Genomic DNA, 56,240 nt, shown 5'->3' on the forward strand with positions numbered 1-56,240 from the left:
TGGTCGGTCGAGCGCAAGCCATTATGCCCCGCGGTCCCGCCGCCGGTCTTCACCTTCACGCGGAACGGCGCGATGTCGAGTTCGTCGTGGAACACCGTCAGCGCCTCGACGCCGAGCTTGTAGAACCGCAGCGCCTCACCGATCGCGCGGCCGCTTTCGTTCATGAAGGTCGCAGGCTTCAGCAGAAGGATTCGCTCGGAGCCGATCCGCCCCTCCTGCGTCCAGCCCTGGAACTGCTTCTTGACCGCGCCGAAGCCGTGCACCTCGGCGATCGCGTCGGCGACCATGAACCCGACATTGTGCCGGTGCATCGCATATTGCGCCCCCGGATTGCCGAGTCCCGCCCAGATCTGCACGTGTGATTCTCCAAAAGAACGCGTCGGCCACGTAACTGTGTTCTCCTGCGAACGCAGGAGCCCAGGGTAACGGGCGGCGGCGCTGCTTGATCCTGGACCCCCGCGTTCGCGAGGGAACAGAAGGGCAGGGCAAGCCCCGTAAAACGAAACGGGCGGGAAAGCCCTAGCTTTCCCGCCCGCCAGATCATCCTAAGACGAAGGGCTGAACCCTCAGTCCTTCTTCTGCGGCGTGATCTTGTCGTCGTCGTTGTCATCGTCGTTAGGCTCAACCGGAGTCTCTTCCTCGGCAGCAGCCTCGGCAGCCTGAGCTTCGGCGACTTCCGCCTCGAGCTCTTCGTCCTCGACGGTCGGCACGGTCGGCGGCACGATCGTGGCGATCGCGAAGTCGCGGTCGTCGATCGCGGGCGTCGCGCCCTTGGGCAGCTTCACGTCGCTGATATGGATCGAATCACCGATCTCCAGACCGGCGAGCGAAATCGTGATCTCGCTCGGGATGTCCGAAGCGTCGACGACCAGCTCGATCTCGTGGCGCGTGATGTTGAGGACGCCCTTGCCCTTCTTGATGCCCGGTGCGTCGTCCTCGTCGGTGAACGCGATCGGCACCGCGACGGTGACGGTCGAATGCTCGCCGATGCGCAGGAAATCGACGTGGATCGGACGATCCGAAACCGGGTGGAACGACACGTCCTTCGGCAGCGTGCGCACGCCGTTGACCATCACGACGGAATTCATGAAGTGGCCGGTCATCAGCGCCTTCATCAGCGCCTTTTCCTCGAGGTGAACCGAGGTTGGTTCCTGGTTCAGGCCGTAGATCACGGCAGGCACGCGGCCATCACGACGCAGCGCCCGGGAGGCTCCCTTGCCAACCCGGTCACGCGTCTCGGCTGCGAGCGTCAACTGGTCGCTCATCTGTATTCTCCGAAACTCGTTTGTTGTCCTTCCCGCCCACGCCTCCAGGGATGACCATGGACCGGAAGCGCGGGCGCATAGCGGAGATTCGTGCAAAAAACAACGGCCGCGGGGAAGGGGCCTGCATTGTGCCGATACCTGCTACGCTGGGGCCGCTGGCAATCTCGCCAGTTCTCGAGGAGCTGAACCATGACGTTTGGCGACGTGTGCGTCTTGCTTATGGTGCTGTTTGCTTTTGCGACCCTCATACTGAAGGTCATCGAAGTGAATCGCCACAAGTAAACGTGCCGGGAGGAGGTCGGGCTGACACTCGGCCTCCGAACGCCAGATTCCCAAAACGATTGAACCCCCGCCACTGACATGACGGGGGTTCGTATCTCAAGGTAGAAACCATGACGTTTGGTTAGATATATATACGCTCGATTCGTTGATTGATCAACAACCGGCGGCGCGATTCAATACCGAACCCGCTCCGCCTTCACCCCCAACTTCGCCAACTGCGCCTGAACGCTGTCCTTGCCCGCCAGATGCCCGGCACCGACCGCGATAAACACCGTTCCCGGCGTCTTCATCCGGTTCGCGACCCACTCAGCCCAGCGCGCATTGCGGTCGAACAGCAGCGCCTTCGCCACCTCGGGCGAGTCCTTCAGGTCGTCGTTCATCTCCTTGGCCAAAGCCTCGGGATCGCCCTTCGCCCACTCGTCGACCATCGTCGCCATCGTCTTCTCCAGCGTCGGCAACTCGTCGATCGTGCTTCCCAGGAACTGCAACTGCGCCTTCTGCGACAGCCCGCCGAAATACCCCAGCTGCTGCTCCGCGGTTTCCAGCCCGATCACCGGCTTCCCCGCAGCCTTCGCCGCCGCCGTGATCACCTGCTCGGGCCCGTTCGCCGCATCATACCCCAGCTTCGACAGCGGCGCGATCGACAGGTTCGTCGCCGCCAGCCACGGCTTGAACCGATCGAACGCATTCGCCGGCAAGCCGAGATCGGTCACCGCCTTCGCATACGCCGCACGCTTGTCCGCGGGCAGCTGCTCGGTCAGCGTCGGGCCGTCTTTCGACACCCCCGTCGCCATCACCAGCGACTGCATCTTCGCCGGATCGGGCATCACCAGCTCCAGCACCACCTGGTTCGACCGATCGAACGCGGTCTTCACCGCCTCGTCGAACCACGTCATGCCGGGCTTCAACACATGGATCGTCCCGAACAGGTAGATCGTCGTGTCCTTGTCCTTCACCACCCACAAGGCCGGATCGGCATCGTTCGCGGCTTGCACAGGCTTCGGCGCAACCTGCGCACAGGCGGGCAAAGCGAACGCCATGGCGATGGCAGAGAGCGCGGATCGGAACGAAACGATCTTCGAAAACAGCTTCAAGGGGAGGGAATCCTTATCGTTGGTGCAGCCCATGTAGGACGCCCGGCCGCAACGCACCACTTGCCTCCCGCACCCCCATCCGCCAAAGCCCAGCCCGTGACCCAGCCTGTGACCCAGCCCGTGATAAAGCCTCTTAGCTTCCAGCGCATGATCCTCACGCTCCACGATTACTGGAGCGAGCACGGATGCCTGATCCTGCAGCCCTACGACATGGAAATGGGCGCGGGCACCTTCCACACCGCCACGACGCTCCGCGCGCTCGGGCCGAAACCGTGGAACGCCGCGTTCGTCCAGCCCTGCCGCCGCCCGACCGACGGACGCTACGGCGAGAACCCCAACCGGCTCCAGCATTACTATCAGTATCAGGTCATCCTGAAACCGAGCCCCGCCAACCTCCAGGAACTCTACCTCGGTAGCCTCGCCGCGATCGGCATCGACATGCTGAAGCACGACATCCGCTTCGTCGAGGACGATTGGGAAAGCCCGACGCTCGGCGCCTGGGGCCTCGGCTGGGAGGTCTGGTGCGACGGCATGGAGGTGACTCAGTTCACCTATTTCCAGCAGATGGGCGGCTTCGACATGAAGCCCGTCGCCGGCGAACTCACCTACGGGCTCGAACGCCTCGCGATGTACATCCAGGACAAGGACTCGGTCTACGATCTGGCGTTCAACGATGCGGGCGTGACCTACGGCGACGTGTTCCTGGAGAACGAGCAGGAGATGTCGAAGTGGAACTTCGAGATCGCCGACACGGACTCCTTGTTCGACCAGTTCCGCAAGCACGTCGCGGAATGCGAGAACAGCCTCTCCGCCAAGCTCCCGATCCCAGCCTACGAGCAAGCGATCAAAGCCAGCCACATCTTCAACCTGCTCCAGGCCCGTGGCGTAATCTCGGTCGCGGAACGTCAAGCCTATATGGGCCGCGTCCGAGACCTCGCGAAGGGCGCCTGCGCCGCCTGGATGGACAAGCACGGATGGGCAGCATGATGTCCGCCAGCGCCATTCCTCCCCGGAACGGGGAGGGGGACCATGCGCAGCATGGTGGAGGGGGCGTGCCACACACGCTCCGTTCGCGGCCCGCCCCCTCCACCGTCCTTTGGACGGTCCCCCTCCCCGTGCCGGGGAGGATTTGAGAGTCCCATGACCGACTTCCTTCTAGAACTCCGCTCCGAAGAAATTCCCGCCCGGATGCAGTCCAAGGCGCGTGAAGACCTCGCCAGGCTGTTCACCGCCGAGCTCGCCAAGGCCGGCATCGCCACCAGCGCCATCGTCACCTACGCGACCCCGCGCCGCCTGACGCTGATCGCGCGCGACCTGCCGCTTGAGACCGCCGCGGTCTCCGAGGAAACCAAGGGCCCCAAGACCTCCGCACCCCCGCAGGCGCTCGAAGGCTTCCTCCGCAAAACCGGCCTCAGCCGCGAGCAACTCATAGACCGCAACGGCACGCTCTTCGCGGTCACCGAAAAGCCCGGCCGCGCCACCGCCGCCGTGCTCGCCGAGGCAATCCCCGCGATCGTCCGCGCGTTCCCGTGGCCGAAGTCGATGCGCTGGGGGGATGCCTCCGCCAGCACCGAGTCGCTCCGGTGGGTCCGCCCGCTGCAAGGCATCGTCGCGCTGCTCGGCGAAGAGATCGTGCCGTTCGAGATCGCCGGCATCGCCAGCGGCGCCGCCACGCTCGGCCACCGCTTCCACCACCCGTACCAGATCACGATCGGCGGCGCGCACGACTATGTCGAGAAACTGCGCGCCTGCCACGTCATCGTCGACCACGACGAACGCGCCACGCTGATCCGCGATCACGCCCGCGAAGCCGCCGCGCAGGCCGGTCTCGAACTCATCGAGGACGAGGGCCTCGTCGCGGAGAATGCAGGCCTCACGGAATGGCCGATTCCCCTGCTCGGCCAGTTCGACCCCGCGTTTCTCGACGTCCCGCCCGAGGTGATCCAGCTTACGGCGCGCGTGAACCAGAAATATTTCGTCTGCCGCGGGGCCGACGGAAAGCTCGCCAACGCGTTCGTCTGTACCGCTAACATCGCCGCGCACGACGGCGGCGCGAAGATCGTCGAGGGCAACCGCAAGGTCCTCGCCGCGCGCTTGTCGGACGCCAAGTTCTTCTACGACACCGACTTGAAGGTCCCGCTCGAAGAGCAGGCGGAGAAGCTGTCGAAGATCGTCTTCCACGAAAAGCTCGGCACCGTAGCCGACAAGGTCGACCGCGTCGCGAAACTCGCCCGCTGGCTGGTAGAAGAGGGCATAATCCTCCCCGGAACGGGGAGGGGGACCAGCGAAGCTGGTGGAGGGGGGGCGCCACGAAGCGCAGCGTCCGCGGAGAACCCCCTCCACCCTCAGCCTACGGCTGACGGTCCCCCTCCCCTTGCACGGGAGGAATTGGCAGACCTAGCAGAACGCGCAGCCCGCCTCGCAAAAGCAGACCTCGTCACCGGCATGGTCGGCGAGTTCCCAGAGCTGCAAGGCCTGATGGGCGGCTACTACGCCGCCGCACAGGGCGAGCACCCGTCGGTCGCCACCGCCATCCGCGACCACTACAAGCCGGTCGGCCAAGGCGACGACGTCCCCACCGACCCGGTAACGGTCGCGGTAAGCTTGGCGGACAAGCTGGATACGATTGCCGCATTCTTCCTCGCCGATTTGCCGCCGTCGGGCTCTCGAGATCCGTTTGCCTTGCGGCGAGCCGCCCTAGGCGTCTTGAGCCTACTACTTAAAAACAAAATTCGCGTTCGACTCAAATGGGCGCTTGCGTTCCCTATGGCCACTTTGGCGGCTTCAATTGCCGGTAGAGAAGATGTTCGTGCCTTTGAGGGAGCGATGGCTGCGCACAGGGCGGCGGGGCTGCTCGTTCCAGAACTCGACTATGCCGATGCACGGTCTCACGCAAAATCCGTATCAATGTCGCAACAAGCAATGGACGAGCTTTATGAAGGGCAAATTGCTCCAGCAATTTCAAAGCTCCTCGACTTCTTCGCCGACCGCCTCAAAGTCCAACAACGCGAAGCCGGCGTCCGCCACGACCTCATCGACGCAGTATTCGCCTTAGGCGGCGAGGACGATCTCGTCCGGCTGCTCGCGCGCGTCCACGCGCTCCAGGCGTTCGTCACCACCGAGGACGGCACGAACCTGCTCGCCGGCTACAAGCGTGCCGCCAATATCCTGAAGAAGGAGGCACCTTCTGCTCCCTCTCCCCCTCGGGGAGAGGGTAGGGGTGAGGGGCTGCCAAGCAATGCAGCGCCCGGTACTGCCCCTCACCCCGACCCTCTCCCCGGCGGGGAGAGGGAGAAGACGCTGTCCTACACCCCCGAACCCGCAGAGACCGCGCTGATGACCGCGCTCGACTCCGCCGAACCCCGCGCCACCGCCGCGATCGAACGCGAAGACTTCGCCGCCGCGATGGCTGCCCTTGCAAGCCTCCGCGCGCCGATCGACGCGTTCTTTGATAGCGTTATCGTCAACGATTCCGATCCCGCGAAGCGCTCCGCCCGTCTCGCGCTACTTGAGCGAGTCCGTGCCGCAGTGCACAATGTCGCAGATTTTTCGAAGATCGAGGGCTGACTGGAGGAAGTGCACATCGCGCCAGCGTGTGAACTTTGTGAACTTCGCTCCCGCCCAACGTATAAAAACAAGCACTTAGAGGACCGACCATGACCCAATATGTGTATCGCTTCGGCGGCGGTGTTTCGGATGGCGGCAAGGGCGACAAGAACCTGCTCGGCGGCAAGGGCGCGAACCTCGCCGAGATGGCGTCGATCGGCCTGCCGGTCCCGCCGGGCTTCACGATCTCGACCGACTTCTGCGCGGTCTATTACGACGAGGGCGGCCAGTTCCCGCAAAGCCTGCGCGACGAGGTCGCCACCGGCCTCGCGCACATCGAGGGCGTCACCGGCAAGACGTTCGGCGACTCCGCCGACCCGCTGCTCGTCTCTGTCCGGAGCGGCGCCCGCGCGTCGATGCCGGGGATGATGGACACCGTCCTCAATCTCGGCCTCAACGACGAGACCGTCGAAGGCCTCGCCGCCAAGTCCGAGGACGCGCGCTTCGCCTGGGACAGCTATCGCCGCTTCATCCAGATGTACGCCGACGTCGTCCTCGAACTCGATCACGGCGCGTTCGAGGAAGCGCTGGAGATCGCCAAGGAAGACCAGGGCTTCACGCTCGACACCGAACTCTCCGCCGACGACCTGCGCAAACTCGTCGCCGAATATAAGGGCCTCGTCGAGAAGCTCTGGGGCAAGCCCTTCCCGCAGGACGTCCACGACCAGCTCTGGGGCGCGGTCGGCGCCGTCTTCGGCTCGTGGCAGTCGGAGCGGGCGAAAGTCTATCGCCGCCTCAACGACATCCCCGGCGGCTGGGGCACCGCGGTCAACATCCAGGCGATGGTGTTCGGCAACATGGGCGACACCTCGGCAACCGGCGTCGCGTTCACGCGCGACCCGTCGAAGGGCGACCGCGCCTATTACGGCGAATTCCTGATCAATGCGCAGGGCGAGGACGTCGTCGCCGGCATCCGCACGCCGCAGTATCTGACCAAGACCGCGCGCGAAGACGCCGGCGCCAAGCCCGCCTCGATGGAAGAGGCGATGCCCGAGGTCTATCACCAGCTCGCCGACGTGTTCGACACGCTCGAAAACCACTATCGCGACATGCAGGACATCGAGTTCACGGTCGAGAAGACCAAGCTTTGGATGCTCCAGACGCGCGCCGGCAAGCGCACCGCCAAGGCCGCGCTCAAGATCGCGGTCGATATGGCGAACGAAGGTCTGATCACCCGCGAGGAGGCGATCCTGCGCATCGAGCCGATGGCGCTCGACCAGCTGCTCCACCCGACGCTCGATCCCAAGGCGACGCGCGACGTGCTGACCAAGGGCCTCCCCGCCTCGCCGGGTGCAGCCTCGGGTGCAGTCGTGTTCGACGCCGATGCCGCCGAGAAGAAAGCGGCGGATGGCGTCGCGGTGATCCTCGTCCGCACCGAGACTTCGCCCGACGACATCCACGGCATGCACGCCGCCAAGGGCATCCTGACCGCGCGCGGCGGGATGACGTCGCACGCGGCGGTCGTGGCGCGCGGCATGGGACGCCCCTGCGTTTCCGGCGCCGGCACGCTCTCCATCGACGCCAAGGCGAAGATCATGCGCTGCGGCGGCCGCGAGGTGAAGGAGGGCGACCTGCTCACCATCGACGGCACCACCGGCGAAGTGATGATCGGCGCGGTCGCGACCGTGCAGCCCGAGCTGTCGGGCGATTTCGCGACGCTGATGGTGTGGGCCGACGAGGTCCGCCGCCTGAAAGTCCGCGCCAACGCCGAAACCCCCGAGGATTGCCGCGTCGCGCGCGAGTTCGGCGCCGAGGGCGTCGGCCTCTGCCGCACCGAGCACATGTTCTTCGAGAGCAGCCGCATCACCAACGTCCGCCAGATGATCCTCGCGTCGGATGAGAAGGGCCGCCGCGTCGCTTTGGAGAAACTGCTCCCCGAACAGCGCAAGGATTTCACGGAGATCCTCGAGGTCATGGCCGGTCTGCCGGTGACGATCCGCCTGCTCGATCCGCCGCTCCACGAATTCCTCCCCCACGAGGAATCGGAATTCGCCGAAGTCGCGACCGCGGCGGGCGTCGACGTCGACACGCTCAAGCGTCGCGCCGCGGAACTGCACGAGTTCAACCCGATGCTCGGCCACCGCGGCTGCCGTCTCGGCGTGACCTATCCCGAGATCTACGAGATGCAGGCCCGCGCCATCTTCGAGGCGGCGGTCGACGTCGCCGAGAAGTCCGGCGCGGCCCCGATCCCCGAAGTCATGATCCCGCTGGTGGCGACCCGCCGCGAGCTGGAGCTGATGAAGGCCGTCGTCGACAAGGCAGCGCAAGCGGTGTTCGCCGAGAAGGGCCGCACGATCGAATACCTCGTCGGCACGATGATCGAACTCCCACGCGCCGCGTTGCGGGCTGGCGAGATCGCGGAAGTCGGCGAGTTCTTCTCGTTCGGCACCAACGACCTGACGCAGACCACCTTGGGCGTCAGCCGAGACGACGCCTCGCGCTTCCTCGGCGCGTATGTCGAGCAGGGCATCTACGCGAAGGACCCGTTCGTCAGCATCGACGTCGAAGGCGTCGGCGAACTGATCGAGATCGCCGCCGAACGCGGCCGCAAGACGCGGGCCGGTATCAAGCTCGGCATCTGCGGCGAGCACGGCGGCGATCCGGCCAGCATCGCGTTCTGCGAAAAGGTCGGCCTCGATTACGTCTCCGCCAGCCCCTACCGCGTCCCGATCGCCCGCCTTGCAGCGGCGCAAGCGGCGCTGTCAAAGAAGTAAGCGCCACCCTCAATCAAAGCACCACCCCGGCGAAGGCCGGGGCCCAATTGGAACGTCCAAGGTAACGAAGGACTGCCTCCGGTTACCTCGCGTCCCCAATTGGGCCCCGGCCTCCGCCGGGGTGGTTAAATGGTGGAGGGGTGCGCTAACCCCAAGAGTGTTTCCCCGCGAAGGCGGGGACCCAGACTGGGCTCCCGCCTTCGCGGGAGAACAAAGGGCAGGGGGCTGACCTAGGCCCGCCCCCTATACCTCACCGACGCTGATCGAAATCAAACCACCCACGCTTGGTCCCATCGGCATTATACGCCGGCCGAGCATAACCCGGCCGCGCCGAAGACAGCGCCCCAGTCCGCGAAGTATCCACAACCGGCGCCCGCTCGACAACCGCCGGAGCAACCCGAGCCGCCTCGACGTCCTTCACCAACCGAGCATTCTCCCGCTCAGCCTCGACAGCCCGCTTCTCCGCCGCAGCCGCCCGAACATCGCCATCCTTCTTCACCGCAGCATGCGCATCCCGCTCGGCGAGATACCGCGCCTTCCACTTCTTCCCCCCCGGATGGCTCGCCAGTCCGAACAACCAGCCAGCGACGAAGACCAGCGCAAGCGCCGCAAACTGCGTAGGTGTAGAAAACAACGGCATCGTAAAACCCTCCTGTTACGGAAGCCCAACGATCCGCTCGCCCGGCGGTTGCCTCAGGTCTTCAACAGCGCGTCGGAGATCGAACACGCCGCCGGCCCTAGAATGACGACGAACAGCACCGGCAGGATGAACAGGATCAGCGGGATCGTCATGATCGCCGGCAACCGCGCCGCCTTCTCCTCCGCCCGCATCATCCGCTCGTTGCGGAATTCGCCCGACAGCACGCGCAGCGCAGACGCCAGCGGCGTGCCGTATTTCTCGGTCTGGATCATCGTCGTGACGACGCCCTTCACCGCATCCAGCTTCACCCGCTGCGCCAAATTCTCGAACGCCGAACGCCGGTCGGTCAGGAACCCGAGCTCGATCGCGGTCAGCGTGAACTCCTCGCCGAGCTCCGGATACGCCCGCCCCAGTTCCCGCGCGACGCGGTGGAACGCGGCATCGACGGTCAGTCCCGCCTCGGCGCAGATCACCAGCAGATCGAGCGCATCCGGCAACCCCTTGCGGATCGCATCCGAGCGCTTCTTGATCTTGTTGTCGAGATACAGGTCGGGCGCCTTGTAGCTCATGATGAAGGTCATCGCGACGAGCCCGTATTTCTTCAGCGGCCCCCAGGTCGCGAAGCCATCGGTGCCGTACACCCAGTACAGCATCGCCCCGCCGAGCACGATCGGTAGCACGAGCCGGCCGAAGATCACCGACGGCGCCCACTCCTTCGAGCGGACGCCGGCCTGCATCAGCTTCAGCTGGACCGCCTTCACCTGGCTGTCCTGGAGTACCTTCATCGACGACAGGATGCCGCGCAGCTTGTCCGCGGTGTCGTTGCGCTGGACCAGCTTGGCACGGCGCTTGGTCGACGCGGTGATGCCCGCCTTCAGCTGTTCGCGGCGATCGTTGAGCGCCTTGACGCGCTTGGTCATCGGATCGCTGACGGTCGTCGCCGCGTAGATCGCGATCATCACCGCGAACGCCGCGACGCCCGACAGGATCGTCGCGACGAGCACGACGTCGATCCCGAGAATGGTAGGTCCGGCGGTTCCGCCCATCATCGTGTCCCTAAATCTCGAAGCTGATCATCTTGGACATGATGAAGGCGCCGATCGCCATCCACACCATGCCGCCCATGCCGATCGCCATCAGCCGTTCGTCGATGAAGAAATTCTGCATGTACCGACCGTTGATCACCCAGATCATCCCGAACACGATGAACGGCAGCGCGCCGATGATGTACGCGGACGCCTTCGATTCCGACGACATCGCCTTGATCTTCAGCTTCATCTGGCCGCGTTGGCGCAGCACGTGCGACAGGTTCGCCAGCGTCTCCGCAAGGTTGCCGCCGGTTTCGCGCTGGATCGCGATCGTGATCACGAAGAACTGGAATTCGGGCGTACCGAGCCGGTCCGCGGTATCCTGCAACGCGGCATCCATCGTCCGGCCAATCTTCATCTTGTCGCTGACCGCGCGGAATTCCTCGCCGACTGGCCCCTCGACCTCATGCCCGACGACGCCGATCGTCTCGCTGATCGGCAGGCCCGAGCGAAGCCCGCGGACCAGCAGGTCGATCGCATCGGGAAACTTCGCGGTGAACTTGCCGATCCGCCGCTGGATCGTCTTGCCGACAATGAAATGCGGCAGGCCGACGCCGACGAACGCGCCGAACAGCAGCGCGAGCAGGATCGGCAGCCCTTTCAGCAGCATCAGCGCGGCGATGACCAGCGCGATCCCCGCGGTCGCCAGCCCGTATTGGCCGACGGTCCAGTCCTTGCCGGTCATCGCGAGGCGTTTGGCGAGCTGTACCGGGTTCGGCAGGATACGACCGAAGGCGAGATCCATCTTGGTATCTTGGGTCATCGAGATGCGCCGCAACTGCGCCTCGGCGACCACCAGCGCGTCGCCGTGACGCTCGCGCACGGCAGCGATCCGGCGCGATTGGGCGCGCCCGGTCGACGGACCGGCGAACGCGAACAGCACGATCCCCAGCGCCAGGGCGGAACCGATCATCACCAGAAGGAACGGCAGCATATCCATTACTTGGCAGGTACCGGCTTGACCGTGCGCTTCGGCATCAGGCCCTTCAGATTGCTGAACTTGCCGATCAGCGACTTGCCCTTCGCGCCCTTCACAACGCCGAGATCGGTGTCGACCGATGCAGCGGCCAGCTCGGCGGCGAGTGCCAGGATCGGCGCGATGGTCTTCGACGTCTTGCCGACCTCGACGATCGGCTTGCCGAGCTTGGCCGCCTGCGCCGCCAGCTTCTGGTCGAACGGCACGATGTAATCGATCTTGCGCTCGATCGACCCTTCGAAATCCTTGCGGTTGATCTCGAGCTGGCCGCCCGCGTGCATGCGGTTGGCGATCACGTACACCGTCGTCTGCTGGGCGTTCGACTTAAGCCACGACAGGATCCGGATCGTATCGCGCGCTGCCGCCAGCGTCAGGTCGGTGACCAGGACGAGGAGCTTCACGTCGCTGATCAGATGCGGGTGCTGGATCAGCATGCCGCGCGGCAGGTCGACGACGGTGCATTCGAACGCCAACCGCATCTCCTCCTGCAACTGGAAGAAGGCGGAGCCGTCGGTGATCAGCGGCGTGTTGATCGGCGCCTCGGCCGACAGCACGGAGAGTTTCTCCGACGCCTTCACCATCGCGCGTTCGATGAACAGCCCGTCGATCCGGCTCGGATTCTCGATCGCGTCGGTCAGGCCGCGGCCCGGTTCGAGATCGAGGGCGAGCGCGCCGGTCCCGAAATGTACGTCGAGATCGAGCAACGCGGTCGCGCGCCCTTCATGCTCCGCGAGCAACCACGCGACCGAGGTCGCGATCGTCGATGCGCCGACGCCGCCGCGCGTGCCGATCACCGCGACCGAGCAATGCGAACGATCGGGCGATACCTCGACGTGTTTGGGCGCATTCAGGATCGTCTGCGCGTGCGAGAACGCTTCGCGCAGCATGTCGGGCTGCAACGGCTTCAGCAGATAATCCTGGATCCCGCTGGCGACCAGATCGCGGTACAGCCGGACATCGTTGACCTGGCCTGCCGCGATCACGACCGTACCCGGCTCGCAGACTTCGGCGAGCGCGTTGATGTCGTTGAGCGGATCACCCGATTCGGCGAGATCGACGAACAGGATCTGCGGCGAGGCGGATACCGACAGCGACTGGACCGCGTTGCGCAGGCCGCCCTTGAAGATTTTATCGACCGACCAGCCCAGTTCGGCGGCGATCGGCCGCAGCGCGTCTGCCGTCACCTCGTCGCAGACATAGGCGGTAAACGGTTCGCGGTGCGCGATGCCGCCTGGCTTCCACGGAGCGTTCATCACTTTCCTCCCGTGGTGGTGGCGGTCAGGCCACCGGCACCGGTCGGTGCCTTTTTGCGGTACGTGTCGATCGCCTTGTACGCGACCGCCGTGTCGGTGGTTTCGGCGCCGGGCGCCCCGCGGACGAGATCGGCAGGATTGGCGACCATCGCTGCGAGGTTGCTGTTGATCGCGCAGCCATAGTTCGACGAGGTGTTCGCCTGGAACTCGTTGGACGCATCGCGCGACCAGTCGGGGCAACGCGGTACCCCGGCATGCATCCTGGTCACGACCACGCGGATCGTGCCGGGCGCGAGCGGGGCAGCCGTCACCGGCGCATCGTCGCTGAGCAACAGCCCGTATTGCGCCACGACCGCGGCGACGTCGCCGCGCGCGCCCGGTGCTTCGCCGGCGGGATCGTCGATCGTGACGCGGTCGCCATAGCCGAGCCGCATCGTCGTCATCCAGCCCGCCAGCCGCTGCTGCTCGCCGCCCGCCAGCGCGCCGCCGGACACGCCCAGATCGAGCGCATAATCGGATCGGCTGACGACCGGCTGGTGGACCGATTCGAGGCCGCGATTCTCGGTTCCCATACAGCCACCAAGCAGCAGCGCGGGGAGGAGGGACGCTAGGATCGATTGCTTGATCATCGGAAATCCTTGAGACGTCGGGTGCAGGGGCATGTCACTGCGATCCGATCAGTTCGAGAAGCCGGGGGCAGGGACGACAGCCGTGCCCGGCTTGCTGACCTTGCCTGTGCCATTGGCGATCGGAGCCGGCGCTCTGACGTCGTCTTCGCTGCGGCGGATGTCGCTCCGCGGCACCGGCATGACCGGCGCGGTGGCACCGACGGAGGGCTGGACATAGGCGGGACGCGCCACGGTCGGCACCGGCCGCTTGCCGCCGCCGCTCGCGCTCAGCGTGCCCAGCAACACCCGATCGATGTCGGACGGTGCGCGCGCACCGTCGGTCGGCAGGGCGATGTCGCTCGCGTTGTTGACCGGCTTCACCAGATACGGCGTGATCACGATCACCAGCTCGGTCTCGTTACGCTGGAACGCGTTCGAGCGGAACAGCGCGCCGATGATCGGCAGATTCGCCAGTCCGGGGGTCTTGTCGTACGAGTTGTTGTGGCTGTTCGACAGCAGGCCGCTGATCATCATGCTCTGGCCCGAGCCGAGTTCGACGGTGGTTTCGGTCCGTCGCGTCGTCAGGCCGGGTACGCGCGTCCCGTTGAGCGTGACGGCGTTCGAATAATCGAGCTGCGACACTTCGGGACGGACGCGCAGCGAGATGCGGCCATCCGAGAGAACCGTCGGCGTGTAGGCCAGGCTGACGCCATATTGCTTGTAGTCGACGGTGACGGTGCCGAGCGCCTGCGCGATCGGGATCGGCACTTCGCCGCCCGCGAGGAACGTCCCCGTCTCACCCGACAGCGCGGTAAGATTCGGATTGGCGAGCGTCGTCACCTGACCGGTGGTCTCGCCCAGGTCGATCGCGGCCAGCAGGTCCAGTCCCAGCAATCGACCGGCAAGTCCGATGGTCGAACCAATCGCTGCCTTGCCCGGGAACCCGAACAGGGTATTGCCCGGCACTGCACCATTGACGTCGACGGGCGCATTCGGCGCGCCGATGACACCCGGGACCGTCGTGATCGTACCTTGGCGACCTTGCGCGATGTTGAACAGGAAGTTGCCCGACCCGCGGCTTGTCAGGTTTACCCCGATATTCTTGACGAAGCTCCGGCTGACCTCGGCGATCCGTACCTGGAGATTCACCTGCAACGGCGTCGCGGTCTTCAGCCGCGACAGGACCTTGGTCGAGTCGCCGACGAACGCCTGGACAAGGCGCTCCGCCTCGGCGGCGTCTTCGGGCGCGGCCACCGTACCGGTCAACAGGATCAGCCCGTTCATCGGCGTCGCGACGACCTGTGCTTCGGGCATCGCCAGCCCGAGCATCTGCTGCACCGAATCGAGGTTGTTGCCGACGCGGATCGTCGCCGAATAGACCACTGCGCCACCCTTGGCGGTCGCCGAGATCGTCGTCTCGCCGGTCTTTTTGCCGAATATGTAAAGCTGCGTCGGCGAGCGGACCTGGACATCGGCGATCGCATCGTCGGCGACGAACAGGTCGCTCATCGGCCGTGCGAGCGTCACCAACCGACCGCGGCCGGTGTTGACCTGGACGACCGGCGATCCGGCGGGGGCGGTCGCGCCACGACCGCGCTGCGCCATCGCGGGGACCGAGGGTGCGGCGCTGGCTGCGACCAGGGCGACCACGAGCGGCCATCCCAACGTCGTTTTCTGGCGAGCCGCGCCAAAGGGGTGCGTCAACGGAATGCGCATTTCAATTCTTCCCCCCGACCGGAACGACGGTCATTGCGTTGCCGCGCGCCACCCGCACGATCGGCCCTTGCACGGCGACTGCACCCGTCGTGGGTCCTGCGACCGGCATCATCGGCATCCCGCCTTGTCCGCCGACACTTGCGGCCGGCTTTCCAGGGACCGAGCTGCGCTGGTAGCGCGACACGTCGGCGCCGGTCTGGTAGCTTCCCGCACCGGCCGATGGCTGGCTCGCGAGCCGGACCATCATCGCCTTCTCGGCCTTCGGATCGTTACCGTTGGGCACGTGCACCGCGCCCGATGCGATCGCTTCCTCGAGTTCGGCCGAATTGTCCGCGATCGAGCGCAGCGACAGCGACAGTGTGCCGAGCGTCTGCGCGACCGCGACCTGCTCCGCCATCTTGGGGGTCGCTTCGATCGTCACGTTCGAGAAGGTCTGGACCTTGGTCTTGCCGTCCTCGCCGACCAGATTGTCGGTACGCTGGTCGGTGGCGAGCACGCGGATGTTGCGCATGATCGTTTCCGACACCTTGAGCGGCTGGCCATCGCCGCCGCCGGCGACGTTCTGCGTCAGGACGAGGTCGATGCGGTCGCCCGGAAAGACGAAGCCTGCAACCGCGGCCTGCGCCGAAACGGGGACGGAAACCGCGCGCATGCCGGGGCCGAGCGCCGCGGCGAGAAATCCGCGGTCGCCCGGCTTCACCAGCGCACCCTGCGTTACCGGTTGTCCCGCCGTGATGATGCTGCGCACCACCGTGCCCTGCAACGACTGGAGGTTGGTCTTGTCCTTGAGGTAATAGGCGTTGTCGACCAGTTCCTTGGGCCAGGGCTGATACTTCAGCGCGGTCGCGTCGAGGATCGTGCCGACCGGCAGCGAGCGCGTCGCGACGAGCACTTCGGGCCCGTCGACGGCCGGCGCGGCCATTGCGGAGGCACCGGCTTGCGGTGCCGAACTTCCCGCCACAAGCGTTCTGGCAAAGAAGGCTGTTACGGCCGCGACTATAAGCGCGCCTACCAGCAGAATTATCTTGCGGCTGTCCATGACTACATCGTGCCTTTCAGGCGCCCGGTGTTCGTTCCGAGGTTAATCATCACTGAAACTGGTTAAGGAGTGGTTCGCGGAGTGCGAGAATACCGGCGAATGCTATAGCGACCCCATATGGAACCTCGATTTGTCCGGTATTCTTCTTGATCGTGCGCTCGATCATCATGACGATCGTGACGATCCCGCCGGCGATCGACATGATCATCAGCATCGACAGGAACGCCGGGAACGGCAGCCACAGCGCGAGCGCGACGATGAGCTTGACGTCGCCGCCGCCCATCATCCCGAAATGGAACGCGATCAGAAACACGGCGAACACGGCCAGGGCAACGCCGAGCTGGAGCGCCATGTCGGGCCAGACATCCAGGCCGTTGGCATACCACCAGACCGGCGCGAGCAGCGCGACGGCGGCGTTCTTCCAGTTGGCGATTTCCCGAGTCCGCACGTCCTCGATGCCGGCGGAGACCAGCAGGCCCCCCAGCACGAGAATCAAGATTGGAAGCGCAATGTTGGACCCCATCGGCTAAGTCCTAACGGAGATGGCTTTCGAAAAAGTAACCGTGCCGCGCAAAAATACCGGCGATACCGAGGCTTGTACGGCGCGACGGGCAATCCCGGTCGGCGCTCGCATCGGCTATTGGACCGCGCCGGACGGCTGGAAGCTGCGTCGATTCGACTGGTCCGCCGGGGCGCCGCGCGGGCGTATCCTGTTCCAGACGGGTCGTGGGGATATCTTCGAGAAATATCTGGAAACGTTCGCGCATCTCCACGCGCAGGGCTGGTCGGTGACCGCGTTCGACTGGCGCGGGCAGGGCGGTTCGGGGCGACTTTCCGCCGATCCTCATGTCGGCCACGCCAGCGATTACGGCGTGTACGACCGCGATTTCGCGGCGTTCTGGGCGGACTGGAGCGCGGAGGCTGGACAGGCGGCGGATGCACGGGACGCGGCGCTGCCGACCGTGGTGCTCGGCCACTCGATGGGCGGCATGATGGTGATGCGCACGCTCGCGGCACGGTCGATCCAGCCGGCAGCGGCGATCCTCGTGGCGCCGATGATCGGGCTGAAATCGCCGTTCGGCACGGGATTTGCCAGCAAGGTGACACAATGGATGGCGGCCCGCGGCGATCCGGCGCGCGCGGCCTGGCGGACCAACGAGCGGCCCGGATCGGTCGCGTCGCGGCAGACTTTGTTGACGCATGACGCCGCGCGCTACGAGGACGAGCTCTGGTGGCAGCGGACGTGTCCGGAGCTGGTACTCGGCCCACCCAGCTGGGCGTGGCTCGCGCAGGGGTTCGCAGGCGCGGCGGCGCTGGCGAAGGATCCCCGCATCGAGTCGACCGATATCCCCATGTTGATGCTGATCGCCGACGCCGACAAGCTAGTCGATCCGCGCGCTGCGCTCCGGCTGGCGGCACGCTTGCCCGATGCTCAGGTCGTCCGGTTCGGCCGCGAGTCCGCGCACGAGATTTTGCGCGAGGCCGACGGCGTTCGCGACCGTGCGCTGTCGGCGATCGATTCGTTTCTCGCGGCGTGCGTGCCGCTCCGCTGATGGCGCCCGTTTACGACATCGCGATCGTCGGGGCGGGCATGGCCGGTGCGAGCCTTGCGGCGGCGCTTGGTCCGCATGCGCGCGTGCTCGTGCTCGAAGCGGAGGACACCCCCGGGTATCATGCCACCGGTCGTTCGGCGGCGTTCTGGTCGGAAACCTATGGCGGCCCCGATATCCAGCCGCTGACGACCGCGTCGGGTCCGTTTCTCGAGGCGGGCGGGCATCTCGCGCCGCTCGGCTCGATCCACATCGGTCGTGCCGAAGACGAAGCAGCGATCGACGCGTTCCTGGCCGAATTCGCGGGCAGCGACGTCGCGCTCGACCGAGTCGATCCGTCCGCGTTCGTCCCCGGCTTGCGCGCCGACTGGACGCTCGGCGTGCAGGAGGCCAGCTGCGCCTATATCGATGTCGCAGCACTTCATGCCGAAAGCATCGCCACCGCGCGTCGTACGGGAGTCGATTTCGTCAGCGATGCCGCTTTCTCGGGCGCGACTCGCGTCGGCGGCGTGTGGACGATCGACACCAAAGCCGGTGTGTTCAAGGCTCGCGTCATCGTCGATGCGGCGGGCGCGTGGGCCGACGCGGTCGCGGTGCGGGCCGGCGTCCGCCCGCTTGGCCTGCAAGCCTATCGCCGGACGATGGTCCAACTGCGTACCGATCCCGGCGCGCCCGAAGGCTTGCCGCATATCGCCGACATCGCAGGGCGGTTCTATTTTAAGCCCGAACCGGGCGGTCGCCTCTGGCTCAGCCCGCATGACGAGACACCAACCCTTCCCTGCGACGCCGCGCCCGAGGAAATCGACATCGCGATCGCGGTCGACCGATTCGAACGCGTCGTCGATTGGCGCGTCGCGGCGATCGAGCGGCGTTGGGCGGGGTTGCGAACCTTCGCCCCAGACCGCCTGCCGATCTACGGCTTCGACCCGGATACCCCCGCGTTCTTCTGGTGCGCGGGGCAGGGCGGGTTCGGAATCCAGACGGCGCCCGCTGCCGCGTTGCTTGCCGCCAGCCTGGTGCTCGGCATCGCGCCCGATCCGGCGGTCGCGGCGATCGATCCGGCGCGCTATTCGCCCCACCGGTTTTGAGCGAGCCTCGGTACGCGTTCGGCGGGGAGCTGTAGCGTAGGCGAAAGGTTCGCCAAAAACGCAATCGACTCGATCCACGTGAGCCGTGCCAGCGCCCCCGTCGAAGGTCTCCGATCGAGGAATTCGCCTCGAGCCGGGCTCGTTTCGTTCTGCAGATAACGCTCGATTTCGGTAAAAACGGCGCGGTTTATCCTGCCCGATGTGGCTGCATCGCTATTTTCGTATACCGAAGTGATGTGAAGATTCGCGAATCCATTGGAAAAAATTCCGATCGTCCATCGCAGAAATCGACAGGATCGGGTTAGTCCCAAAAACTTAATCGAGGTTAAATACGCGATATGGTTAACGCGAGATAATTCCGGGGCTGGCAGAGTGCAGCCAGCTTTTTCGGTGTGTAGCGCATGGTTGATTTCTTCGTTGGCAGCTCGATTTCGACGATCAACGCGAAAGGCGAGCTGACTTTACCCGATCATTTCTGCGTGGCGATACAATCGCGCGCGATCCGCGATGATCTGTTCGTCGGTCTGCATGCGGATCACCCGTGCATGATCGTCTGCGACCGTGACAGCGTCGCGGTGCATCATCACGATCCCCAGGACACCCTGCTCGGCGGGTGGGAGCGCGAGGCGCGCGAGGCGCTGTTGCGAAGACGGCTGGGGTTCGTCGCGCCCGCGCAGATGGACGGCAAGGGACGGATCCGGATCGCGCCCTGGATGCGGTCGCGACGCGGCATCCGCCAGCGCGCGCTGCTGATCGGCATGGGCCGTCATTTCGAGGTCTGGAATCTCGATCTGGTGCTCGAACAAGGGCCGAGCGACCTGATCGTCCTCGCCGCGCTGCACCTCGATACATCGATCACCAAGGAGGATCGCCATGAACCTGCTATGCCACGTCTCGGGGCACGTCGCCGCACCGCTCGTCCTGGAAAACCAGGGCTTTCTGTTCAGCCGGTGCCAGCGCTGCCGACACGACCTGATCCGCTCCGCCCGGCCGTCGATCGACCCGGCAAGCGACCCATCAAGCGGATTGTCGCCGGCCGATAGCTGGACCGCCGTCCCCGAAGGAATGCGAGTCGCGTGGCGTTCGACGGACGTCTCGGCGTTCGACCAGCCGTCGTGGCACGCACGGTCGTTGCAGCAGTTGCGCGATCATGCCCGTGACGCGGTCGTCACGATCACCGACGCGACGCACGTCGCGGTCGCGGTCGTCGGTTGGCACGGCACGGATGCCGCCCGGCGGATCAAGGCGGCGGCGCTTGCGACGTACCGGTCGGGCCGCCGCGTCCTGCATCTGCCGAAGCCGACCCGGCCGTCCTATGCTGGGATCGTCATCATCAATCTGACGCTGAAACGCGACTCCGCGTCGTGGCGCGACGACCAGCCTATGCAGGACACCCAGTTCGGCGATGTGGTCGGGGCATGACCGCGCCGGACCGGACGACGCGGGTCAGGTCCGCCCTGCCGCCACCGCGGCATCGCTCGCCAGTTTGTCGGCGCGTTCGTTCTCGGGATGGCCGGCATGGCCCTTGACCCATTGCCACTCGATCTTGTGACGCTCGACCGCGGCCAGCAACGCGTGCCAGAGTTCGGCGTTCTTCACCGGCTTCTTGTCGGCGGTCTTCCAGCCGTTGCGCTGCCATCCCTTCACCCATTTGGTGAGGCCATCCATGACGTACTTGCTGTCGGTATACAGCGTGATCGCGCACGGCCTGGTCAGCGCATTGAGGGCCTCGATCGCCGCGGTCATCTCCATGCGGTTGTTCGTCGTCGGGGTTTCGCCACCCGACAATTCCTTCTCGTGCGCGCCCATGCGGATCACCGCGCCCCAGCCGCCGGGGCCGGGATTGCCCTTGCACGCGCCGTCGGTGAAGATCTCCACCTTCGTCATCTCGCCGTCAGTCATGCGAACATATCGTCCTTTGCGTAAGCTTCGTAGCGTCGCCAATAGGCGAGCGGATCCTTCCGCGTCACCAGCGCACCCGCCGGCGTATTCAGCCAGTCCCACGCCCGCGTCAGCAGGAACCGCAGACAGGCACCTTGCGCCAGGATCGGCAATGCGGCCCGCTCGTCGTCCGACAGCGGATGCCGGTCCGCATAGCCCTGCACCAGCGCGCCGCCCACCGCCGCGTCATAGCGCTCGCCACGGTCGTCGAAGCTCCATGCGCTGTGCATGATCGCCAGATCATAGGCACGGATATCGGTGCACGCGAAATAGAAATCGATCAGTCCGCCGACCGTATCGCCGCGCATCAGCACGTTGTCCGGAAACAGATCGGCGTGAATCACCGCACGCGGGAGCGTCTCCGGCCAGACCGAGACGACGCCGTCCAGCGCCGTCGACACGCGATCGAACAAGCCAGGCGCGATCGTGTCGAGATCGTCGCCGCACTGCGCCAGCAACGCCTGCCATCCCGCCGGCCCCAGCGTATTCGGCCGATCGAGCGCGAACCCGGCCAGACTCTCATGCATCGCCCCCATCGCCGCACCGGCGGCATAGGCCTGCGCCGCGGTCGGCTGCGATACCGACACACCGTGCAGGAACTCGATCAGGCAGGCGGGGCGCCCGCACAACTCGTGGATCAGCACGCCATCGCGGTTCGCCAGCGCTCGCGGCACCGGGTTGCCGTCGGAGGCGAGATGCTCGAGCATCGCCATGAAGAACGGCAGGTCGCCCGCCGAGACGCGCTTCTCATACAGCGTCAGGATGAAGCGTCCGGCGGTCGTGTCGACCAGATAATTGCTGTTCTCGACGCCCTCGGCGATCCCCTTGAACGAGACCAGTTCGCCGTGATCGAAGCCGGCGAGGAAGGTCGCGAGCGCTTCGGCCGAGACCTGCGTATAGACCGCCATGCTAGGCGCCCATCCTAAGCAGCGGCTTCCAGGCCACGCGGCAACTTGAACGCGATCGTTTCGCGGGTCGTCTCGACCTCGCGCTCCGTCACGGTGAAGCGTTCCGACAATCGTTCGACCAGTTCGCGCACCAGCAGTTCGGGGGCGGAGGCGCCGGCGGTGATCCCCAGCGTGCGGACACCCGCCAGGAAATCCCAGTCGAGTTCGCTCGCCCGCTGGATCAGCCGGGCCCGCGTTCCCTCGCGCTCGGCGACCTCGACGAGACGGACCGAGTTGGACGAATTGGGCGCGCCGATCACCAGCATCGCCTCGCAGTTATGCGCGATCGCCTTGACCGCGGTCTGGCGGTTCGACGTCGCGTAGCAGATGTCCTCGCCCCGCGGCGGCAGCATCGCGGGAAAGCGACGCTGCAGCGTCGCCACCACCGCGGCGGTATCGTCGACCGACAGCGTGGTCTGCGTCAGGAAGGCGAGGTTGTTCGGATCGGCGGGCGCGAACGCCTCGGCATCCTCGACGGTCTCGATCAGCGACATCGCGCCCTCGGGCACCTGGCCGAACGTCCCGATCACCTCGGGATGCCCGGCATGGCCGATGAACACGATGTGCCGTCCGGCGCCGACCAGCCGTTCGGCCTGGCGGTGCACCTTCGAGACCAGCGGGCAGGTCGCATCGAGATATTCGAGCCCGCGATTCTGTGCGTCGAGCGGCACCGATTTCGGCACACCGTGCGCCGAGAACACGACGGGCGCGCCATCGGGCACCTGGTCGAGTTCCTCGACGAAGATCGCGCCCTGCGCCTTCAGCGTGTCGACGACGAACTTGTTATGGACGATCTCGTGGCGGACGTAGACCGGCGCACCGTGTTTCTCGATCGCCAGCTCGACGATCCTGATCGCGCGGTCGACGCCGGCGCAAAAGCCTCGGGGTGCTGCGATCAGCAGGTCGAGCGGCGGCTTGTCGATTGGGCTCATGATGCGGCTGCCTCTACGCGATTGCTTGCCTGGACGATAGCCGGTTCCTATGGTGCGCGGCGACAGGGGCCGCTTGCGACATGCGGTGGCCCTTTCGCTCGTTCGAGAAGGTAAGCGTCGCCGTGAAAGCCCCCATCCTCGCCGTATCGGCCGTTGCTGTTCTTTTAGGAGGATGCGCCGGCAAGGGCGAAGTCGACGCGACCGGCGGTATCTCCGCGGTCCGTTCGGTCTGCCCGGCCGTGGCGATCCCCGCCGCTACGGGCGACGTCACGCTGTTCGATCCGACCACCAGCCGCGACCAGTCGGCGATCGACGTCGCCGCGCTGATGACCAACGTCCGCTCGACCTGCGCCGATGCGACCGATCAGGTCGTCACCAACGTCACGTTCGATATCCGCGCCCGCCGCAACCGTACCGAGGGTGCGCGCGACGTGACGCTGCCCTATTTCATCACCGTCGTGCGCGGCGGCAGCGCCGTCGTCGCCAAGCGCGTCGGCCGCGTGACGTTGCATTTCGCCGCCGGTCAGGCGCTCGCCTCGACCTCGGCAACCGCATCGTCGACGATCTCGCGCGCCGCCGCGACGCTGCCCGACGATGTTCGCGAGAAGCTGACGCGCAAGCGCAAGGCGGGCGATCAGGATGCTGCGGTCGATCCGCTGAGCACCCCCGAAGTCCGGCAGGCGGTCCTGCGGGCGAGCTTCGAGGCGTTGGTCGGCTTCCAGCTCACCGACGATCAGTTGAAGTACAACGCGACCCGCTGATCGCCGGGTCGCAACAGTGACGCGATGAATGCGGGGTCCGATTGCCAGGCAATCGGACCCCGTTTCGTTTACTTGTCGCTGCGGACCAGTTCGGTCTCGGCGAGGTGCTCCGCCAGGAACCAGACCTGTGGCTCGTGCGTGCGCACGATGTTGCTGACGAGCAGATCGTTGGTGCCGTCGTCGCCGGACTCGTCTGCCGCTTCGGCACCTTCATGCGCCTGGCGCAAGATGATCTCGTGCGCCTCGAGCAGCCGGGCAAGCTGCGTCGGCACGTCTTCGCGACCCTTGGGCGGGCGGGGGATCGTCGTCATTTCGGCAACATCATGCGCCATCGCGATCGAGATACCGCCCAGCGCCATGATCCGCTCCGCAACGAGATCGACCAGTGCAGCCTGCTCTTCGTAATGCTTGTCGAGCAGAAGGTGCAGTTGATAGAAGGTCGCGCCCGACATCTGCCAGTGATGCTTCTTGTACATGTCGCGCAAGGTCATCGTATCGGCGAGAACCTGGTTGAGGATCGACACGCTCTGCGCACGGGCGTTGTCCTCGAGTGCGATCGGCAGGCGCTTCAGCGTTCCGTAAGGCTGGATCTCGCGATACTCGACCTTGTACTGTGGCTGTGCTTCGACCGACGTATCGACCTTCGGCATCTTGAGGGGTTTCTTGGCCATCGGGAAATTCCTGTCTGCAAGCGGAAGAGAGAACTACCCTAACGCACGACCACGCGGATCGATAGCGGACGAAAAGATCGTTGAGCGTGATCGGTGTTTTCGGTCGTTCCGGACAGTGCGGTCGGCCCAGCCTCTTGACTGGACGACGCCGGCAAAGGAAGCGGGCGCCTGTAAATGCGTAGGGAGTTCAGGATGACGGAAGCACCTTTGGTCGCAGGGATCGAACTCGGCGGCACCAAATGCATCTGCATCCTCGCGCGCGGCCCCGACCAGATCGAGGAGACCGTCCGCATCCCGACCACCCGCCCAGAGGAAACGCTGGCGGCGATCGAGGCGGTGCTCGACCAGTGGAGCGGGTTCGTCGCGATCGGCATCGCCAGTTTCGGGCCGGTGTCGATCGATCGTCATGCCGGCGATTACGGTCACATCACCTCGACGCCGAAGCCGGGCTGGGCGGGGACGGATATCGCCGGCCGGTTGCATCGCCGCTACGGCGTGCCGACCGGTTTCCATACCGACGTCGTCGGGGCGGCGCTGGCCGAAGCGCGCTGGGGCGCCGCCACCGGGTTGCCCGATATCGCCTATGTCACGGTCGGGACCGGGGTCGGTGTGGGGGTGATCGCGAATCACCGCCCGATCGACGGGCTGACGCATTCCGAACTCGGCCATATCCGTCCGGTCCGGTTCCGGGGCGACGACTGGGTCGGCAATTGCCCGTTCCACGGCGCCTGCCTGGAGGGGCTCGTATCGGGCCCCGCCATCGCCGCGCGGATCGGCAAACCTGCCGACCAGGCACCGGCGGAGGATTCCGTCTGGGACGGCGTCGCCGACGCCCTCGGCCAACTCTGTCATACGCTGGTGCTGACCGGCATCCCGCGGCGGATCGTCATGGGCGGCGGCGTGATGGGCGCGACGCATCTGTTCCCGCGCGTTCGGGCGGCGATGACGCGAAGCCTTGGCGGGTACATCACGCTGCCCGAGGTCGCGCTGACCGACACCTTCATCGTGCCGCCCGCGCTCGGCAACAATGCCGGCCCGCTCGGCGCGATCGTGCTGGGAGCTCAAGCACTTGGCCAACAACTAGCCTCGTCGTTTACACCGTCTTAACCGCGTTCCGTTACCGCTTGCGTCAATAGAGAAGGGCATCGCGCAGTACCGTTTAGTGGCGGCCTGTTACGCTTGGCCTGCTAAGTGCGACATGGAGCGGTACATCGATGCGTATTCTGATCGTGGACGACGAGCCGGCGATGCACGACAGCTATCGGCGCAGCTTCGCCGGGCAGCATCCGATCGGCGCCGCCACGCTGGGTGCGATGGCGGCCGAGTTGTTCGGCGACGCCCTAGCTGACGAAGCGCGCGATACCGCCGATGCGATCCCTGCGTTCGCGTTGACGCACTGCGACCAGGGCCTTGATGCGGTTGCGGCGGTCGAGCGTGCTAGCGCCGACGGCGATCCGTTCACGGTCGCGTTCATCGACGTCCGCATGCCGCCGGGGATCGACGGCCGCGAAACCGCGATGCGGATCCGCGCGATCGATCCCGCGATAAACCTGGTCATCGTCACCGGATTTTCCGATTTCTCGCCGGTCGAGATCAGCAAGGTCGCCGGGCCCGCCGACAAGATCTTCTACATCGCCAAGCCGTTCGAAGTGGCCGAGATCACGCAGACTGCGACCGCGCTCGCCAAGCGCTGGGAGAACGACCGCGAGCTGGTGGCGGCACGCGATCAGCTCGCGGCGCAGGTCATCCGGCTCGAGGAGCAGGGTGCCGAGCTGGCGGCGAACGAAAGCCGCGCGATCCACATCGCCACGCATGACTCGCTGACCGAAGCGCCCAACCGTCTCGCCTTCCTTCGCGCGCTGGCCGAGCGCACCAAGACGCAGGGGGCGTTCGCGACCGTGATGGTCGACCTCGACCGGTTCAAGCTCATCAACGACACGCTCGGACATCTGGCGGGCGACGAGCTGATCCGCGAGATGTGCGCGATCCTCAATCGCGCGTCGCCCGAGGGTGCGCTGGTGGCACGGCTCGGCGGCGACGAATTCAGTATCCTGTTCGAAACCTCGAGCGAGGCTGCGGCGGTGATGGCGTGCGAGCGGGTCATCGCGGCCTGTTCGGTCAGCGTCCAGGTGTTCGGCAACTCGGTCCAGGCCGGCGCATCGGCGGGGCTGGTCGTCACCGAGGGCGGCCAGGGCGGCGACCCGGTCGACGTCATGCGCCGCGCCGACCTCGCGCTCAACGACGCGAAGCGCGGCGGTCGCGGGATCGTCCGGCTGTTCGACGAGAGCATGGACGAAGGCATCCGCTTTCGTCGCCGGGTCGAGGGCGGCCTCAGCCAGGCGATCGCCAAGGGCGAACTCAGCCTGGTCTACCAACCGATCGTCTCGGGAAGCGCGATCGAGGTGATCGGGTTCGAAGCGCTCATCCGCTGGAACACCGGGGAATACGGGTCGATGAGCCCGGCCACCTTCATCCCGATCGCGGAAGAATCGAACCTCATCCACGAACTCGGCGACTGGGTGCTCGGCGAGGCGCTCCAGGTCCTGAAGCAGTGGCCCGGGCAATATGTCTCGGTCAATTTCAGCCCGCGCCAGTTCCGCCGCCAGAATTTCGTCGGGCACATCATGCAGAGCGTCCAGCGCGCCGGGATCGAGCCCGCGCGTCTGCAGATCGAGATCACCGAGACCGCGATCTTCGACGATGCCGAGCGCGCCGCCGACACGCTCTACAAGCTCCGCCAGATGGGCTTCCGGATCGCGCTCGACGATTTCGGGACGGGCTATTCGAGCCTCTACAACATCCGCAAGTTCGCGCTCGACTGCCTCAAGATCGACAAGTCGTTCATCGACGGCATGGGCCGCGAACGCGAAAGCGCGGCGATCGTCCATTCGATCATCCACCTCGGTCGCGCACTCGGGCTCGGCGTCATCGCGGAGGGGGTCGAGACCGAAGCGCAGGTCCAGGCGCTCCGCCTTGCCGGTGCCAGCCATCTCCAGGGCTATTTCTTCTCGCGTCCGGTCAGCGCCGAGGTCGCGCTGGAGATGGCCAATGCGCGGATCGTCGGCGGTAGCGACGACACCGCGGGCGATGGTCCGATGGTGTATCGCAGGTCGGGTAACGGGACGCGCGGCTGATGGCGGTACTTCCCGTCGGCCTGGTGCGACGGTTCGGGATGCGGTTCAGGCGAGTCCGCGGTCCGGCATCGCTCGGCGCCAAGCTCGTGCTGATCATGACCGCGGTCGGGCTGTGCGCCGCGATCGCGATCACGATGCTGCTCGCCGGTATCATCACGCCGAGCTTCACCCAGCTCGAGGACAAGGCGATCGCCGGGCATATCGAGCGGACTCGCGCAGCACTGTCCGAATACGAGGCCAAGGTCGAAAGCGCGGTGCGCGACTATGGCGACTGGAACGACAGCTACGCCTATATGGTGGAACCCGACGCGACACCTCGGCGCGTGGGAGCCGAACACGCCCGATTCGAGAACGACAGCTTCTCGCCGCTGGCGATGAGCAACATCGGCGTCGATGGCATGGCCTATGTCGCGCCCGACGGCCGGATCGTCATCGCTCGCTGGCGCGATCCGGTCAGCGGCGTCGAGCGGCCGGCGATGCGTCGCCAGCTGATCGCGACGATCGCCAGGACGAATCTCATGGCGGCGCTGCAAGGGCGGAGTTCGGGGCGGTTCTACGCGCGGATCGGTGACAGCGTCGCGGCGGTGGGAATCGCCCGCGTGCGCCGCTCGGACGGCAGCGGCGCGCCGCGCGGCTATGTGCTGATGGCGCGGGTCATCACCTCGCAGCAGATTTCCGACCTGCTCCAGCTCGACGCCCGGATCGATCTGAACGCGGCGGGGATCGCCGAAACCGTGACGCCGCGCACCGGTATCCTGACGATCGCGGTGCCGATGAAAGGTGCCGACGGCCGCGGCGTCGCGAGCACGCGGTTCAGCGTGAGACGCGACGTATCCCTACTCGGCCGCCGCATGCTGCTGCTCGCGGTCGCCGGGTCGACCGTCCTGTTGCTGCTCGTGCTGGCCGTCCTGCGACGGACGATTACCCGGCTCGTGCTGCGTCCGCTGCACCGCGTCGAAAGCCATATGGAGCGGGTGCGCGCGTCGGGCTCGCTGGCGCTGCTGAGCGAGCATGGACGTCGCGACGAGATCGGTTCGCTCGGTCGCAGCTTCAACGCGATGCTCCGGCAGCTGAAGGACCTTCGCGAGCAGATCGAGGTGCAGTCCTTCGACCTCGGGCGCAGCGAAAGTGCGGTCGCGGTGATGCACAACGTCCGCAACGCGCTGAACCCGATCAGCACGATCCTCAGCCAGGGCATCGCGCAGGCCCCGCCGATCGAGCGCACCACCGTCGACCGCGCGCTGGCCGAACTCGTCCGCACCGACGTTCCCGAGGCGCGCCGTCGCAAACTGGTCGCGTTCGTCGCCGCCGCGGTCGAGGCGGAATCGGCCAACCGCGAGGCAACGCGCCGCGAACTCGCGGTCGGGCGCGAAGCGATGGCGCATGTCCTCGAGATCATCGGCCAGCAGCAGAAGGCCGCGCACGAGCGGCCGACGCTGGAACAGTGCGATGTCGCCGACATCATCGCGCGCAACGCGACGATCGCGCGCTATTCGCAGAATGTCTCGATCGCGTTCAGCTTTCCCGCCGGGCCGATCCTGGTGATGGCCAGCCGCGTGATCCTCAGTCAGGTGATCGGCAACCTGTTCGGCAACGCATCCGAATCGATCGTCGCGCGCGGGCTCGGCAGCGGATCGATCATGACGTCGATCGTCGAACAGGATGACCACGTCACGATCGTGATCCGCGATGATGGCGAGGGGTTTGCCCCCGACCTCGCGCCAAACCTTTTCCAACGCGGGTTTTCGACGCGGCATCACAAGTCCGGCGGCCTCGGGCTGCACTGGTGCGCCAACTCGATGACCGCGATGGAGGGATCGTTGCGGCTCGAAAGCGACGGTCCGGGGTTGGGCGCGGTCGCGATCCTGTCGGTGCACCGCGCGGCGGCCGGAATGGCGAAGGCGGCGTAGGCAGCAGCGGTCGGGGTTACGCCCGGTCAGGCGGCGCGCGCGCCTTCAATCGCCGGGCGGAGATACGGTGCGACCATCTCCTGCTCGAGAAACCAGCGCTGGCGCGCGATCGGCAGCGTGCCGAACCCGCCGATGATCCCCCGACACGACGCGCTCGCGCACGCACACGGCATCTGCCAGCCGGGATCGGCGAGCGTGGTCGAATAATCCCACGCGATCTCCTCGCCGACCGCGATATCGTGGATCGCCACCAGCAAGACATTGTCGCCGACGAACCGAAGCCCGGTGTTGGGCGAACAACTGTGGTTGATCAGGTCGTCGATTCGCCCCGACGGTCCCATGAAGCTGCCCGCGGTCACCTGCATGAAGCGATCGGCGGTCCCGTGCATCGCTGCGGGCACGCGGTCCGCGGCGATCCGGCGCCCCGAAAACCGGATGACCGTCTCGCCCGCGGCGAACCCCACCGCGGCATACACCGTCTTGCCGAGATGCGTCTTGCCGACCGCGAACAAGTTGGTCGTCGAGCGGTAGGAATCGAGGACGAAGAACCGGCCGAGCCGCAGCCCGAACGATCGCGCCGGATTGATCGTCGACAGTCCGACCATCAACCACACGCTCGCATGGCAGAGCAGCTCGACGACGATGTAGCCGTATTCGCCGACCCCCGAGCCTTGCGTCCGCGTCGCCAGCAACAGCGTCGCGAGATCGCCGAACGTCCACAGGCCCCAGGCGGGCGAGCGTTCGCGCGTGCGATCCTCCCGGACGCTTTGCCAGGTCGGCCAGAAGCTGATCGGCACCGCGGCGACTACCAGCATGTGCGCCCAGAAGGTCTCGTGGAACGCGACCCACAGCAGGATCGCGGCGAACGCGAACGCCATGCACAAGGTTTCGCTCGGGGTCGGCGCGCGCCACCGCGATCGCTGCCACATGACCAACGTGACGACGACGCACGCGATCGCCGAGCCGCCGAAGACGAGGCTTTGCGGAGCATGCGGATTGACCGCGGCGTAGGTGGTCGCCTCGACCCCGGTCGCGGCGCTCCAGATCAGCCACGACGCGCGATTGGGCTCGACCAGATGACGCTGCAGCCCCGCGAGATAGAGCGCGTAGCCCGCCGCACTGAAACCGATTGAGATGAAGAACCAGAGTGCGATCGCGGTTTCCCCCGTGTCTCGTCCGCGGAAGGGTAAGCGTGGTGACCGGCGTCGTCCACGGGAAAGCGTCTTCCTTCTCCCTCTCCCCTGTGGGGAGAGGGGCGGGGTGAGGGGCAGCCCAGCAATGCTCCGCCCGGAACAGCCCCTCACCCCAACCCTCTCCCCAAAGGGGAGAGGGAGCAGATTATTCCAGCCCTCTGCCCACAGGGGAGAGGTGGCGCATTACAGCAAGCTCGGCTGTACCTCTTCCTCGTCGCCGACGATCCCCGACAGCGTCAGCCCCAGCAGCCGCACCCCGTCCGGCACCGGCAGCTGCGCCATCAACAGATCCAGCCCGGCCGCCAGGAACGCGGTCTTGTCCGTCACCGCCGACAGCGACGACCGCGCCCGCGTGATCGTCCGGAAATCGGCATGCCGCAGCTTCAACGTGATCGTCCGTCCCCGCGTCCCGTGCTTTTCGATCCGTACCCACGCGGCGTCCGCCACCCGGTGGAGCGCGGCGCGCAGATCGTCGGGATCGCGCAGGTTGGTCTCGAACGTCCGCTCCGCGCCGACCGACTTGGCGGCACGATTGACGCGTACCGGGCGGTGATCGATGCCGCGCGCCGCGCCGTACAGATACTCCGCATAGCTGCCGAAATTGGCCTGAAGGAAGGCGAGGCTGCGCCCGAACAGGTCCGCGCCGGTCAGGATGCCGAGCCGTTCCATCTTCTGCGCGGTGACCGGCCCGACCCCGTGGAAACGCTTGACCGGCAGCGACTGGACGAACGCTGCGCCGCGCTTCGGCGTGATGATGCAGATCCCGTCTGGCTTGTTCTGGTCTGAAGCGAGCTTGGCGATGAACTTGTTGTAGCTGACTCCGGCGGAGGCGGTGAGGCCGGTGTCCGCCTTGATCCGCTCCCTGATTTCCTCGGCGATCGCCGCCGCGGTGCCGAGCCCGCGGATATCCTCGGTCACGTCGAGATACGCCTCGTCGAGCGACAGCGGTTCGACCAGATCGGTATAGTCCGCGAAGATCGCGCGGATCCGGTCGGAGACGTCGCGGTACACGTCGAACCGCGGCGGCACGAACACGAGATCGGGGCAGCGCCGGATCGCGGTGGCCGACGGCATCGCGCTGCGCACCCCGAACGCCCGCGCTTCGTAGCTTGCCGCAGCCACCACGCCGCGCGCGCGCGATCCGCCGACCGCGACCGGTTTCCCCCTCAGCGACGGATCGTCGCGCTGCTCCACCGACGCATAGAAGGCATCCATGTCGACATGGATCACCTTGCGCTGGGCGGGCGGCTGGGTAGGAGGACTCATCAGCGCGTTAGATAGGCGCGCGGGCGGCGGCGATACAGGTGCATCCGCAACCAATCGTCCGGCCGCAGGTATTGCCGACAGGCAAACGAAGGGACGCGAATGCAGGTCGGGACGGAATGCTGGCGGGTCGAACGCGCCGAACAGATGGCGGTGATCGTCGATGCGGCGGACTATTTCCGGACCGCGCGCGTCGCGATGATGGGCGCCAAGCGTCGCATCCTGCTGATCGGCTGGGACTTCGACGCGCGCATCGCCCTCGAACCTGGCGTCGATCGTCCCGGCGAGCCCAAGACGCTTGGCGAGTTCATGCTGTGGCTTGTCGAGCGCGAGCCCGACCTCGAGATCTTCGTGCTGCGTTGGGATACCGGCGCGATCAAGTCGCTGTTCCGTGGCTCGACCGTCTTCACGATGCTGAAATGGATGAAGCACAAGCGCATCCACACCAAGCTCGACGGCCATCATCCGACCGCCGCATCGCATCACCAGAAGATCGTCATCATCGACGATGCGCTGGCGTTCTGCGGCGGCATCGACATGACCGGCGACCGCTGGGACACGCGCGATCACCGCGATGGCGATCCGCACCGCGTCCAGCCATCGGGCAAGCCCTACAAGCCGTGGCACGACGCGATCAGCGCGGTGCAGGGCCCCGTGGCGCATGCACTGGGCGAGCTGTTTCGGCGGCGCTGGCACCTGGCTGGTGGGATGAAGATGGCGGCGGGCGAACCCGGCGGAAAACACTGGCCCGAGGGGCTACCGGTCGATTTTCGTGACGTCGACGTCGCGATCGCGCGCAGCGAACCCGAGATGTCCGACCAGGAACCGGTCTACGAAAGCGAGGCGCTGTTCCTCGGCCAGATCGCGCGGGCGAAGAAGCATCTCTACATCGAAAGCCAGTATTTCGCATCGCGGAAGATCGCCGAGGCGGTCGCGCGGCGGCTCGACGAGGCGGACGGGCCGGAAATCGTCATCATCAACCCGACCACCGCGCAAGGCTGGCTCGAACCGATCGCGATGGATACCGCGCGGGCGCGGCTGATGGAGGCGCTGCACCGGCGCGATACGCACGGGCGGCTGCGGATGTATCATCCCTACACCGCCGGCGGCGAGCCGATCTATTGCCACGCAAAGATCCTGATCGCCGACGACGACGTGTTCCGGCTTGGGTCGTCGAACATGAACAACCGCTCGCTGCGGCTCGACACCGAATGCGATCTAGCGATTCGCGCGACCGATGACGCGACCGCGCGGGGCATCGCCGCAATCCGCGACGGGTTGATCGCGGAGCATCTTGGTGTCGCGGTGTCTGTGGTCAGCGATCTGATCGCCGAGACCGGGTCGCTGATCGAGACGATCGAGCGCCTGCGCGGTAAGGGGAAGACGGTCCAGCCCTACGAGGTCCCCGACCTGACCGCGGTCGAGGAATGGCTGGCGGACAACGAGGTGCTCGATCCCGAAGGCCCGGAAGAGATGTTCGAAGCGCTCAGCAAGCGCGGCCTGTTCCGGCGGCTGCGGCAGAAGAAATAGGTCTGACCCGCCTGCAACCCGTCATCCTGACGAAAGTCAGGACCCAGGATTCCAGGCATCCCGCTTCATTGCTCTGGATCCTAACTTTCGTCAGGACGACGGCGCGTTCGCTTGGCGACGGCGTAGGGGTTCTTCCCCGCGCCCGTCAAAAACAGGAAAGACCGTGGCACCCCCCGGTACCGCGGCCTTCAGCGCTCCCGAAATACAGGGGAGTTACGCGACCTGGGCTTCGAGCACCTCGTCGGGTTCGCGCAGCACATAGCCGCGACCCCAGACGGTCTCGATGTAATTCTCGCCGTCACACGCCAGGCTGAGCTTTTTGCGCAGCTTGCAGATGAACACGTCGATGATCTTCAATTCCGGCTCGTCCATCCCGCCATACAGATGGTTGAGAAACATTTCCTTGGTGAGCGTCGTGCCTTTGCGGAGCGACAGCAGCTCCAGCATCGCATATTCCTTGCCGGTCAGGTGGACGCGGCTGCCATCGACTTCGACCGTCTTGGCGTCGAGATTGACGGCCAGCTTGCCGGTGCGGATGACCGACTGGCTGTGGCCCTTGGAGCGGCGGACGACGGCGTGGATACGTGCGACCAGTTCCTCGCGGTGGAACGGCTTGGTGACGTAATCGTCCGCGCCGAAGCCGAAGCTGCGCACCTTCGAGTCCATCTCGTTCACGCCCGACAGGATCAGCACCGGGGTCGACACGCGTGCGACCCGCAGGCGCTTGAGCACGTCGTAGCCATGCATGTCTGGCAGGTTCAGATCGAGCAGGATGATGTCGTAATCATACAGCTTGCCCAGATCGAGGCCTTCTTCCCCGAGATCGGTGATGTAGACGTTGAACCCTTCGGTCGTCAGCATCAGCTCGATAGCCTTGGCCGTCGTCGGCTCGTCCTCGATCAGCAGCACCCGCATGCGTCGTCCCCTGTTCGCGAGACCGCTCGACACCTCATGTCCGCAGCTCGACTTCCATTCATTAACCACAGGACAAATGAAGGTAAAAGGTTAATTTCGACTTAAGTGCAGCGGCCTCCCGAGCAGCGGCCAAGATCTTATTCGACGGACAAAAATTGTAAGTTCCGAAATTCCTGAAGTTTTGTCGGGGGCTTAGCGAGCCTTAGGCCTGGATCGGCAGCGTCAGCATGGCCGACAGCCCACCGAGTTCGGACGATCGTCCCAGCGTTAACCCACCGCCGTTGAGCTCGGCGAGTTCGCGCGTGATCGACAGGCCGAAGCCATGCCCGTCGCCGCGTTCGTCGAGCCGACGACCGGGCATCATCGCCTCGTCGATTACCGAATTATCGAGCCCTTCGCCGTCGTCGGCAATCGCTAACGACACGAGGGGACCCTCTATAACGGCGATGACCGATATCCGTGCGCACGCGTGACGCCAGGCGTTGTCGAGCAGGTTGCCGACCATCTCGTCGAGGTCCTGCGGGTCGATCGCCACCGCGATCTTGGGCGGCACGGCGATCTCGACCGACAGCGGACGCTCGGCATGGATCCGCCGCAGCACGTTGGTGAGATCGCCGATCGCGGGGGCGATCGCGGTGCGCGCGCGCGCGCCCGACCCGGCGGCGTCGGCGCGCGCGCGCCCGAGATGATGGCGGACGCGCGAATCGATCTGGTCGACCATGTCGCGCAGGTCGTCGCCGGCGCGTGCCTCGGCCAGCTTGAGCGACAGTGCGGCGAGCGGCGTCTTCAGCCCATGCGCGAGGTTCGCGACATGCTGGCGGGCATGTGCCAGCCCGGCGGCGTTCTGGTCGATCAGCGCGTTCAGTTCGACGACCAGGGGGCGCAGTTCGCCCGGCTGATCGTCGGGCACGTGACGCGCGCTGCCGGCCCGGACGGCTGCCAGCGACGTGCGCAGATCGCGCAGCGGCCGAAACCCGATCCGGAGTTGCACCAGCGTTGCCAGCCCGAGGCCGATACCGAGCAGCGCAAGCGAGCCGAGCAGCGGGATCATCGCCTCGCGCAACGGCGCCTCGACGATCCGCCGCGGGCCGATCGCGGTGATCGTCACCGGGCCTGCGCGACTGGCGACGGTCGAGGTGCGCGAATGCAGGCGTTGCCCGTGCCGGTCGCGCGTCTCGCCGGGCCGCGGCTGCCCGTCGTCGAGCCGCGGTGGCGTGGGCGGCTGACCGGCTAAGGGGGGCCGAGGGGGCGCCCGATCAGGTCCGGGCAGCACGACACTCTCGGCTGCCGCCCCGTCGCTCGTCCAGCGTCCGACGGGGCTTTGCACCTGCCAGGCCCAGCCCGAACCGGGCGAATCGAGCCCGGCCAGATCGACGACCCGTGTGCGGTCGAGCGTCCCGTCGGGGCGGACCGCGCGCGCGACCACCGACACCTGCGCATCGAGCCGGTCGTCGAGCCCGTGCATCACGAAGCGTTCGAGGACATGACTGATCGCGAACCCCGCGAACACCAGCGCGACCAGCGTCGAGATCGCCGAGATCGCCAGCATCCGGCCGTATAGCGAACGGGGAACGAGCGACCGCCGCGCCGTCACGCGCCGCCGCCCGTCAACCGGTAACCCCGGCCACGCACCGTCTCGATCATCTGCGCGCCGATCTTGCGCCGCAGCCGGCCGATGATGACCTCGATCGAGTTCGAATCGACATCGGCATCGCCCTCGTAGACGCGTTCGATCAGGTCGGCGCGTTCGATCACCACTTCGCGCCGCAGCATCAGCGCGGACAGCACGCGCCATTCGAACGCGGTCAGCTTTAGCGGCAGTCCGTCGAGCTCGAACGTCCCGAGCTGCGCGTCGAACGCCAGCGGCCCGCACGTCACGCGCGAGGCTGCATGACCCGCGGCGCGGCGGACGAGCGCGCGCAGCCGCATCACGACTTCCTCGACGCGGAACGGCTTCACGACATAATCGTCGGCGCCGGCCTTGAACCCCTCGACCTTCTCCGACCATCCGTCGCGCGCGGTCAGGATCAGCACCGGCAGGTCGCGCCCCGCCGATCGCCAGTCGCGCAGCACCGAGAGCCCGTCGCGCTTGGGCAGGCCGAGATCGAGAACCGCGACGTCGTAGAGTTCGGTCGCGCCGAGATGCCCGCCGTCCTCGCCGTTGGTCGCGACGTCGACCGCGAAATGCTCCGCGCGCAACGCCCGCGCCAACCCGTCGGCGATCGCCACGTCGTCCTCGACCACCAATACCCGCATGCGTGTTTCCCCTGACCCGTCGGCCTTATGCCCAAGTGCCAAACGGAAACTGAACGGCTTGGTTCAGCGGGCGTCGGCCGACTCGGCGTAGAGCGTCTCTCGTCAACCAACGAGAGGACAGACATCATGTCGGAACACCCCGCCAATCCTTCGAAGTTTCGCCGCAACCGTCTGGCGATCGCCGCCGCCGGTCTGCTCGTCGTCGGCGGTGCCGCCGGTGCCGTCACCGTCGCCGCCACCCGCCCGACGGTGAGCATGGCCCCCGCCACGCCGGTCGCGATCCGCTCGCTTCAGTCGGACGGCATCGTCACGATCCGCGGCACCGTCGCCGAGGTCTATGGCAACAAGTTCGTGATGGCCGATCGCACCGGTCGCGCGCTGGTCGATCTCGGCCGCGAAGGCGAGGACGGCACGCTCGTCACCCCCGGGCAGCCGGTCACCGTCCAGGGCCAGTTCGACCAGGGCTTCGTCCATGCGTCGTATCTGGTTGGTGCGGGTGGCAAGGTCACCGCGCTCGGCCCGGTCGGCGGTCCGCCGCGCGGTCGTCCCGGCCCCGGTCCTGATGGCCCCGATGGTGGTCCCGGCGGCCCCGGTGGCCCGGGAGGTCCAGGTGGACCCGGTGCCCCGCCACCGCCGCCGCCAGCCGGCGTCGTCCCCCCTGCGCCGATGGGAACGGCACCCGGCACGCTGCCGCCGGCTCCAGCACCCGGTGTTACACCACCGGCTCCGGTGACCGGCACCCCGCCGGCTCCAACGACCGGTACCGCACAACCGGCGCGCGGCGTCTGACCCGAGAACGAAACTGCGAAGCGGGGTCGGCAATCCGCCGGCCCCGTTTCGTCACACCCGCCGAACTGCGGGCATTTGGTGGACCGCGCCAGTGCGGTCGCGTTTGGTCTTCGGCGCCGTCCGCGTCCAATACCATCCGGTGATCGCCAGCGGCGCGGCGAGCAGCAGCCCGGCCGCGACGTCCCAGCCGCCATCGCCGATCAGCCCGGCGCCAAGCCCGAGCAGAGTCGCGATCCCAAGCAGGATCGGCACGCCGAAAACCTGCAGCGTCGTCCTGTGTCTCATGCTTCACCTGCCATCACGACTTCGCGGACACGCTGTTCGCTCGGCCCACCGCGTCGCCGCAGCCAGAGGTACAGCCCGCTGCCGAGCACGACGATCGTCAGCGTGTCGAACACCGCCCAGACGATCTTCATCGCCATCCCGCCATAATCGCCGAAGTGCAGCGGCTGCGCGAGCAGCATCGCCTGCATGTACCACGGCATCGGCGTCACCGCGTCGAGCCGCCCGGTCGCCGCATCGACGAACCCCGGCAACAGCAGTTTCGACGTCAGCGGCGTCGTCCCACGCAGGAACACCGCATAATGATGCTTGCTGCTGAACACGACGCCGGGAAAGGCGATGAACTGCGGCGTCATGTCCGGTGCCTCGCGTTGCACCGCGTCGAGCGCAGCCTGCACCGACGCGCGCTGCTTGCCGAGCGGCGTCCGCGCCTCGCTCGCCATGATCGCGGCGAGCCCGTTCGCCTTCCAGATCCCGGTGATCGGCACGACCAGCGTGTTGATCGTGCCCGTCAGCCCGACCACGCTCGCCCAGACCAGCGTGACGATGCCGAGCAAATTATGCCGGTCGAGCCAGCCGAGCCGTGTGCTTCGGTTGCGGCGCAGCGTGCCGAAATCGAGCTTCGCCATGAACGGCGCGTAGAGCACCACGCCCGACACGATCGCCGCGAAGAACAGCAGGCCCATGAAACCGAGGAAGATCTCCGCCCAGAAGCCGAGCAGCATGTCGGTGTGCAGCTTGAGGATGAAATCCATGACGCCGTCGACATGCGGCGGCAGCATCGTGCCGGTGCGCGCGTCGAGCGCGAGGAAATGCATCGCCGCGGGGACCGCATCGGGGGTTGGCCCGGTCGTGACGTAGACGATCGGCCGGTGGTCGTCGAAGCTCAGATAGAGCGGGATATCACCCGGCGCCTGCGCAGCGGCGCGCGCGAGGATGGTGTCGAGCGACAGCGCCGGGGTCGTCGCCGGCAGTGCCGCGAGCGGCGCCGGCGGATCGAGCCAGCCGTCGATCTCCTCGTGGAAGATCAACGGCAGCCCGGTCACGCACAGCATCAACAGGAACGCCGTGCAGATCAGGCTCGTCCATTTGTGGACGAGGTACCACGCCTTGATCGTACCGCGAGTCACGGCCGCACGCCGATCTTCCGTTCCGAATGTGCAGCGCCGCGCTCGTTCATACGCGCAGTCGTATAGGAATGATAACGATGTGCAATAGCGGAACGGCGCTGACCTCGCAGTCTGCGAAATCGATGGAGGTAGTACGGGCGACGGCAGACCCCGAACGGTCGACTGGATCGCGCCATCCCCAAAATTTCTCCGTCACCCCGGACTGGTTCGGGGGTCCACCGTTCCGCAAACCAAATACTATTTATCGTGCGGCACCGTGGATGCCGGAACGAGTCCGGCATGACGGAAGTGGGTGGGATTTGCCGAACCGAACTTAATGGCGATCCCTCCTAGTCCTCGAACGCGATCTCCAGCGGCTCGAGGCCATCGATCGTCGCGCGGACGCGTTGGCCGCGCCTGATCGGGCCGACTCCGGCGGGCGTGCCGGTGAAAATCAGGTCGCCCGGTGCGAGTTCGACGAAGCTCGACAGGGCCGCGATCACCTCGGCCACGCTCCAGATCATCATCGACAGGTCACCCGATTGCCGCGTCTCGCCATCGACCGCCAGCGCGATCGCACCCTGCGCGGCCGGCGCACCAGGCGTCAGTGCGCCGACCGGGGCCGATCGATCGAACCCCTTCGCCATGTCCCACGGACGACCCGCCTTCTTCGCGACCGCCTGAAGATCGCGCCGCGTCAGATCGATGCCGACGCCAGCGCCGAAGATCATCGCCGCCGCCTCCGTGGCCGCGACATCCTTCCCGCCGACGCCGATCGCAACGACGAGCTCCACCTCGTGATGCAAATCGTCGGTCTGCGTGGGAAAGGGCAGCGTCGTGCCGCTCGCGACGACCGCATCTGCCGGCTTCGAGAAGAAGAACGGCTGTTGCCGGGCGGGATCGGATCCCATCTCGCGGGCATGATCGGCATAGTTCTGCCCGACGCAGAAAATGCGGCGGACCGGGAAGCGGTCCGTGGTGCCGACGATCGCGACCGTTGGCGGGGTGACTTCGGGTATGTGCATCATAGGCTCCTTCGATGGCGCTGATCGGCGGTCGGCATCCGGTTTGCAACGCCGTGATCGCAATTTCGCGGAACGTCTTTCGAGACCAGGGGGTTACGACGCGGTACGAAATGGAGTTACCCGATGCCCAGCAAGTCCCCCGTCCGCTACGATCCGTCCGTCGAGACGGTCGCCTCCGACGAGCAGGAGACGCTGGCCGTGCTGGAGGAGTCGTTTCGCGAGATTCTCGAGACGACCTCACAGGACTATGGCCATGCGGTCCGCGCGGTCCATGCCAAGGCGCACGGCATCGCCCGCGGGACGCTGGTCATCGCCGCCGATCTGCCCCCCGAACTGGCGCAAGGGATCTTCGCGACGCCCGGCGAGCACGAGGCGATCCTGCGCATCTCGACCAATGCCGGGGACATCCTCGACGACAGCATCAGCCTGCCGCGCGGTCTCGCTCTGAAGATCCTCGATGTCGACGGTGCGCGGTTGCCGGGATCGGACGGCGCGACGACGCAGGATTTCATCATGGTCAACGGCCCTGCGTTTGCGGCGGCGGACGCCAAGGCGTTTTCGAAGAACTTGAAGCTTCTTTCGAAGACCACCGACAAGTTCGAGGGCGTGAAGAAGGCGATGTCCGCCACCTTCCGCGTCGTCGAAGCCGCGCTCGAAGCGGTCGGCGGCCAGTCGGCGACGCTGCAGACCCTGGGCGGCGCGAAACCCGTCCACCCGCTCGGCGAAACCTATTACTCGCAGACCCCGCTGCGCTATGGCGATTACATCGCGAAGGTCGCGCTGTTTCCCGTCTCGCCAAGCCTGACGCGTCTCACCGGCGACATGGTCGACATCACCGCGCGCCCAGACGCGTTGCGCGAGGTGGTCCGCGAGGAACTGATCGAGCATGGCGGCGCGTGGGAGCTTCGCGTCCAGCTCAACACCGATCTCGAAGCGATGCCGATCGAGGATGCGTCGGTGGTGTGGGACGAAGCGGAAAGCCCGTTCGTCACCGTCGCGACTCTGACGGTCGAGCCGCAAATCTCCTGGGAGCAGGGCGTGACCGACCGGACCGACGATGCACTGGTCTACAGCATCTGGAACGGCGTTGCCGCGCACCAGCCGCTCGGCGGGGTCAACCGTGCGCGCAAGGATACCTATGCGCTGTCCGCGAACTTCCGCGGCAATTTCAACGGTTGCCCGGTGCATCAGCCCGCGTCGCTCGCCGAACTTGCGTGACCCTCGCATGCTGAAACTGTTCCACGTCAGCGACGTCCATTTTGGCGCCGAGGACCCCGCCGCGATCGCCTGGTTCGACCAGTGCGTCGCCGCGGAAAAGCCCGATGCCGTCATCATGACGGGCGATCTGACGATGCGCGCGACTAAGCGCGAGTTCGAACGCGGCGGCGATTGGCTGCGCTCGCTCGGCGTGCCGGTGACGCTGGAGGTCGGCAATCACGACATTCCCTATTATTGGGACCCGTTCCGGCGGATATTCGCGCCGTATCAGCGCTATGCCGCGGTCGAGCAGATGATCGAACGTCCATTGGAACTGCCCGGTGTGACGATCGTCCCGCTGAAGACGACCGCGCGCGCGCAGTGGCGGTGGAACTGGTCGAAGGGCAGGGTGGGGCAGGGCTCGCTGCGGCGTGCGCTGACGCTGATCGCTGACGCGCCGAAGGGCAATCTGGTCTTCGTCGCCGCGCATCACCCGCTGATCGAAGGTGGGACGACGGGTACTGCCAGGACGCGCTATGGCGACGAGGCGCTGACTGCGCTTGCCGAGGCGGGGGCGCATGCCGTCTTGTCCGGCCACGTCCACGATCCCTTCGATATCCCCGTCGATCGCGAGGGCCGGACGGTCCGCATGATCGGTGCGGGCACGTTGTCGAAGCGGACGCGCGGCACGCCTCCGGCGTTCAACGAGATCCAGGTTGATGGCCCTAGTTTCGTGACGCTGTCGCGCACGCTGTCGACCAACGCGAAGCAACCGCTTCGTTAGACGCGCCGACCGCAACCGGACGGCGGGCACAATTCCCGTCACTGCATTACCGCATATGACAGTCCGGCATCATTAGGTGCTTGCTATGCCGCGCTAATCGTCACAGCGGCTGTAACCGATCGGGTTGTGGTGGCGCCCCTGCTTCGGCGAGCGCACAGTGCGGCCGGCTACAAAGGTGATGAGTGCATATGTTGGCCTGGACGACCGCGTTGCTGATGGCTGCAACATCGATGCAGGCGAACGGCGAGTCGCTCGCCGCGCAACAGCCGGTCGAACCGCCGGTGCGCGTCGACGACCAGGCCACGAGCCCGCCGATAACGTCGCTGTCGATTACCCCCACGCCCGCACCGGTTCCCCTGTCGCCGCAAACCGATCGACCGATCCTGGAGGCGACGACCCCTGCACCGCGGAAGGCCGGCAGCACCGCCGGGCCGCCGCACGACATCGTCGTCGTCGGGCGGAAAGCGCTCGCGGGCGATCCGCTGCGATCGGTCAACGCGACCGCGTTCGACGCGACCGAGGCGGTCGACAAGGCGTTCGTTGGGCCGGTCGCGCGTCAGTACAAGAAGACCGTCCCGTCGCCGATCCGCCGCGGCATCCACAATTTCCTCTACAATCTGCGCGAACCGATCGTGTTCGTGAACTTCCTGCTGCAGCTGAAACCCGGCAAGGCCGTCGAAACCGTCGGTCGGTTCGCGATCAACTCGACGGTCGGCGCTGTCGGCGTGCTGGACATCGCCAAGCGCCGGCCGTTCCGCCTGCCGCGCCGCTCGAACGGGTTCGCCAACACGCTGGGCTATTACGGCGTAAAGAACGGGCCGTTCCTGTTCCTGCCGCTGGTCGGCCCGACGACGCTGCGCGATCTGATCGGTGGCGGGGTCGATCGACTGATGCTGCCGGTCGCGGTCGGCAAGCCGTTCACCAGTCCGACCTACACGATCCCGGCCGGCGTCCTAGGCGCGCTCGATCATCGCTCGGAGTTCGACGACACGCTGAAGGACCTGCACGACAACGCCGCCGATCCCTATGCGGCGTCGCGCGAATTCTACCTGCGCCGACGCCAGGCGGAGATCGATCATCTCCACGGCCGCAACGTCGACGCCATCCTCGGGCCCGGCGGGGTCACCGAACCGCCCCCTCGCGCGGCCATGCCGATCATCGAGCAGATGCCGACGGCGGAGCCGAGCGCGACCGCTGTGCAACCCGTGGTGCCGGAACCGGCGCGACCCTGACGGTGCGAAGGCTGCGGTCCCTTACGGCGCCGATCCCGAATTGAACTCGATGTCGATCTCGACCCAGCCGCCGAGGACCGGCTTGCCGTTGATCCGCGGCGGACGCACGCGGAACTGCCACGCGGCCTGACGCATCGATCGGGCAAGGCCCGAACCGACCGGTGACTCGCTCAGCGCGCGGCAATTCTCGACCTGATAGTTCGCGATCATCCGGCAGGCGATCTTCGCCCAGCTGTTGGGTGGCGGCGCGCTCTTCAGATAGCCGTTCAGCTCCGCATCGGTCGGCCGACGATACCATTCGACCTTCATCAAACGCTCTCCGCCAGGGCCTTCGCCCGGACCGTAGACTGAACCGCTGTCCTTCCCCTTGCCCGACCCGCTCCCACCGTCGCCGCCAGCAAGCTGGTCTTCAGGATGCGACGGCATCTTCGAAATATCCGCGGCGTCGAACATCTCCATGCCGCCGAGCATCTTGATCGGCAGCGGCGGCGGCGATTTGGGCGGCGCGGGGGGCGCTTGCGCGGCATCGGCGCGCGGCGCCGCGCGCTGCGGAGAACCACCGCTCGCACGCTTCGCCTTGGTCGGCGAAGGCGTCCGCTTGGCCGGGGTCGGCGCCGTCTGATCGGGCGCCAGCTGGAACGTCACGGGGTTGCGCGGTTCCACCGGCTTGGCGACCATCGACGGCGCCAGCCGCAGCAGCAACAGGATGATCAGGATATGTGCGACGATCGTCAGACCGACCGCAACGCTCCGCCGCCGTGCCGACCCGCGCGTCTCGATCGACGAAGAATGGTACGCCGACCGCATCGGCTGTCCGCCTACCCGCGCAAGGTCGCGCCTGCAACCGCCCCCCGCGCATGACGAAGACTTCATCGAAGCAAAGCCGATCGCCGAGCGCGTAGCTCATTGCCTGCCGCAGACCATAAGCGGCGGGATGTTGGACCAGATGACGAGGAGGATTGGTGCACCCGACGAGCCTCCATTAATCAGAGGTAACTGCCGGCTAGCGATGAGCGAAGGACCTCCTCCACAAGCTGCGCGGTTCGCTGACCCGGTAGCGCATAGCCAAGCGCTGGGTGGGTTCGTGGCAGGGGCGCTAATAGGACTGGCGGCAGCAGCGGGCGTTGCGATCGTTGTGGGCATGGCAGCGACAGCGATCGCCGCGAGGTCGCGACGGCAGGACTGGCGACGCCGCTGGTTGCGGGCGTGGCGGTGACCATCGGCGAGTTTGCGGTCAACGCCGTGGTCGGCGGCGCGTTAATGGGGTTGGCGGAGGATGCAGGCGAGGCGCTGGGCTCGTCGCTGATGGGAGCGCCTTCGGGCTCGATCCTCCGGGGTTCGCCAACCGTCTTCATCAACGGACTGCCCGCTGCGCGGGTGACAGATGCCGAAAGTTGCGACGCGGGCAAGATCGCGCAAGGGTCCGGCACGGTTTTCATCAATGGCCTCCCAGCGGCGCGTGCCGGCGACAAGGCGACGTGCGGCGCGGTGATCATCGAGGGGTCGGGCAACGTGTTCATTGGCGGCGGCGCGGTCACGGTGCTGCCGATCCAGTCGGAGGTGCCCCAAAGTGTGCGTTGGGCGGCGGTGTTGGTCGGCATCCTGCCGGCGCTCCGCGGTGCCGCGCGTGCGCTCGGGCCGGCGTTGGCCAAGGTCGAGGCGACCGGGATCGTGCGTGCCGCACAGACCGGGGTCAAGGCTCTGGGGCGGCAGATGGAGGCGCGGGCGGGTAAAAGCGCGTCGGCTTTGAGTCCACATGTTGCTGAGACGGCAGAGCGTATTGGAATTCCCTCTGCCAAGGTTCAGGAAATTCTCGACATGCCAAAAGCCAGTCGACCTCCTCCCGACACTTACATTCCGCCGGAACGACTGGCGCAGCATGGCGAGGCGTTTGAGGATGGCGCCTCACGCATTACTCTACAGCAGAATCTTGAAAAGTATGGCTTGGGCCAACGAGATGGTACGACTTTCATATCGACCAAAGGTGACACGGATCGCATGCTGGCCGATGCGGGCGGCGACCCACGAAAGTTGGAGGAAGCCTTGGGGTTGCCAAGCGGGCAACTTGATGATTCTCAGCTTGTGCGAGTAGATTTCACACCGGAGGCAATGCGCGATTTGAGCATGCGGATGCCAAGCGGACAAGAAGCTGGCGCCAACGAGCATTGGCTTCCGGGTGGCTATCTGCCGAATGGGCAGAACGAAGCAGTTATCGACGGCGTTAAGGCGCTTCCTGAGCATTATGTAACGACGGTGTTGAATCCATGAAGCGCTTTGTAGATGAGGTCGTATCTGTAAAAGATAGATTTTCCCTGGGCCGTGATACGATCACGGGCGAAAAGTATTTATCTATACCTGTCGCTAACCGTATGGTGGATTACGAGGAGTATTATAAGTTAGAATTAAGCGTTTATAATGAATTCGTGCGCAGTAATCATGCAGCGGTCACATTCGCTAATGAATGTCGTCGTCGCGAGCATGATGATTGTCTTGTAGTCCAGCCAGGGACAGACAGAGGTACAGCGATCTAGATTTGGTCTAAATGATATGCGTAGGTGAGCTGGTTCGCCATTTAAACTAGGGCTGGGTTTCGGTTGAGTCGTACCGTCAAGGCGGTGTCACGTCGGGGCAGTGCAATCTGAATCTCACAACGGAGATGATACGAACCTAAACAGCAAGCTCTCGAGACGACATTCGTGGTCGATCGCGATCGAAGTCTGAAGGCTGGTCAATCGGCTGTGGAAAAGCACCAAATTGGTATCGATGTGAACTTTTCGCGATGAAGGACGCACCGGCGATTAAGGCCTTCCTGCTGAGCATGATCGTGCCAACCGCGTTCGGCTCAAATAAGGACCGATCCGACGTGGACCTTCCCACCAACGCGGCAAGCCCTAATGAGAAGAGTTCGCAACCGGGCAAGGACACGATCCGAACGTCGGCTGTGGACAGCAAGAACCTGCCGGCGAAATACTTGAAGGCCGTGTCGTGCGACTTCGACGAGAGGCTCACCGCTGTCGTGCAGGCCTATTACAAGACGGAGGCGGGGCGAGCCGAGCGCGCACGCGACGTGACGCTGCTAAAGTCGCTCGGCTTCACGCGGGAAGGGCGCGATGGCGATCCTGAGAGCGTGGGGGGGCAAGATCGCGCCACAAACCGTTCTAGTTAAGCGGCATGATCGGCGATGCGAACGCGCCGTACGTCACTGTCTTCGACGACGGCGTTACCGTGCAGCAAGTCGTCACGGCCGCTTTACTGCAGATGGATTTTCAATTCTACAAGAAGGAAAAGATCCGCCACTACAGTAGAGGGGTTTCTAGCGCCCCCTCTACGCAACTGGTCTTGAACGTCACGCTCTTGCCGCTCTGGGTCAGCGCCTTCTTGATCTACAGGAACGCCGACTGCAGATCGCTCCAGCCGGCGTCGTATTCGACGCGCTGGCGCGCGAAGTTATGCTGCGCCTTCATGACCAGCCCGGTTTTCACCTCAAAATCTAAAAGCGCTACCTGAAGAACGGCCGCAAGCGTGGCGGCTTCCATATGATCGGAAGCCCGCCATCAGTTGGCGCCTCGCTGGTTTTTTGCGAGGCCTACGCAAACGGCGCGACGATCCACGAACTGACGGGCTGGTGCGTCATCGTCTATTTCGACGTGCCCAATCTGCCGGTGGTTGCCGAAATCATGCGCGAGAAGTTCGTCCAGGCGGCGTTCATTATCGTTGCGGACAACAACGCCTAGACCAAGCTGGTATATCGAAAACCCCGGCTGCACTATGGCAAGCGGGCTGCCGATGCCACGCGCGGGTGCCTGCTCGTGCCGCAATTCAATGACGCGTCCGCCCGCCCTACCGACTGGAACGACCTAGTTGCGATAGAGGGACGTGATGCCGCACGCGCGCAGTTGATGCGCAGCCCGGTGGCCAAGTTCGCCACCGCCGGTAGTAATTCAGTGAAGCCAGCGAACGACAACCCGATCGTGGATTATTTCAGCCCGTTGCCCGACGTGGGAAGGAAGCGTAAGCTGCGGGCAACCATCGAAAACCTGGAGGAGGTATGTAGCCGCCTACCCGATGGATGATTACTGTAGCGGGATCCGAGCATGCTAACGCGATTGGTATTTGGCATCAGCGTGAGTCCGGCCGCGTGCCTTACCTGGCCAATTCGAGGTGCTGTTCTCGGGTAGTGCGCGCACGCGGGGCAGTTTCGGCGTTCGTGTTGAAGCGTGCAGCCTGTTCGGCCAGCGCCAGCACCTCACTCGATAGAGTGCGCGCGGCAGCGGAGGTTTGTTCCACCATAGCGGCGTTCTGCTGGGTCGAACGGTCCATCGTGCCGATGGCGGCGTTGATCTGCGACACAGCGGTAGATTGAGCTTGGTTGTCATCGGCGATGCGTTTGAGCAGGCCATGCACTTCCACCACATCTGTAGAAATGTCGGCGAGTGCGCCGTCCACCCGTTGCACCAAGCCGACTGCCGTAACGATACCGGCCTGCGTCGCGGTAAGCTGTTCACGGGCCCGGCCGGCCTCCTCCTCTGCGCGCATTGCCAGCGCTGAGACGAGATCGGCGACCACGGCGAAACCGCGGCCCGCGTCGCCGGCGCGGCCGGCTTCCACTGCGGCATTCATGGCGAGGACGCGGGTCTGGAAAGCGATCTTGTCGAGACCTTCGATCACGTCATCGATGTCCTTGGCGCTGTCCGACACACGGGTCATCGCCTGCACCGCTTCTCCGGCAACGGTGCGGCCATTGCCGACGCTGGTAATGGCACCGTCGGCACGTTCCACGGTGCGAATTGCCGATGCGGCGGTTGCTCCGAGCCGGGTATCCATCTGCGCCACGGAGGCGGAGGTTTGTTCGAGACTGGCGGCGTTGGATTCAGTGCGACGCGCTAGGTCTTCGGAAGCGTGCGCGATCTCGCCCGAACCGGTGCTGATCCTGGCCGCACTTTCGCTCACCGCCGCGATCAGGGTGCGCAAGCCCGCTAGGGCGGCGTTGAAGTTGGTCTTGAGTGCAACATAGGATTGCGGGAATTCACCGCGAATCTCCGCGGTTAGGTCGCCGCGGTGGAGCGCCAGCAGGCCGCTGCTGAGCGCAGCCGTTACTTCCTGCTGTTCGGCTGCGGACCGGGCATCCTGCGCGGTGCGCGCGGCAGATGCCGATCGGAACTGCTCCACAGCATCGGCGATGCGGCCCAGTTCGTCGCGGCGGCCGCGGTGCGGCACGGTTGCCTGTTCACCAATTGCGAGCCGTGCGGTTACGTCCGACACCTCCACCAACGGGCGGACCACCTTGCGGAGCAGCGTGTACGACGCCGTAACGATCAGCACGAGCAGCAGCGCTGCCAGACCGCAAAGCCAGATCAGCGCCGTCCGCAGCACCGCAGCAGCTTCGACTTCAAGCGCCGACTGATAGGTAGTGGCAGTCGTCACCAGCGCATCCACCTGCTGCCGGTGCGCGGTGTAATAGCCGGTCAGAGTTGCATAGCTGCGGTCGGCCGCAAGTCGGTCGCCGCGTTGAACCGCGGGAAGGTAGTTGCTTTCGAGTTCATGCCAGAAGGCGGCAGCGGGGGCGTGGGTGGCCTCGGTGACACCCCGTTTTAGCTCGGGCGCAAGGTTTGCTCCGACCCAATAATTGTGACGGGTCGTATAGTCCGCGTGAAGCTTTTGCAGGCGGGTTCGTACCTCCGCTATCCGTTGCGGCTGTTCACGTAGCAACATGACCTCCAGATAGGGCTCGATCACATATTCCGGCGGTGGAAGGACGTCAGCGATCAGATCGGCCGCCTGTTGCGACTTGACCTGCATGTCACCCCCCATACGGATCGCATTAACCCTGGTTGCTGCCACCAGGGCCGCAACCAGCAACAAAGTTATCAACGCCGCCGTTCCGGCGCGTACCATGTTCGCGATCGACATATGCTTCGTAGGCCCGTTTCAGTAATATCCCTACAATCATAGGAGGATCGAGTCAGGGAGTGGGCACTGTTGGCTATTTAAGTGCTGACCCGCTTGCCGCAGGAGGGTTAATTTGAATTAGGAATGATCGGGTTGTGCCGTCCCGTGCATCCCGGAAAGGATGGGTGCCTTCCGGCTCACTTCGGGCTCGTTTGTGACTTCCGTGAAATGTCTGAGCACGATCACTTCACGGTTTCCTCATCCGTAGCCGTGGTAGGCTGTCCGGACTGGAAAAGCCGGCGCGTCAGACTCGCAAGTCCACGTCGAAAGAATTTTTGGGTGCTATAAGTTGGTAATGTCATGTCGGAATTTTCATTTGCCGTATCTCCTCGAGACGGCGGTATGTATAAGTCAATCAGCAACCTCGCATGGGACAACATTCCGGGGTTTGCGATCCTTACGGGACGAAACGGATCCGGCAAAACCCAACTATTAGAACTGCTTGCTTTCCATTTTAGCCAGGCTCAATTCAACCCTGGAACTAATGACCCGCTCCCCGTTATAGTAGATGTCGAGGGCGTGCATTACGGTTCTGACGAAATTGCTTATGTTCCTAGTTCGGGAAAGTTCTCCGGTGGCACCCCGTCCTCCGTTGCCGGCATAAAAGACATCCGTCTTAATTATGTGAGTCTAGCGCAATCTGCTGCCAGCACGACTCATTTCGGTAATCAAATAGACGCAGCAATAAAAACTGGTAAGCTTACCAAGCGCCTTGGTGGCAATTCCCCTTATAATCTATCTACCGATGCTATTAACGAAATATTCCCCGATGATTTTGAATTCGCGCTAGACAATATTGATATCACAAATGGGATCAACCATCTTTTTATCGCTTACAGGCTAAAGGCTCTGGAAGCGCTGGAGCGTGGCACCCCCGGAATTAACCGCAATGGCAAGGCCCTTGGTCCGGCTCCCTGGGTGGTAGTAAATGACACCTTGAGTGCCGCTGGCTTTCCATATGTTGTTATATCACCTGAGGAGACTTCAATTGTCGAAGATTTCGAACTCAGACTGAGAAATAGCCAGACTGGATCCACAATAAAGGCTTTAGATCTTTCCTCCGGCGAGAAGGTCATTATGCAACTGGTCCTATGGCTGTTTGCGGCTGGTAAGGAGGGAATATTCCCAAAGCTTTTGCTACTAGATGAACCCGAGGCTCATCTGCACCCCTCCATGACAACACAATTCCTTGATGCGATCTCCGAGACGCTGGTGAAGAAGTACGGTGTCAGGGTGATTATGACCTCCCACTCCCCGTCTACCGTGGCGCTCGCACCCGTTGATGCTGTGTTTGAAATCGCGAGTGGATCGTCAATCATCAAGCCAATCACCTCGCGCTCAGACATAATTTCAGTCCTAACCGCCGGCCTAATCACCGTGACGAAAACGACAAAGTTTTGCTTTGTCGAGGACGAGGGGGACGTAGAGTTTTACACTGTAATTCAGGAACTTCTTTCGGCTAATAGGCCGACACGCGATCCGATGGCCATACAACCTTCGCCGGCACTGGCGTTCCTACCCGTTTCGATCGGGGCGAACGCATCAAAGATATCTGGAGGCTCGACAGTCGTCGCTAAATGGGTTGGGAAGCTCGATGGCGAACCCTTGGATAGCATGTTTTGCGGTATCATTGACAAGGATGGTGGTGCCCCTGGCACGGAAAGAATATTTCCGATCGGACGATACAGTTTCGAAAACTATATCCTCGATTCACTTATTGTTTACACCTTGTTAATGGAGGAGAATCGAGCACAATCGATATTGGGCCTCAATCTAACTTCGGGAGACGAGCATTTACTAAGGTCGCAGCCTGAAAATGTCTTGCAGGCTATCGTCGACGCGATCACTGATGCAGTAGAAAGGTCAAATCCTAAATTTTCTGGACAGCAAACCTCAACGGTTAACTATACCACTGGACAAAATATCAAATACCCGCAGTGGGTTTTAGACCACCGAGGTCACGACTTGCTCCCGGTTATGCAACTAGCTTTTCTTGGTCCGCAGCATCTCAATCCGCGCCGTCTGATCAAATGCCTCCGGAGATGCCGGATGATACCGGTCGAACTGGCGGAATTAATGAAGAAAATTCAAAGACGTTAAAGGCGCAACAGATTGCCCTTCCAGGTGCAGCAATCTGCATCCTACCAAAGCGTCGAAACTGCTCTCAAAAGGTAAGGTTTTATGTGGGGGGACATCTCAGCCGACTGCATCCAAAGGCACCCAAAAAGCTCGCGGGCGGGGCGGGGGTTCTTGCGCCGTATTTGGGGTAGACCGGCCGAAGGGCGGCGTCGGGCCGCCCCCCCCCCGGGTCGGGGAGGGCGGGACGATGATCAGGTTGCTCCGATGGCCCGAGCAGGTCGTCATGACCGGCCTATGCGTCGCCGTTCTGTCTAGCGGACTTTATAGGATGATCCGGCTGTTCCTCGCGTGAGGCGAGGACCTGATCGAACCCGCGCCAGACCGTTTCATAAGTGGGCTTGCCGCGCGCACGACTCAGTTCGATCATGAGGTCGACGCTGAGCGGCATGCCTACCTCGCGACATATCCCCGTCAGGTACGTCCGCGCATAGGTCTGGCGTGTATCGTTCTCCAAGCTAGTTGCTCGAACCAAGAGATCAAGGCGTGGACCGGTCATACGACCGACAGCGAGGTCGCGCGGTACACCGCAGCGGCTGATCAGCGCACGCTTTCAGACACTGCCGCAGACAAGCTTTTGGCTAACCTTGCGGAAAGGTTAGCCAAAGATGCCGCTAAGGCTTTAAAATCGGGGGGTGATAAATGAATTTTGGTGCACCCGACTGGATTCGAACCAGTGGCCTCTGCCTTCGGAGGGCAGCGCTCTATCCAGCTGAGCTACGGGTGCCGGATGGCCCGCCTAGCAAAGCGTGGCGGGCTGCGCTAGCCGTTTTCATGCTGATCGCTGCCGCGCTGTGTCGGTCGCGTGCGTATTGGTCGCACGAGACGGTGATATGCATTCGTTAGACCTGTGCAAAACACGTCATGACTCCGTATTTGGCATACTCGGCAAGCCCGCCACTCCGCCCGTGCTCTTACTCTCCTTGGGCGGCGGCGTCTTGGGTTTGTAGGCGCACAGGTCGCTGACGATGCACCGCCAGCATTCAGGCGTCCGCGCCTTGCAGACATAGCGGCCATGCAGGATCAGCCAGTGGTGGGCGTGCAGGCGGAACGGCTGCGGCGTCGCCTTGTCGAGCTTCAGTTCGACCGCGAGCGGGGTCTTACCGCGGGCGAGGCCGGTGCGGTTGCCGACCCGGAAGATATGCGTGTCGACCGCGAAGGTCTCGGCGCCGAACGCGACGTTCAGCACGACGTTCGCAGTCTTGCGCCCGACGCCCGGCAGTCGCTCGAGCGCATCGCGATCGTTGGGAACCTCGCCGCCATAGTCGTCGATCAGCATCTGCGAGAGCGCGATGACGTTCTTCGCCTTGGTGTTGTAGAGCCCGATCGTCTTGATGTGCCCCTTCAGTGCGTCGAGTCCGAGTGCGACCATCTTCTCAGGCGTATCGACCTCGCGGAACAGCGCGCGCGTTGCCTTGTTGACACCGACATCGGTCGCCTGCGCCGATAACGCGACCGCGACGACCAGCGTGTACGGATTTACGAATTCGAGTTCGGTCTCGGGATGCGGGTCGGCTTCCGCCAGCCGCGCATAGAATTCGACGACGTCGGCCTTCTTCACCGCGTCAGAGACCGAGCACGTCGCCCATCCGGTATCGACCGGCGGACTGTCCGGCGAGCCAGATCGCCGCCTGCACCGCGCCGCGCGCGAAGATCGATCGGTCGTCTGCGCGGTGGTTGAGTTCGATCCGCTCGCCTTCGCCTGCGAAAATCACGCTGTGGTCGCCGATCACCGATCCGCCGCGTACCGACGCGAAGCCGAGCGTGCCCTCGCTGCGCGCACCGACCAGACCGGCGCGGCTGTCGACGCGGAGTTCGGCGAGCGTCGTCCCGCGCCCCTTCGCGGCAGCCTCGCCGAGTAGCAGCGCGGTGCCCGAGGGTGCGTCGACCTTGTGGCGGTGATGCATCTCGACGATCTCGATGTCCCAGTCGGCGCCGAGCCGCGCGGCGGCGTCGCGGACTAGGATGTTGAGCAGGGTTACGCCCAGCGATGTATTGCCAGTCTGCAACACGGCGATGTCGCTGGCGGCGGCATCGATCAGCGACTGGTGCTGGGGCGACAGGCCGGTGGTGCCGATAACGATCGCGGTGCCGGCGGCGCGTGCCGCGGCGAGATGCGCCTCGATCGCGGACGGCGTCGAGAAATCGACCATCACGTCGGCGAGCTTCGCGATCGCGTTTGGATCCTCGCCGGCGTCGACGCCGCCGGCCAGCGTCGCGCCTGCGCTCTCGATCGCGTCGGCGATCGCGCGGCCCATCCGGCCGGCGCTGCCGTAGATGCCGATCGCGGTGGTCGCGGACGCGGCGGGGCGGTTCGGGCGGGCGGAAAGCGTTGTCGTTTGCATGCCGCCGCCCTGCCACAAAACCGGCCGGCGGGGCAGGGTGGTTCTGCCTGTTAGCGGTAAATTAGTGCGCGGCGCGTTGCTCGGCGAGGAGGGCGCGGACCAGATCGAGATCGCCGGGTTTGTCGACGTCGACCGCCGCGAGACCGTACGGAGTCGCGACCGCGGCGGCGTTCAATCCCGCCATTCGGCCGAGATGCGCGACCGCATCGACCAGCGTCAGCCTGCAAGAGAGATAGCGCAGCAACGTGCCGACGCCCAGCCGACGAACGATCCGCCACGGCCGTTTGCGATCCGCCTCGACCTGCGCCCACAGATCGAGCGCGGCGATCGAACGCGGGGTGGCGAACTGGAACAGGTTGCAGCCCGACCAGGCGCCATCGGCAAACCGCAGATAGGTCCGTTTGGTCCCCGGCGCCGCGCGTTCGATCACGTCGCGTCGCGCGAGCAGCACCGCGACGTCGGCACGCGGCGGCGCATCCGCCCGGAACGCGCGCACCCAGTCGGGGTGGAGGAGGGCGTGGTCGGCGGTCGTCACCATCAATGGCGTGCCCAGCGCGGCGATGCCTTCGCGCACGCTGAGGCTGGGACCGCTGGCGGCGGTCAGCACGGTGAGTCCCAACGCGGTCGCCTCCGCGCGCACCGCGTCGTCGGACACCGAGACGGCGATCCGCGTCGCTCCCGCATCGCGCAACGCCTTCGCGACACGCGCGAGCAACGTCTCGCCCTCGAGCACGATCAGCGCCTTGTGCGAGACGCCCGCATACCCCGCGACCGGATCGACCCCGCCGCGCGATCCGGCCAGGATCAATGCGCTGAACCCCTCGTTCATGCAGGGTTCGCCCGTGCGCGCCATACCCGCCAGAATATGCCGGGCGCCGCCAGGATCGGATGCTTCTCACGCCACGGGGTGAGCGGCACGGCGATCCCGGTATGGCGCTCGACCTTCCACAGCCCGTATTGCGCAGCGCCCTCGAAGGTGAACGCGGCACGGATCAGCCGCGCGACATTGATCGGTTTGCCGGCCCGGCGGCGGCGGCGCCAGGCACGCAGCAGCGCGTGGCGTGTCTCGGCGGCAAGGCTTAGACGCAGCACGCCGGCGTCGTCGGCGAACGCGATCCCGTCGGCGGTCCACGCGAGCGGCAGCAAGCGGGCGTAGCGGTCCGGGTCGAAACCAAGAATCTGCCCCTCGCGTCCCTTGCGTTCGACGCGCAGTTCGGCGGCGTAGGTCTGGCGGAACAGCGCGCGCCAATAGTCGTCCGCCGTACCAGCGTCCGGCCCGAGCGCCGCCGCGAACCTGGCCGCGGACTTCGTGGCCTCGCCGATCGCCGCGGTGACCGCATCAGCGGCGCTGGAGTCGCGCGCCCAGACCAATGCCGACGGTTGGACGAACCGCGTCCAGATGGTGGTATCGAGCGACCTGGCCGCGGCGGCCTTCGCAAACGTCGCCATCCGCATCGTCGCGATTTTCGCGCGCAGCGTTTCGCCCGCCATCGCGAATTCGCGGTAGCTGACGGTCGGCCAGATACCCCGCTCGGGCGAACCGGCGGTCAGCACGTAGAAGTCGAGCACCCCCTCGGTCGCGCCGGTCCGCAGGTTCGACCCGTAGAACAGCACCGCGACGACATCGTCATGGGCGGCGAGAATTTCGGCGACATCGCGTACCGGCTGGATCGTCGGGGCCGCCAGTTGACGCCGCACGACGTCGGCCAGCGCGCTCAAGGGACGACGAAGCGGAGCGGCTTGCCTTCGCGCACGGTCAGGTCGCCACCGGGATAGACTTCGCCATCGAGGATGAAGCCCGAGTCCATCGACAGGTCGAGCGACGCCGAATCGATCCGGTGATAGCCCGCACGGTCGAGCCATGCGGCCGGCGATCCGGTCACGATCAACGGCGTCGCAGCCGCAAGCCAGCGCGGCGGGGCGTCGACCACCAGCGTCTTCAAGCCTTCGCGCGGCGTGCCGAACGGCCGGATACCGACCGGCATGTGCTGGAGCGTCGACGCCAGCATCAGATACCGCGCACGATCGGTGTCGGCATTGGCGCCAGCGGCATAGGCGGGCGCCGCGCCACCCTGATACCGGATCCGCATGCGATCGCCCGCGCGCCACGCGCTGTTGGCGCCGCCGAACAGCGTCTGCAGGATCGCCCAGCACAGCGCCAGTCCGACCGCGACGCCGTTGAACGCGCCGGCCCGGTGGGTGCGCTGCGCCAGCGCCGTCGCGTGGACGAACGCACCGGCCCCGAACAGGAAGCCGTGCAGGCGCGTGCCGTCCGCCTTGCGCACCACCTCGATCGGGCTGCGAACCTTGACGGTCCCGTCGCGCGCCGCGGTCAGCGCCTGATCGAGCGTCCAGTCGTCGGGAATGCCGAGATCGAGCGCGAGCGCATTGGTCTTGCCCGACGGAACGATCGCGACGCGCGGGGCGGCACCGGTCCAGACGCGGGCGGCCGCGGTCAGCACGTCGCGGATCGTGCCGTCGCCGCCGTCGATCACCAGCAGTTCGATGCCGTGGCGCGCGAAATCGGTCAGCACTTCGGCGAGTTCGGCCTGCGTGCGGGGCGTGACCGCGAGCACCGTGCCCGACAGGAACGGCTTGGTTGCCTCGACGCTGCTGCGGTTGCGATGGCTCTTGGGATTGCAGATGATACCGGTACGGATCTTCGCGGCGGCCTCGCGCGGGGTCACGCCGTACCGATCGGCGACGGCCGGATCGAACAGGCCATCGGGCCGCCATGCCGGCGGTGCCGGTGGCGAGAGCGAAGGCCCGCTGAATGCATTGAAGTTCGAAACGACATTAGCCACGATAGTAGATACCCGTCGCGGCACATAACCGCTACAAATTTGTGTCAGGAAGATTTCCGTTCAATGTCTGTGAACGGGGTTTAGTTCATCGACGATACCGCATCTTCATCCGCACGGTCGTGCCCGAGGCGGGCAAGGCGGTGCGGACCGATGCGAACGAGGGCAGTCCGATCGACGTCGGTGCGTCGTTCGAAAAGCCGAATCCCTCCTTCGGCA

General features: G+C 65.2%; 56 protein-coding genes and 1 tRNA gene (2 of these 57 cut by a window edge). 24 read left to right on the plus strand and 33 right to left on the minus strand.

The genetic code is table 11. From position 1 onward, the window contains the following. The 3 genes from pth to ASF09_RS00830 all read right to left on the minus strand — a co-directional run. On the minus strand, window positions 1–356 hold the 5' portion of the coding sequence (pth, locus tag ASF09_RS00820; RefSeq protein ID WP_060523895.1) for an aminoacyl-tRNA hydrolase. 214 nt of this gene lie to the left of the window's left edge; the window shows 356 of its 570 coding nt (coding positions 1–356); the start codon lies at window positions 354–356; the stop codon falls past the left edge of the window. A gap of 210 nt (window positions 357–566) precedes the next feature. Continuing rightward, window positions 567–1,265 (minus strand): 50S ribosomal protein L25/general stress protein Ctc, encoded by a 699-nt coding sequence (locus tag ASF09_RS00825; protein ID WP_060523897.1) that lies wholly within the window; start codon window positions 1,263–1,265, stop codon window positions 567–569. Between the two features lie 455 nt (window positions 1,266–1,720). After that, window positions 1,721–2,587, minus strand: a complete 867-nt coding sequence (locus tag ASF09_RS00830; protein WP_060524838.1) for a TraB/GumN family protein — start codon at window positions 2,585–2,587, stop codon at window positions 1,721–1,723. Window positions 2,588–2,788: 201 nt separating this feature from the next. Between ASF09_RS00830 and ASF09_RS00835 the strand changes: the two genes are divergently transcribed. The 3 genes from ASF09_RS00835 to ppdK all read left to right on the plus strand — a co-directional run bounded on the left by ASF09_RS00835 (window position 2,789) and on the right by ppdK (window position 8,961). Continuing rightward, on the plus strand, window positions 2,789–3,628 hold the full coding sequence (locus ASF09_RS00835; RefSeq protein ID WP_056047263.1) for a glycine--tRNA ligase subunit alpha: 840 nt from the start codon (window positions 2,789–2,791) through the stop codon (window positions 3,626–3,628). A gap of 153 nt (window positions 3,629–3,781) precedes the next feature. Then, on the plus strand, window positions 3,782–6,208 hold the full coding sequence (gene glyS / locus ASF09_RS00840) for a glycine--tRNA ligase subunit beta (RefSeq protein WP_060523899.1): 2,427 nt from the start codon (window positions 3,782–3,784) through the stop codon (window positions 6,206–6,208). Window positions 6,209–6,297: 89 nt separating this feature from the next. Continuing rightward, window positions 6,298–8,961, plus strand: coding sequence for a pyruvate, phosphate dikinase (gene ppdK / locus ASF09_RS00845; RefSeq protein ID WP_060523901.1), 2,664 nt, complete (start codon window positions 6,298–6,300; stop codon window positions 8,959–8,961). 250 nt (window positions 8,962–9,211) lie between these two features. Here the strand turns inward: ppdK and ASF09_RS00850 are convergent, their stop codons facing one another. Genes ASF09_RS00850 through ASF09_RS00885 form a run of 8 tightly spaced genes read right to left on the minus strand, consistent with a single transcriptional unit; the run spans window position 9,212 to window position 16,804 of the window. Continuing rightward, complete coding sequence (locus tag ASF09_RS00850) at window positions 9,212–9,601, minus strand: hypothetical protein (RefSeq protein WP_060523903.1); 390 nt, start codon at window positions 9,599–9,601, stop codon at window positions 9,212–9,214. Window positions 9,602–9,654: 53 nt separating this feature from the next. Further along, window positions 9,655–10,647 carry a type II secretion system F family protein gene (locus ASF09_RS00855; protein WP_060524839.1) on the minus strand — a complete coding sequence of 331 codons (993 nt, stop codon included), beginning with the start codon at window positions 10,645–10,647 and terminating at the stop codon, window positions 9,655–9,657. Between the two features lie 10 nt (window positions 10,648–10,657). After that, a complete protein-coding gene (locus ASF09_RS00860; protein WP_060523905.1) occupies window positions 10,658–11,629 on the minus strand; it encodes a type II secretion system F family protein in 972 nt (323 codons plus the stop codon). Beyond that, window positions 11,629–12,918 (minus strand): AAA family ATPase, encoded by a 1,290-nt coding sequence (locus tag ASF09_RS00865; RefSeq protein ID WP_060523907.1) that lies wholly within the window; start codon window positions 12,916–12,918, stop codon window positions 11,629–11,631. The genes ASF09_RS00860 and ASF09_RS00865 overlap by 1 nt, the downstream gene beginning before the upstream one ends. After that, window positions 12,918–13,547 (minus strand): CpaD family pilus assembly protein, encoded by a 630-nt coding sequence (locus tag ASF09_RS00870; RefSeq protein ID WP_060523909.1) that lies wholly within the window; start codon window positions 13,545–13,547, stop codon window positions 12,918–12,920. Before ASF09_RS00870 ends, ASF09_RS00865 begins: the two co-directional genes overlap by 1 nt. A gap of 48 nt (window positions 13,548–13,595) precedes the next feature. Continuing rightward, window positions 13,596–15,242: a type II and III secretion system protein family protein gene (locus ASF09_RS00875; protein WP_060523911.1), complete on the minus strand. Its 1,647-nt coding sequence runs from the start codon at window positions 15,240–15,242 to the stop codon at window positions 13,596–13,598. 1 nt (window position 15,243) lies between these two features. Continuing rightward, entirely contained in the window at window positions 15,244–16,281 is a 1,038-nt protein-coding gene (cpaB, locus tag ASF09_RS00880) for a Flp pilus assembly protein CpaB (protein ID WP_060523913.1), read from the minus strand. Between the two features lie 49 nt (window positions 16,282–16,330). Beyond that, complete coding sequence (locus tag ASF09_RS00885) at window positions 16,331–16,804, minus strand: A24 family peptidase (RefSeq protein WP_060523915.1); 474 nt, start codon at window positions 16,802–16,804, stop codon at window positions 16,331–16,333. 40 nt (window positions 16,805–16,844) lie between these two features. On the opposite strand from ASF09_RS00885, the gene ASF09_RS00890 reads away from it, so the two are divergent. The 4 genes from ASF09_RS00890 to ASF09_RS00905 all read left to right on the plus strand — a co-directional run bounded on the left by ASF09_RS00890 (window position 16,845) and on the right by ASF09_RS00905 (window position 20,341). Beyond that, the gene (locus tag ASF09_RS00890; RefSeq protein ID WP_060524841.1) at window positions 16,845–17,834 is read left to right on the plus strand and encodes an alpha/beta fold hydrolase; all 990 of its coding nucleotides are present in this window, start codon (window positions 16,845–16,847) and stop codon (window positions 17,832–17,834) included. Continuing rightward, window positions 17,834–18,919 carry an NAD(P)/FAD-dependent oxidoreductase gene (locus tag ASF09_RS00895; RefSeq protein WP_060524843.1) on the plus strand — a complete coding sequence of 362 codons (1,086 nt, stop codon included), beginning with the start codon at window positions 17,834–17,836 and terminating at the stop codon, window positions 18,917–18,919. The genes ASF09_RS00890 and ASF09_RS00895 overlap by 1 nt, the downstream gene beginning before the upstream one ends. Before the next feature lie 401 nt (window positions 18,920–19,320). Then, window positions 19,321–19,962, plus strand: a complete 642-nt coding sequence (locus ASF09_RS00900; RefSeq protein WP_060523917.1) for a division/cell wall cluster transcriptional repressor MraZ — start codon at window positions 19,321–19,323, stop codon at window positions 19,960–19,962. Continuing rightward, the gene (locus tag ASF09_RS00905) at window positions 19,946–20,341 is read left to right on the plus strand and encodes a hypothetical protein (RefSeq protein WP_060523922.1); all 396 of its coding nucleotides are present in this window, start codon (window positions 19,946–19,948) and stop codon (window positions 20,339–20,341) included. The genes ASF09_RS00900 and ASF09_RS00905 overlap by 17 nt, the downstream gene beginning before the upstream one ends. 24 nt (window positions 20,342–20,365) lie before the next feature. Here the strand turns inward: ASF09_RS00905 and rnhA are convergent, their stop codons facing one another. From rnhA to ispH, 3 genes are read right to left on the minus strand one after another with little or no spacing between them, the layout of a single operon-like run. Beyond that, window positions 20,366–20,821, minus strand: coding sequence for a ribonuclease HI (gene rnhA / locus ASF09_RS00910; protein ID WP_056047298.1), 456 nt, complete (start codon window positions 20,819–20,821; stop codon window positions 20,366–20,368). Continuing rightward, complete coding sequence (gene thrB, locus ASF09_RS00915) at window positions 20,818–21,768, minus strand: homoserine kinase (RefSeq protein WP_060523923.1); 951 nt, start codon at window positions 21,766–21,768, stop codon at window positions 20,818–20,820. The genes rnhA and thrB overlap by 4 nt, the downstream gene beginning before the upstream one ends. Window positions 21,769–21,782: 14 nt before the next feature. Continuing rightward, a complete protein-coding gene (ispH, locus tag ASF09_RS00920) occupies window positions 21,783–22,739 on the minus strand; it encodes a 4-hydroxy-3-methylbut-2-enyl diphosphate reductase (protein WP_056047305.1) in 957 nt (318 codons plus the stop codon). Between the two features lie 80 nt (window positions 22,740–22,819). Between ispH and ASF09_RS00925 the strand changes: the two genes are divergently transcribed. Beyond that, on the plus strand, window positions 22,820–23,500 hold the full coding sequence (locus tag ASF09_RS00925) for a hypothetical protein (RefSeq protein ID WP_235529480.1): 681 nt from the start codon (window positions 22,820–22,822) through the stop codon (window positions 23,498–23,500). A gap of 68 nt (window positions 23,501–23,568) precedes the next feature. On the opposite strand, the gene ASF09_RS00930 is transcribed toward ASF09_RS00925, so the two are convergent. Beyond that, window positions 23,569–24,171, minus strand: coding sequence for a Dps family protein (locus ASF09_RS00930; protein ID WP_056047308.1), 603 nt, complete (start codon window positions 24,169–24,171; stop codon window positions 23,569–23,571). A 192-nt stretch (window positions 24,172–24,363) separates the two neighbouring features. Here ASF09_RS00930 and ASF09_RS00935 point away from each other — a divergent pair, with 192 nt between their 5' ends. From ASF09_RS00935 to ASF09_RS00945, 3 genes are all read left to right on the plus strand, one after another. Next, window positions 24,364–25,278, plus strand: a complete 915-nt coding sequence (locus tag ASF09_RS00935; RefSeq protein WP_060523924.1) for an ROK family protein — start codon at window positions 24,364–24,366, stop codon at window positions 25,276–25,278. A gap of 107 nt (window positions 25,279–25,385) precedes the next feature. Continuing rightward, window positions 25,386–27,305 carry a putative bifunctional diguanylate cyclase/phosphodiesterase gene (locus ASF09_RS00940; protein WP_060523925.1) on the plus strand — a complete coding sequence of 640 codons (1,920 nt, stop codon included), beginning with the start codon at window positions 25,386–25,388 and terminating at the stop codon, window positions 27,303–27,305. After that, window positions 27,305–29,215, plus strand: coding sequence for a CHASE4 domain-containing protein (locus ASF09_RS00945; RefSeq protein WP_060523927.1), 1,911 nt, complete (start codon window positions 27,305–27,307; stop codon window positions 29,213–29,215). The genes ASF09_RS00940 and ASF09_RS00945 overlap by 1 nt, the downstream gene beginning before the upstream one ends. A gap of 26 nt (window positions 29,216–29,241) precedes the next feature. Here the strand turns inward: ASF09_RS00945 and ASF09_RS00950 are convergent, their stop codons facing one another. Then, window positions 29,242–30,519, minus strand: a complete 1,278-nt coding sequence (locus ASF09_RS00950) for an SET domain-containing protein (RefSeq protein WP_235529481.1) — start codon at window positions 30,517–30,519, stop codon at window positions 29,242–29,244. A 72-nt stretch (window positions 30,520–30,591) separates the two neighbouring features. Further along, window positions 30,592–31,674, minus strand: coding sequence for a DNA polymerase IV (gene dinB, locus ASF09_RS00955; RefSeq protein WP_060523930.1), 1,083 nt, complete (start codon window positions 31,672–31,674; stop codon window positions 30,592–30,594). A gap of 99 nt (window positions 31,675–31,773) precedes the next feature. On the opposite strand from dinB, the gene ASF09_RS00960 reads away from it, so the two are divergent. Then, on the plus strand, window positions 31,774–33,201 hold the full coding sequence (locus ASF09_RS00960; RefSeq protein WP_060523932.1) for a phospholipase D-like domain-containing protein: 1,428 nt from the start codon (window positions 31,774–31,776) through the stop codon (window positions 33,199–33,201). Window positions 33,202–33,414: 213 nt separating this feature from the next. Here the strand turns inward: ASF09_RS00960 and ctrA are convergent, their stop codons facing one another. From ctrA to ASF09_RS00975, 3 genes are all read right to left on the minus strand, one after another. Then, window positions 33,415–34,116, minus strand: a complete 702-nt coding sequence (ctrA, locus tag ASF09_RS00965) for a response regulator transcription factor CtrA (protein WP_055872989.1) — start codon at window positions 34,114–34,116, stop codon at window positions 33,415–33,417. A 202-nt stretch (window positions 34,117–34,318) separates the two neighbouring features. Next, window positions 34,319–35,710: an ATP-binding protein gene (locus ASF09_RS00970; protein WP_235529482.1), complete on the minus strand. Its 1,392-nt coding sequence runs from the start codon at window positions 35,708–35,710 to the stop codon at window positions 34,319–34,321. Further along, window positions 35,707–36,372: a response regulator gene (locus ASF09_RS00975; RefSeq protein ID WP_060523936.1), complete on the minus strand. Its 666-nt coding sequence runs from the start codon at window positions 36,370–36,372 to the stop codon at window positions 35,707–35,709. Before ASF09_RS00975 ends, ASF09_RS00970 begins: the two co-directional genes overlap by 4 nt. Before the next feature lie 126 nt (window positions 36,373–36,498). Here ASF09_RS00975 and ASF09_RS20605 point away from each other — a divergent pair, with 126 nt between their 5' ends. Beyond that, window positions 36,499–37,161 carry a hypothetical protein gene (locus ASF09_RS20605; protein WP_060523941.1) on the plus strand — a complete coding sequence of 221 codons (663 nt, stop codon included), beginning with the start codon at window positions 36,499–36,501 and terminating at the stop codon, window positions 37,159–37,161. A gap of 51 nt (window positions 37,162–37,212) precedes the next feature. On the opposite strand, the gene ASF09_RS00985 is transcribed toward ASF09_RS20605, so the two are convergent. The 3 genes from ASF09_RS00985 to ASF09_RS00995 all read right to left on the minus strand — a co-directional run bounded on the left by ASF09_RS00985 (window position 37,213) and on the right by ASF09_RS00995 (window position 39,580). Continuing rightward, complete coding sequence (locus ASF09_RS00985; protein WP_060523942.1) at window positions 37,213–37,446, minus strand: hypothetical protein; 234 nt, start codon at window positions 37,444–37,446, stop codon at window positions 37,213–37,215. After that, window positions 37,443–38,573, minus strand: coding sequence for a PepSY-associated TM helix domain-containing protein (locus ASF09_RS00990; protein WP_060523944.1), 1,131 nt, complete (start codon window positions 38,571–38,573; stop codon window positions 37,443–37,445). Before ASF09_RS00990 ends, ASF09_RS00985 begins: the two co-directional genes overlap by 4 nt. 329 nt (window positions 38,574–38,902) lie before the next feature. Then, window positions 38,903–39,580 (minus strand): fumarylacetoacetate hydrolase family protein, encoded by a 678-nt coding sequence (locus ASF09_RS00995; protein WP_060523947.1) that lies wholly within the window; start codon window positions 39,578–39,580, stop codon window positions 38,903–38,905. 120 nt (window positions 39,581–39,700) lie between these two features. Between ASF09_RS00995 and ASF09_RS01000 the strand changes: the two genes are divergently transcribed. From ASF09_RS01000 to ASF09_RS01010, 3 genes are all read left to right on the plus strand, one after another. After that, window positions 39,701–40,795, plus strand: coding sequence for a catalase family protein (locus ASF09_RS01000; protein ID WP_060523949.1), 1,095 nt, complete (start codon window positions 39,701–39,703; stop codon window positions 40,793–40,795). 7 nt (window positions 40,796–40,802) lie between these two features. Next, complete coding sequence (locus ASF09_RS01005; protein WP_060523951.1) at window positions 40,803–41,558, plus strand: metallophosphoesterase family protein; 756 nt, start codon at window positions 40,803–40,805, stop codon at window positions 41,556–41,558. Window positions 41,559–41,773: 215 nt separating this feature from the next. Then, window positions 41,774–42,790 (plus strand): MlaA family lipoprotein, encoded by a 1,017-nt coding sequence (locus ASF09_RS01010; RefSeq protein WP_235529483.1) that lies wholly within the window; start codon window positions 41,774–41,776, stop codon window positions 42,788–42,790. Between the two features lie 21 nt (window positions 42,791–42,811). On the opposite strand, the gene ASF09_RS01015 is transcribed toward ASF09_RS01010, so the two are convergent. Next, the gene (locus tag ASF09_RS01015) at window positions 42,812–43,597 is read right to left on the minus strand and encodes a hypothetical protein (RefSeq protein WP_060523953.1); all 786 of its coding nucleotides are present in this window, start codon (window positions 43,595–43,597) and stop codon (window positions 42,812–42,814) included. 202 nt (window positions 43,598–43,799) lie between these two features. On the opposite strand from ASF09_RS01015, the gene ASF09_RS21165 reads away from it, so the two are divergent. The 7 genes from ASF09_RS21165 (at window position 43,800) to ASF09_RS19955 (ending at window position 46,863) form a co-directional block, all read left to right on the plus strand. After that, window positions 43,800–44,006 (plus strand): hypothetical protein, encoded by a 207-nt coding sequence (locus tag ASF09_RS21165; RefSeq protein ID WP_443024932.1) that lies wholly within the window; start codon window positions 43,800–43,802, stop codon window positions 44,004–44,006. After that, window positions 44,003–45,058, plus strand: a complete 1,056-nt coding sequence (locus tag ASF09_RS01020; RefSeq protein WP_156359120.1) for a PAAR domain-containing protein — start codon at window positions 44,003–44,005, stop codon at window positions 45,056–45,058. The genes ASF09_RS21165 and ASF09_RS01020 overlap by 4 nt, the downstream gene beginning before the upstream one ends. Continuing rightward, complete coding sequence (locus ASF09_RS19500; protein ID WP_082443974.1) at window positions 45,055–45,321, plus strand: hypothetical protein; 267 nt, start codon at window positions 45,055–45,057, stop codon at window positions 45,319–45,321. Before ASF09_RS01020 ends, ASF09_RS19500 begins: the two co-directional genes overlap by 4 nt. 248 nt (window positions 45,322–45,569) lie before the next feature. After that, a complete protein-coding gene (locus ASF09_RS01025; RefSeq protein WP_060523957.1) occupies window positions 45,570–45,956 on the plus strand; it encodes a hypothetical protein in 387 nt (128 codons plus the stop codon). Window positions 45,957–45,961: 5 nt separating this feature from the next. Further along, window positions 45,962–46,297, plus strand: coding sequence for a hypothetical protein (locus ASF09_RS19950; RefSeq protein ID WP_060523959.1), 336 nt, complete (start codon window positions 45,962–45,964; stop codon window positions 46,295–46,297). A 29-nt stretch (window positions 46,298–46,326) separates the two neighbouring features. Further along, complete coding sequence (locus ASF09_RS01035; RefSeq protein WP_060523960.1) at window positions 46,327–46,524, plus strand: hypothetical protein; 198 nt, start codon at window positions 46,327–46,329, stop codon at window positions 46,522–46,524. Between the two features lie 75 nt (window positions 46,525–46,599). Next, window positions 46,600–46,863: a hypothetical protein gene (locus ASF09_RS19955; RefSeq protein WP_156359121.1), complete on the plus strand. Its 264-nt coding sequence runs from the start codon at window positions 46,600–46,602 to the stop codon at window positions 46,861–46,863. A gap of 70 nt (window positions 46,864–46,933) precedes the next feature. Here ASF09_RS19955 and ASF09_RS01040 read toward each other — a convergent pair whose 3' ends face one another. Next, window positions 46,934–48,700, minus strand: a complete 1,767-nt coding sequence (locus ASF09_RS01040; protein WP_235529486.1) for a methyl-accepting chemotaxis protein — start codon at window positions 48,698–48,700, stop codon at window positions 46,934–46,936. Window positions 48,701–49,039: 339 nt separating this feature from the next. Between ASF09_RS01040 and ASF09_RS19510 the strand changes: the two genes are divergently transcribed. Continuing rightward, a complete protein-coding gene (locus tag ASF09_RS19510; RefSeq protein WP_082443975.1) occupies window positions 49,040–50,839 on the plus strand; it encodes an ATP-binding protein in 1,800 nt (599 codons plus the stop codon). A gap of 271 nt (window positions 50,840–51,110) precedes the next feature. On the opposite strand, the gene ASF09_RS19960 is transcribed toward ASF09_RS19510, so the two are convergent. The 8 genes from ASF09_RS19960 to ASF09_RS01080 form a co-directional block, all read right to left on the minus strand. Beyond that, on the minus strand, window positions 51,111–51,332 hold the full coding sequence (locus tag ASF09_RS19960) for a hypothetical protein (protein ID WP_156359122.1): 222 nt from the start codon (window positions 51,330–51,332) through the stop codon (window positions 51,111–51,113). Window positions 51,333–51,525: 193 nt separating this feature from the next. Next, a tRNA-Arg gene (locus tag ASF09_RS01050) sits at window positions 51,526–51,602 on the minus strand. 135 nt (window positions 51,603–51,737) lie between these two features. Continuing rightward, on the minus strand, window positions 51,738–52,436 hold the full coding sequence (nth, locus tag ASF09_RS01055) for an endonuclease III (protein WP_060523966.1): 699 nt from the start codon (window positions 52,434–52,436) through the stop codon (window positions 51,738–51,740). Window positions 52,437–52,440: 4 nt separating this feature from the next. Next, window positions 52,441–53,220, minus strand: a complete 780-nt coding sequence (dapB, locus tag ASF09_RS01060) for a 4-hydroxy-tetrahydrodipicolinate reductase (RefSeq protein WP_060523969.1) — start codon at window positions 53,218–53,220, stop codon at window positions 52,441–52,443. Between the two features lie 61 nt (window positions 53,221–53,281). Further along, complete coding sequence (locus ASF09_RS01065; protein WP_060524854.1) at window positions 53,282–54,049, minus strand: nucleotidyltransferase family protein; 768 nt, start codon at window positions 54,047–54,049, stop codon at window positions 53,282–53,284. Further along, on the minus strand, window positions 54,046–54,939 hold the full coding sequence (locus ASF09_RS01070; protein WP_060523971.1) for a hypothetical protein: 894 nt from the start codon (window positions 54,937–54,939) through the stop codon (window positions 54,046–54,048). The genes ASF09_RS01065 and ASF09_RS01070 overlap by 4 nt, the downstream gene beginning before the upstream one ends. After that, window positions 54,936–56,024: a diacylglycerol/lipid kinase family protein gene (locus ASF09_RS01075; RefSeq protein ID WP_060523973.1), complete on the minus strand. Its 1,089-nt coding sequence runs from the start codon at window positions 56,022–56,024 to the stop codon at window positions 54,936–54,938. Before ASF09_RS01075 ends, ASF09_RS01070 begins: the two co-directional genes overlap by 4 nt. Before the next feature lie 85 nt (window positions 56,025–56,109). Then, a protein-coding gene (locus ASF09_RS01080; RefSeq protein ID WP_060523975.1) for a DUF2141 domain-containing protein crosses the window boundary here: on the minus strand, window positions 56,110–56,240 show its 3' portion. It continues 313 nt past the right edge of the window; 131 of the gene's 444 nt are visible here — the last part of the coding sequence; its start codon lies off the right edge, out of view — the gene reads right to left on this strand; the stop codon is at window positions 56,110–56,112.

It is taken from the genome of Sphingomonas sp. Leaf242 (assembly GCF_001422045.1).
Lineage (GTDB): Bacteria > Pseudomonadota > Alphaproteobacteria > Sphingomonadales > Sphingomonadaceae > Sphingomonas.

Bases quoted from the DNA above. Each gene is read 5' to 3' on its own strand.
- ASF09_RS01005 (WP_060523951.1), top strand. From the start codon at position 40,803: ATGCTGAAACTGTTCCACGTCAGCGACGTCCATTTTGGCGCCGAGGAC.
- ASF09_RS00925 (WP_235529480.1), top strand. From the start codon at position 22,820: ATGCGGTGGCCCTTTCGCTCGTTCGAGAAGGTAAGCGTCGCCGTGAAA.
- ASF09_RS19510 (WP_082443975.1), top strand. From the start codon at position 49,040: ATGTCGGAATTTTCATTTGCCGTATCTCCTCGAGACGGCGGTATGTAT.
- rnhA (WP_056047298.1), bottom strand. From the start codon at position 20,821: ATGACTGACGGCGAGATGACGAAGGTGGAGATCTTCACCGACGGCGCG.
- cpaB (WP_060523913.1), bottom strand. From the start codon at position 16,281: ATGGACAGCCGCAAGATAATTCTGCTGGTAGGCGCGCTTATAGTCGCG.
- ASF09_RS00875 (WP_060523911.1), bottom strand. From the start codon at position 15,242: ATGCGCATTCCGTTGACGCACCCCTTTGGCGCGGCTCGCCAGAAAACG.
- ASF09_RS19950 (WP_060523959.1), top strand. From the start codon at position 45,962: ATGATCGGCGATGCGAACGCGCCGTACGTCACTGTCTTCGACGACGGC.
- ASF09_RS00935 (WP_060523924.1), top strand. From the start codon at position 24,364: ATGACGGAAGCACCTTTGGTCGCAGGGATCGAACTCGGCGGCACCAAA.
- ASF09_RS00865 (WP_060523907.1), bottom strand. From the start codon at position 12,918: ATGAACGCTCCGTGGAAGCCAGGCGGCATCGCGCACCGCGAACCGTTT.
- ASF09_RS01040 (WP_235529486.1), bottom strand. From the start codon at position 48,700: ATGTCGATCGCGAACATGGTACGCGCCGGAACGGCGGCGTTGATAACT.
- ASF09_RS00900 (WP_060523917.1), top strand. From the start codon at position 19,321: ATGGTTGATTTCTTCGTTGGCAGCTCGATTTCGACGATCAACGCGAAA.
- ppdK (WP_060523901.1), top strand. From the start codon at position 6,298: ATGACCCAATATGTGTATCGCTTCGGCGGCGGTGTTTCGGATGGCGGC.
- ASF09_RS00945 (WP_060523927.1), top strand. From the start codon at position 27,305: ATGGCGGTACTTCCCGTCGGCCTGGTGCGACGGTTCGGGATGCGGTTC.
- glyS (WP_060523899.1), top strand. From the start codon at position 3,782: ATGACCGACTTCCTTCTAGAACTCCGCTCCGAAGAAATTCCCGCCCGG.
- dinB (WP_060523930.1), bottom strand. From the start codon at position 31,674: ATGAGTCCTCCTACCCAGCCGCCCGCCCAGCGCAAGGTGATCCATGTC.
- ASF09_RS01065 (WP_060524854.1), bottom strand. From the start codon at position 54,049: ATGAACGAGGGGTTCAGCGCATTGATCCTGGCCGGATCGCGCGGCGGG.
- ASF09_RS00825 (WP_060523897.1), bottom strand. From the start codon at position 1,265: ATGAGCGACCAGTTGACGCTCGCAGCCGAGACGCGTGACCGGGTTGGC.
- ASF09_RS01035 (WP_060523960.1), top strand. From the start codon at position 46,327: ATGATCGGAAGCCCGCCATCAGTTGGCGCCTCGCTGGTTTTTTGCGAG.
- ASF09_RS00830 (WP_060524838.1), bottom strand. From the start codon at position 2,587: ATGGCGTTCGCTTTGCCCGCCTGTGCGCAGGTTGCGCCGAAGCCTGTG.
- ASF09_RS00885 (WP_060523915.1), bottom strand. From the start codon at position 16,804: ATGGGGTCCAACATTGCGCTTCCAATCTTGATTCTCGTGCTGGGGGGC.
- dapB (WP_060523969.1), bottom strand. From the start codon at position 53,220: ATGCAAACGACAACGCTTTCCGCCCGCCCGAACCGCCCCGCCGCGTCC.
- ispH (WP_056047305.1), bottom strand. From the start codon at position 22,739: ATGAGCCCAATCGACAAGCCGCCGCTCGACCTGCTGATCGCAGCACCC.
- ASF09_RS01015 (WP_060523953.1), bottom strand. From the start codon at position 43,597: ATGCGGTCGGCGTACCATTCTTCGTCGATCGAGACGCGCGGGTCGGCA.
- ASF09_RS01025 (WP_060523957.1), top strand. From the start codon at position 45,570: ATGAAGGACGCACCGGCGATTAAGGCCTTCCTGCTGAGCATGATCGTG.
- ASF09_RS00940 (WP_060523925.1), top strand. From the start codon at position 25,386: ATGCGTATTCTGATCGTGGACGACGAGCCGGCGATGCACGACAGCTAT.
- ASF09_RS19500 (WP_082443974.1), top strand. From the start codon at position 45,055: ATGAAGCGCTTTGTAGATGAGGTCGTATCTGTAAAAGATAGATTTTCC.
- ctrA (WP_055872989.1), bottom strand. From the start codon at position 34,116: ATGCGGGTGCTGCTGATCGAGGACGAGCCGACGACGGCCAAGGCTATC.
- ASF09_RS00870 (WP_060523909.1), bottom strand. From the start codon at position 13,547: ATGATCAAGCAATCGATCCTAGCGTCCCTCCTCCCCGCGCTGCTGCTT.
- ASF09_RS01000 (WP_060523949.1), top strand. From the start codon at position 39,701: ATGCCCAGCAAGTCCCCCGTCCGCTACGATCCGTCCGTCGAGACGGTC.
- ASF09_RS00985 (WP_060523942.1), bottom strand. From the start codon at position 37,446: ATGAGACACAGGACGACGCTGCAGGTTTTCGGCGTGCCGATCCTGCTT.
- ASF09_RS20605 (WP_060523941.1), top strand. From the start codon at position 36,499: ATGTCGGAACACCCCGCCAATCCTTCGAAGTTTCGCCGCAACCGTCTG.
- ASF09_RS00975 (WP_060523936.1), bottom strand. From the start codon at position 36,372: ATGCGGGTATTGGTGGTCGAGGACGACGTGGCGATCGCCGACGGGTTG.
- ASF09_RS00995 (WP_060523947.1), bottom strand. From the start codon at position 39,580: ATGATGCACATACCCGAAGTCACCCCGCCAACGGTCGCGATCGTCGGC.
- ASF09_RS00895 (WP_060524843.1), top strand. From the start codon at position 17,834: ATGGCGCCCGTTTACGACATCGCGATCGTCGGGGCGGGCATGGCCGGT.
- thrB (WP_060523923.1), bottom strand. From the start codon at position 21,768: ATGGCGGTCTATACGCAGGTCTCGGCCGAAGCGCTCGCGACCTTCCTC.
- ASF09_RS00860 (WP_060523905.1), bottom strand. From the start codon at position 11,629: ATGGATATGCTGCCGTTCCTTCTGGTGATGATCGGTTCCGCCCTGGCG.
- ASF09_RS00960 (WP_060523932.1), top strand. From the start codon at position 31,774: ATGCAGGTCGGGACGGAATGCTGGCGGGTCGAACGCGCCGAACAGATG.
- ASF09_RS01010 (WP_235529483.1), top strand. From the start codon at position 41,774: ATGGCTGCAACATCGATGCAGGCGAACGGCGAGTCGCTCGCCGCGCAA.
- ASF09_RS21165 (WP_443024932.1), top strand. From the start codon at position 43,800: ATGAGCGAAGGACCTCCTCCACAAGCTGCGCGGTTCGCTGACCCGGTA.
- ASF09_RS00835 (WP_056047263.1), top strand. From the start codon at position 2,789: ATGATCCTCACGCTCCACGATTACTGGAGCGAGCACGGATGCCTGATC.
- ASF09_RS00930 (WP_056047308.1), bottom strand. From the start codon at position 24,171: ATGGCCAAGAAACCCCTCAAGATGCCGAAGGTCGATACGTCGGTCGAA.
- ASF09_RS00850 (WP_060523903.1), bottom strand. From the start codon at position 9,601: ATGCCGTTGTTTTCTACACCTACGCAGTTTGCGGCGCTTGCGCTGGTC.
- ASF09_RS00855 (WP_060524839.1), bottom strand. From the start codon at position 10,647: ATGGGCGGAACCGCCGGACCTACCATTCTCGGGATCGACGTCGTGCTC.